The sequence below is a fragment of the Vitreoscilla massiliensis genome, from assembly GCF_001457815.1.
Classification (GTDB): domain Bacteria; phylum Pseudomonadota; class Gammaproteobacteria; order Burkholderiales; family Neisseriaceae; genus Vitreoscilla; species Vitreoscilla massiliensis.
Genome location: NZ_LN898219.1, coordinates 603,997 through 651,995, shown reverse-complemented (window position 1 = coordinate 651,995; position 47,999 = coordinate 603,997). Strand labels below are relative to the sequence as shown.

Genomic DNA, 47,999 nt, shown 5'->3' with positions numbered 1-47,999 from the left:
CGCTTCGGCCAATGGCTAGATGCCAACAATATTACTGAAATTGAATGTTTGGTGCCTGATATGAGCGGCACTGCCCGCGGTAAAATCATCCCACGCCACAAATACAATCCCGCCGAAGGCATACGCATGGCCGAAGCGGTGTTCACCCAAACCGTTACCGGTGATTATCCCGAAGAAGAATTCGCCTCCATCACCGACAGCGACATGCGCCTTATCCCCGACCCTTCCAGCTTGCGCCTCGTGCCTTGGGCCAAAGACCCTTCTGCTGCCATCATTCATGACGCTTATGGTTTCGATGGCAAGCCGGTCGAAATTGCGCCGCGCAATGTGCTCAAACGTGTGTTGCAAGCCTATGACGATTTGGGTTTGCAACCGATTATCGCGCCGGAGTTGGAATTTTACTTGGTGCAAATTCAGCCCGATGAAGATTTGCCTTTGGCGCCGCCCGTTGGCCGTACCCAACGCACCGAGGCCGGTCGTCAGAGTTTCAGCATAGATGCGATGAACGATTACGATGAAGTCTTCGACATCATGTATGACTGGTGCGAAACCCAAGGCATTGCGCTCGATACCTTGATTCATGAAATGGGTCCGGCGCAGATGGAAATCAATCTCGACCATGGCGACCCACTCGATTTGGCCGACCAAGTGTTTTTGTTCAAACGCATCGCCCGTGAGGTGGCCATACGCCACAATATGTACGCGACTTTCATGGCCAAACCCATGCAAGGTCAGCCCGGCTCGGCCATGCATTTGCACCAAAGCATCATTGACAAGCAAACCGGCCTGAACATTTTTGCCGATGCCAAAACTGGCGATTCCACCGACATCTTCTTCAGTCACATTGCTGGTTTGCAGACTTACTTGCCGGCCTGTATGGCGTTTTTGGCACCGTATGTGAACTCTTATCGCCGTTTGAGCCGTTTCAGCTCGGCACCGATTAATTTGGAATGGGGTTTTGACAACCGCACTTGCGGTTTGCGTGTGCCCGAATCCAATGCTGCTGGCCGTCGCATTGAAAACCGTTTGCCCGGCGTGGATGTGAACCCGTATTTGGCCTTTGCAGCGAGTTTGGGCGCTGGCTTAATCGGCATGCAACAAGGCTTAAAACCAAGCACACCGCTCACTGGCAGCGCTTACGACAAAGCCGCCAATTTGCCACACCACTTGGATGATGCCGTGGCCGAATTGATGGCGTGCAAACCGGTGGCCGAGCTGTTTGGTGAACATTTCGTGCGCTGCTACTCTGCCATCAAAGAAACCGAGTTCGAGGAATTCTTCGAGGTGATTTCGCCATGGGAGCGCCGATTCTTATTGCTGAACGTGTAAGTGATTAGAAAGATTAGAAATGCGGCCTGTAGCCAGTTACAATACACACCAAACAGCATAAGGACACATCATGAATTCAGCAGTGGAATACAGTGGTTTGGAATTTTTAAACCACATCAAAGACGGCACTTTGCCGTCCTCACCGATGGCGCACACCATTCCGATGCGCGTGATTGAAGTGGAAGCCGGCAAAGTAGCGTATGAAGTTCGCCCTGATGAGCGCCATTTGAACACCTTGGGCGGCATCCATGGCGGCTTTTACGCCACCGTCATCGATACCATCACCGGCGGCGCCATCCACACCATGTTGGACGCGGGCATCAATTTTGGCACCGTGGATTTGAATGTGAAAATGATACGCGCCTTACAGCCGAACCAGACTTACCGTGCCGAAGCCGAAGTCATCACCGTCGGCCGCACTTTACTTACCGCCGAAGGCCGCATCATCGGCGACGATGGCAAAATCCATGCTTATGGCTCAGCCAGTTGCTTGGTGATTAAATAAACCTGATTGTATGGAGCCAGTATGCGGCCTGCCAGTTTACAGGCCGCATAAAAACACACAGCGTCGGATAGGCTTAGCAATGAACTGTTTCCTAGTCATGTGAGAATGAACGTGAAGTGTGGGTTCTGTGCATAGGTTTCACCATGGCAACAAGATTGTCTCATTCACTGTGACAACACATCGATAAAATCGGTTTTCAACACACAAAAGCGGCCTGTAAATGCTTACAGGCCGCTTTCAATTCATGACACGTCACATCAATCGTGCCAAGAGTCTTTCAAGCTGACGGTACGGTTAAACACCGGTGCATCAGTGGTATGGTCGTAGCGGTCGGTGACGAAATAGCCCAAGCGCTCAAACTGGAAGCGAGTTTCTGGCGCCAAGGTATTGGCCACGGCTTCGGCGTAAGCGTCGATTTCGGTAACCGAATGTTGGTTTAAGAACTCGGTAAACGGTTTGTATTCGCCATCATCGCCTCGCACTGCATCTGGACGTTCTACCGTGAACAAGCGCTCGTACAAACGCACCGCCGCAGGCACGGCATGTTCGGCAGACAACCAATGGATGACGCCTTTGACCTTACGGCCTTCGGGTTTTTTGCCCAAAGTGTCGTGGTCTATCGAGCATTTCAGCTCTATCACATTACCAGCTTCGTCGGTAATCACTTCTTCGCACTTAATCACATAGCTGTAACGCAAGCGCACTTCGCCGCCCACGGTCAAGCGTTGCCATTTTGGTGGCGGATTGAGGGAGAAATCGTCTTGTTCGATGTAGATGTGGCGCGCAATCGGAATTTCGCGCTCGCCCATTTCTTCGTGATGCGGATGGAAAGGCGCACTGCGACTTTGGGTTAAGGCTTCGTCGTAGTTAATCAACTCGATTTTCAATGGATTGAGCACCGCCATCATGCGCGGAGAAGAATCTTCCAATTCCTCGCGTATCGCGCCTTCGAGCACACTCATGTCGACCACGTTTTCCGATTTGGAAATGCCCACACGTTTGGAGAACAAGCGCAAACCTTCAGGGGTGTAACCGCGACGGCGCATGCCCGAAACCGTTGGCATGCGCGGATCGTCCCAACCTGACACATGGTTTTCGGTCACCAATTGGTTCAGTTTGCGTTTCGAGGTAATCGAATACAGCAATTCCAAGCGCGAAAACTCGTATTGGCGCGGATGGCCGTCTATGGCGATGTTGTCCAATACCCAGTCATACAACGGACGGTGGCTTTCAAATTCCAAGGTGCACAAAGAATGGGTGATGTTTTCGATGGCATCGGAAATGGCGTGGGTGTAATCATACATCGGGTAGATGCACCATTTGTCACCGGTACGGTGGTGGTGCACACGGCGGATGCGGTAAATCACCGGGTCGCGCAAATTGATGTTGCCGGAAGCCATGTCGATTTTCAAACGCAAAGTCTTGCTGCCGTCTGGAAACTCACCCGCACGCATGCGTGTGAACAAATCCAAGTTTTCCTCAGCACTGCGGCTGCGGTACGGGCTGTCTTTACCTGGCTCGGTCAAAGTGCCGCGGTATTGGCGCATTTCTTCGGCATTGAGTTCGTCCACATAGGCTTTGCCGTCTTTGATTAAGGCAACCGCATAGTTGTACAAATCTTCAAAATAGTCTGAGGCGAAGTGTGGCTCGCCTTCCCAATGGAAACCCAACCACTGCACGTCTTCTTTGATCGAGCGCACATATTCGTCGGATTCTTTCTCAGGATTGGTATCGTCAAAACGCAAATTGCACACACCATCGTAGAGGTAAGCCAAGCCAAAATTCAAGCATATGCTTTTGGCGTGGCCGATGTGCAAATAGCCATTGGGCTCAGGCGGGAAACGGGTGTGGATGTGCTTGTGTTTGCCGCTGGCCAAATCATCTTCAATTATCGTGCGGATAAAATGGTTATCCGCAAATTGTTCTTTATTCATAAGCTCGGTGTGTCTATAGAAGCATAATGAGGGATTGTACCCGAATTACCGCAACGCAGCATCTTCTGTGAGGCAACAAAGCCAGTTACTGTGAACTGGCTTTGTGGGAATCATGCTGATTGCTTATTGTGGTGCACTGGCGGGTGCCGAGGCAGTTTTGGCTGCACTGGCTGGCGCCGCACCGGTTTGACCGCCAAACCATTTTTGGTAAATGGTGTCGTAAGTGCCATCGGCTTTGATTTTGCCTATGCCTGAATTCAATTTGGCCAACAAATCATCGCTGCGGTCTTTGGCCAAAGCAAAGCCATAATGCTCTTTGGCAAACTCAGGGTCAGACACCAATTGCAATTGCTTGCCGTCTTTATTGTTGTTCAGGACAAAGTTTTGTACCACGCCATTGTCACCCACGGCCGCGTCCACACCACCGGCCACCACCTCTTTCAAAGCCAAAGGCAGGCTTTCGTAACGCTTGATGTTGGTATTGGTCGCGCCCATCAATTTGGAAATGGCGATGTCGCCAGTAGTACCGGTTTTCACTGCGACCAAGTGTTTTTCCAAGTCTTTGGCCGATTTGATGTTGGCACCTTTGTCGTTTACCACGATCACTTGAGTCGCATCAAAATACGGATCGGTAAACGCCATGCTTTGTTTGCGCTCTTCGGTAATGGTGATGGCGGCGATGGCGATGTCAGAATCGCCGGTTTTTAGGGTTTCAAAAATGCCGTCAAACGGGCGCGCCACAAATTTAAAACTCAGGTTTTCTTTGGCGGCAATCGCGTCAATGATGTCTTTGTCAAAGCCAACGATATTGCCTTTGTCGTCCAACGATTCAAATGGCGCAAAGCTGTCGTCCATGACCACAGTATAGGTTTTGCCTGCATCAGCACCGGCACCGCTGGCAGCACTGGCTGGCTTGGCGGGTTCGGCCGCTTTTTCACTGCCGCCACACGCGCTCAATGCCAATAAAGTTGCTACCGTGATGCTCAATAATGCGCTTTGTTTCATGTCTCTCATCCTTTTGTACACAGAAATGGGCACCGATTCGGCACCCATCCCTTGTTAAGCAACTCAAATACCAACAGTGTGGTTATTCATGTTTACAGGCCGCTTATTGCGCGCCACTGGCCGCAGAAGCGGCTGCTGGTGCAGGTGCGGCAGCAGCGCCAGGCGTGGCTTTAAACCATTTGGCGTAAATCTTGTCGTAAGTGCCGTCGGATTTGATGCCAGCCAAGCCGGTGTTGATTTTTTGCAGCAAATCGTCGCTGCGGCCTTTTTTCACCGCAAAGCCGTAATGTTCTTTTTCAAACGTCGGATCAACAATGGTGCGCAATTTCGCATCAGGGTTGTTGGTCACGAAGTTTTGTACCACGCCATTGTCACCCACAGACGCGTCCACACCGCTGGCCAACAATTCTTTCAAAGCCAAAGGCATGCTTTCAAAGCGTTTGATTTGGGTGCTGTCTTTGCCCAATAATTTTTGTGACACGATGTCGCCGGTGGTGCCAGTTTGTACCGATACCAAGTGTTTGCCTTTTTTCAAGTCTTCAAACGATTTGATGTCGCTGCCTTTGGCATCGTTAACCGCAATCATTTGCGTGGCTTCAAAATACGGCTCAGAGAAGTCCATTTGTGCTTTGCGCTCATCGGTGATGGTCACGCTGGAAGAAATCACATCACTGTCGCCGGTGTTCAAGGTTTCAAAAATGCCTTCCCAAGGTTTGTTCACAAATTGGAATTTGATGCCGGCTTTTTGGCCTACTGCTTCAATCACGTCTTTGGAGAAACCAATCACATTGCCTTTGTCGTCTTGGTATTCAAACGGGGCATACGAAGCGTCGAAGCTGACGGTGTAAGCAGTGCCATCGGTGCTGGCGGTGCTGCCAGAAGCGGCGCCAGAAGCAGGTGTTGCAGGCTCAGCCGCTTTTTCACCGCCACCACACGCGCTTAACATCAAAGCCGCGGCCATGGCGCACAAGCTGAACGAGGTTTTTGAAATCACTTGCATATTTTTCTCCAGTTGGTTCTTTTGTCTGTCGTTGTTTATTGTGTGGCGCACCCGATTCGAGCAGCCTTGCAAACACTATAAATTTGTCACGCAAGGCGGTCAACTTAAAATCCGCCATATCTCACGCATATTTCACATAACTTAGCAGATTGCGGCACATGCACAACACCGTCATAATGGCGCATTGTCTTAGTGGGAATGCGCATGCTGATCTTGCACCAATCCAATCGCCTTGAACACTTGGCCCAAGCTTTGGCCAGCTTGCTAAATAGCATGCCTTTGGACGGTTTGTTTGAACCTGAAACCATCGTCATCCAAAGCCAAGGCATGCGCCGCTACCTCAACCGCTTCTTGGCACAGCAAAACGGCATTGCCGCCAACATCGATTTCAGCCTGCCCGCACGTTTGATGTGGCAAATCATGCAGCAAAACTTGGGCACGCTGCCCAAGCTCAGCCCGTTTGCCACCCATGTCTTGCATTGGCGGCTGATGCAATTGTTTGAAGAAGCACCGTTTCGCGAGCAAGACAGCGCCGCCGCTGCCTATTTGCGTCAATACATGGTCAGCCGGCCCGAAGCCTATTACGATTTGGCCTTTATCTTGGCGGACATTTTTGACCAATACCTGATCTACCGCCCCGATTGGATAGCACAATGGCAAAACGGCCAGTTATTGGATTTGGACAGCGATGAGGCATGGCAAGCGGATTTGTGGCGCCAATTGACGGCACAAGAAAGCCATCATGGCGAACACCGTTTGCAATTGTGGCAGCGTTTACAGGCCGCATTGCCCACCGCCAAACTGCCCGAGCGCATTTGGGTGTTTGGCATTACCTCGATGGCACCGATGTATTTGGAGCTGTTTCGCACCTTATCGCAATACACCGATGTGCACATTTTCGCCATGAACCCCAGCCAAGCCTATTGGGGCAACATCATTGAGCCCGCGACTTTGCTCAGACAATATGGGCACATGAGCGAGGCCGAATTGGCCGTGCACAATGGCCACCCTTTATTGGCCTCATTGGGCAAACAAGGCCGCGACTTCTTCGATGCCTTAACCAGCGACATAGACTACGACTACCAAGGCGAGTATTTCGCCCGCAATCCTGATAACACGCTGCTGGCGCGTTTGCAAAACGATTTGCTCGATTTGCATTATCCTCAACCAGCCAGCAGCGACAGAACGCAATCGGGCTTGAAGCATCCGCAATTGCGCGATGGTTCAGTCATCATCAACAGCGCTCACAGCCCGCTGCGCGAATTGCAAATCCTCAAAGACCACATCATCGCCAGCTTGGCCGCCAACCCCAGTTGGCAATTGCAAGACATCGTGGTGTTAATGCCCAAGGTCGATGCCTATTTGCCGTTTTTAGAAGCAGTGTTTGGCAAACACAGCCCCGATGGCAAGGCCTTGGCTTACTCGGTGGCCGACGTCAAACTCAGCCGCCAACAGCCGTTATTGCAAGCGATACAGCAATTTTTAAGCTTGATGGACAGCCGTTTTGAATTGCTCGACCTCTTGCCCTTGCTCGACGCCCCTGCCATCCAACAGCGCTTTGGCTGGGACAGCGAAGCGGTGGCGGTATTGCACACCGTCATCCGCGATTTGAACATCCGTTGGGGGCTGGATGCCGAGATGCGGCGTGAATTCGGTGGCACCGATGCGGCGTTTACATGGCAACAAGGTTTGGAACGCGTGGTCATGGGTTGGCTGTTACCGCAACACAGCGCACACCACGCGTGGCAAGACGCCGTGCCTTACGCCAGCGAGCCCACGCATTGGCCGCTGCTGGCACAGTTGTGGCAATTGGTGCATGGCTTACAGCAATACCACAGCGACTGGCAACAGCCTGCCGATGTGAAAACTTGGGTGAGCCGTTTACAGGCCGCTGTCAGCGATTTGTTTGTGCCTCTGGACACCGATGTGTTTGCCTTGCAGCAATGGCAACAGCATTTGGCCGATTGGTTGGCGCAAACCGAATTGGCGCAATACCACGGTGTGTTGGAATTTGCCTTGGTCAAACGCCATGTCGGCGCATTTTTGGAGCAAGAAAGCCAAGCCGGCTTCTTGCGCGGTGGCATCACCATTTGTTCGGTGGTGCCGATGCGCGGTTTGCCATTCAAAATGCTGTGTTTGCTCGGCATGAACGATGGTGAATTCCCACGCGATACCAAAGCGCCGTCCTTCGATTTGATTTACCAAGACGCCTTACACCACCGCGCGCGCAAAGGCGACCGCTCCCGCCGCGATGACGACCGCTACTTGTTCTTAGAATGTCTGCTGAACGCACGCGAACAACTGTACATTTCTTACATCGGCAAAAGCATTAAAAACGACGACACCCTCGCCGCCTCCACCGTGGTATACGAATTCATAGACACCATTGCCGCCATGGTCGGCGCTTCCAGCAAAGACTTGCTCGAAGGCGACGGCACCGAACCCGCATGGATACAAACCCACCCATTGCAAGCGTTTTCCCAACAATACTTTAAGCCAAACTCAGACTTGCGCAGCTACCGCCAAGACTTGGCAACAGCCTTAAGCGCGCCACCGAAAACCGTCGGCGCCTTCATAGACGATACTTATTTGAACGGTTTACAAGGCGAGCGCCAGCAAAAAATAGACGTGCAATTGTCCATGCACGAATGGCTGCAATTTTGGAAAAACCCTACCCGCGTGTGGCTGCGCCAACAATTGGGCTGGACGCCGACTTATGGCGATGCGCCGTGGCCAGAGCAAGAACCGTTTGAACTGGAGCGCGACCCTGCGGCATTGGTTTACGATGCGTTTTATGCCGCCAGACGTGCCAATACCTCGTTACAGGCCGCATTTGAACAAGTCTGCCATGCCAACTTACTGCCTATGGGCGAATTGGCACCGTTGTATGCCAGCAAGATGCAGCAACAAGTGTTAAGCCTCGAGTCCAAATGGTTTAGCGCGCAAGCGTTGCCCTTGTTGGAAACCGAGATACAACACCGTTTTGACGATGGCAGCGTGGCGCAATTGCACATCAGCTTGCGCCACCGCACCACTGAAGGACAGCTCTTTTGGATGAACCACAATCCCAATTTCCCTGAAAAAATGGCGGTGTGGCTGACCCATTTGGCCTATTGTGCTTGCGACGACAGCGACGCGCCCAAAACCACTACCGTGCTATGGGCAGAAAGTCCGTGGCAATTGCAGCCTTTGTCGGCCGACCATGCGCGCACACTGTTGCTGCAAAGCCTGAATTATTGGCAACTGGGTCAAGACCAGCCTTTGCCGTTTTTCGCCCGTACCTCACTGAAAACCGCTAAAACATGGCAAGAAAAAGCCCAAGCCGACGATACTGACATGCCTGAAGCCGCCCAAAAAACCGCTTATTTGGAATACCACGGCAATAAGGTGCAATTTGCCCAAGCCGATGAAACCGAGGTAGCCTTGGTTTTCGGCGCACTCGCGCCCGACGACGAACCCATCAAGCGGCCATTGTTTGCCGACATCGTGCAGCAATTGTGCCTGCCCATGTACGCCTCCATCAGCAATCTCACCCCAACCACCACAGGAGACGCGCATGAGTCATGATAACCCACGTTTTTTGGCCTTGGATGTGCCCATAGCGGGTACCCAATTGATCGAAGCCTCGGCCGGCACGGGCAAAACTTGGACCATCGCCGCCTTGTTTTTGCGTTTGGTGTTGCTGGAACACATGGCCGTGGACAAAATCTTGGTGGTGACGTTTACCAATGCCGCTACCGCTGAATTGAAAACGCGTTTGCGCGCGCGTTTGGACGATGCTTTGCGCGAATTGCAAGGCTTAAGCGATGGCGACGATGCTGCCAATGTGTTACAGGCCGCTTATGCTCAGCGTCAAGACTTGCGCCAACACGCGCCACATCTGCCCGAGTTTGAACCGTTTTTGTTTGAAATTTTGACGTTGGCCTTGGCCAAAGAAGCCCCCTCACGTTTGCGTTTGCGTTTACAGGCCGCCATCAACCAGTTTGACCATGCCGGTATTTTCACCATCCATGGCTTTTGCCAGCGGGTATTGCGTGAGTTTGCGTTTTTGTGCCAAGTGCCGTTTCAAATGGAATTGGCCGACGACACCAGCGCGGCACAATTGCGCTTGGCTGCCGACTTTTGGCGGCAACATGTCATCAACGACATTCAGTTGGCCACACTTTGCATAGAGAAAGAAATCACCCCTCAAAGCGCTTTATCCAACATCAAAAAATGGTTTGCCCGTACCGATTTACAGGCCGATTCTTTCATGTTGACCAAATGTCAACATAGTGTCGATGAAATCAATGCTCAGTTACAAATTCTGGCTGACTCTCTCATCATTACGCTGCCTAAATTACAAACTTCGTTTGATACATTGCTTCCACGCTTAGATGGCAGAACATACAAATCAGAAAAATATCAAAATTTATTTTTAACCTTGCATGAATTATTGCCCAATCAACGCTGGGCTGATTTAGATAAAAATCACTTAAAATTCTTGGTTAACCTTGGAAGCGAAGTATTAATTGCCAAAACCAGCAAAAAATCTCCACCTCTCAGTGAGGATGAAAGCCAGACCTTTTCATTATTAACCCGTATCCCTGAACTATTCAGTGACAAATCCAATGCCCTACAGGCATTGTTTGAACAAATTCACGTCGATTTGTGGGCATATGTGTTGCCCAAATGGCGCGCCGAAAAACAGCGTTTACAGCAATTGGGCTTTGATGATTTGCTCACCGATGTGGCCACCGCATTGCAAAACCCCGAACATGGCGAGGCTTTGGCCACGCGCATCAGCGAGCAAATGTGGCAAGTGGCCTTAATCGACGAGTTTCAAGACACCGATCCGCTGCAATACGGCATTTTCAATACCATCTTCCGCGCCCATCACAAACCGGTGTTTTTGGTTGGCGACCCCAAACAAGCGATTTACCGCTTTCGCGGCGCCGACATCCATGCCTATTTACAGGCCAAACACGATGCCGATGCCCACCACACCTTAGACACCAACCGCCGCACCCACCAAACCTTGGTCAACAGCGTCAATGCGCTGTTTTTGAATAAAGCCAAACCGTTTGTGCTGGATAACATTGATTACATTGATGTGCACGCGGCGCGAGCACAGAGCAAACTCTCGCCCAATGCCGCGCCGTTGGTGGTGCAATGGCTGATGCAAGACGGCGAAGACACACTGACCAAAGACACCGCCAGACAAAGAGCGGCCGAGTATTGCGCCGCCGACATTGCGCGCCATTTGGCCTTAAGTCAACAAGGCAAACTGCACTATCAAGACGGTGTCTTACAGGCCAAACACATTGCCGTACTGGTGCGCACCCACAACGAAGGCGAGAAAGTGCGCGAGGTGTTGAGCCGTGAACATGGCATCAGCAGCGTGATTTTAAGCCGCGATTCGGTGTTTAAATCGGCACAAGCCAAGTCGGTATTGACTTTATTGCAGTGGTGGCAAAACCCGCAACAGCAAGGCTTATTGCGTTCGGTGTTGGCAAGTGTTTTGTTGGCCTACCGCAGCAGCGATTTGCAGCGCTTAAACCAAGTCGAGCACCAAGCCGAACTGATCAGCTGGATGGAAGACGCGCTGGCGGCGCAGCAAATCTGGCAACAGCGCGGCATTTACGCCGCATGGCAAATGTTCGACCACAAACGCGGCATCAGCGCCGATTTGCTGCGCCGCGACGACAAACGCGGCCTCACCAATCTGCAACAATTGTTTGAATTGTTGGCGCATGAAGCGAGCGAACGCTTTGGCGCGGAATCTTTGCTGCAATGGTTGTCAGAACAAATCGCAGCAGCAGCCGCTACCAATACCGACAGCGCCAGTTTGCGACTGGAAAGCGATGAGGAATTGGTGAAAATCGTCACCATGCACGCCTCCAAAGGCTTGGAATACCCATTGGTGTTCTGCCCGTTTGTGTGGGATGAGCACGAATTCAAGGCCGCTGAATTTAATTTGGTCCATGCCGCGGATGGCAGCGTCAGCGTGGTCAGCAAACCGTGTTTGAGCGCAGACGATACGGTGCGCTTGACCCAAGACGATGTGTCCGAAAGCCTGCGTTTATTGTATGTGGCCTTAACCCGTGCGGCCGAAAAACTGGTGTTATCGGCCTGTATCATCGCCGCCAGCAAAGACAATGTGCTCAATTACCTCATCACGCCAGAGCATGACAGCGACCTAAATGCAGTACTGGACTATTGGAAAACCCAGATACCTAAAGACAGCAATGACAGACAACAATGGTATCGAGACTTGTGGCAGCACTGGGCGCAGCAACATGGCATTCCGCTGTTGTGGCAAGAAGACATGCCGGCTTACGCAGGTTGGCTGGATAACAGCCGCGCCTTGGTGACTTACCAAGCCGCCCAAGCGCAATTGCCATTTTACCGCTTGCAAGAATACACCAGCTTCAGCGGCATCTCGCGCCATGTCACCCACGCCATCAGCGAAGAATTGGTGCCAGAAATGGATGCAGCCGAGTTACAGGCCGCATCCGATGATATTGCAACAGCAGCCGATACTCCTGAATCTGAAAATGAATTTGATATTTTTCATTTTCAACGCGGCACCGAAGCCGGTTTGTGCATGCATGCCTTATTGGAAGTGACCGATTTTACCCAAACGGCAGCGTCGCAAACAGAGCGCTATTTACCCATTTTGGAACAATACCAAATTGCCCCAGAATGGTATGCTGCACTGTACCAAATGATAGACGACACCCGTTTAGCCACACTCGATGCCGATGTGAATTTGGCCGGCCTGAAGCGCCAGCAATATCTGCCCGAAATGGGCTTTGTGTTGCGCGCAGACGATTTTAATGCCACTGAAATTGGAAAATGGTTACAAAATTCAAGTTTACCTGTTACCATGAAGTCTGCCTTACAAGGTGTGAGCTTTAGAGACATCAGTGGTTATTTAAACGGCTTTATTGATTTGACGTGTGTGGCCAGCAATGGCCGTGTGTATGTGATTGATTACAAATCCAATCACTTGGGCATGCAGCGCGAAGCTTACCAAACACGCGCACTCGACCATGCGATTACCGAACACCGCTATTATTTACAGGCGCTGATTTATGCCATCGCGGTGGAACGCTATTTGCAAAGTCGTGGCTTTCAAGCCGCGGGCATCCACATCCGCTACCTGTTTTTACGCGGGATGCAGGCCGAATCTGCGCAAGGCATTTGGCGTTGGGACATAACAGCCAGTGAGCTGGAAAAATTGACGCCCATACTTGCTTCATGACAATATCGGCACTGTTTAATTATTTCTCTAAAAAGTAACACAAAGGACACCATAACTATGAAAAAGCCTGAAGAGATCATCATGGCCGTGCTTGCGGCCTTGTGGGTGATTTTGACCTATTTTGTTTTGACTTACATCGGCGCTCATCTTGAGACTTCGTTAACGATTACCGGCTTGACCTTATTGTGGTGCGTGGTGGCCTTTGTGTTCTGGCAAAAGAACTTGATGACGTGGTTGTGGCCGGTATTCATCGGTTTGCTCATCGCTTGCTGGTGGCCGTTTTGGGATTGGTTCGCCATCAAAGACGTGGTCGACACTTCACGCATCGGTGACACTTTGTTGATGACCAAACCTTGGTACGCCACTTGGACGTTTAAATTCGCCATCGCCATCGTCCCTACCTTGCTTGCCTATGTGGGCGCATGGAAATTGGCACAAAAGCGCAAACAAAAAGCAGTACCCCCTACTCCCTTGGCTTAACTTTTTTCTTATTTAATTGAGAAAAGACCAGATAAAGAAAGATTGCACGTATGTCAGAAGACAAAAGCAAAGCCTTAGCCGCCGCCTTGGCGCAAATTGAGAAAAACTTTGGTAAAGGCGCCATCATGAAAATGGATGGCAGCCACAAAGACGAAAATTTGGAAGTCGTTTCCACCGGTTCTTTGGGTTTGGACTTGGCTTTGGGCGTCGGTGGTTTGCCACGCGGACGCATTGTGGAAATTTACGGCCCGGAATCCTCAGGCAAAACCACCATGTGTTTGGAAGCGGTAGCACAATGCCAAAAAAATGGCGGCGTGTGTGCGTTCATCGATGCGGAAAACGCCTTTGATCCAATTTATGCACGCAAATTGGGCGTCAAAGTGGAAGACTTGTTGGTGTCGCAACCCGATACTGGCGAACAGGCTTTGGAAATCTGCGACATGTTGGTGCGCTCAGGTGGCGTGGACATGGTGGTGATAGACTCGGTCGCGGCTTTGGTACCGAAAGCCGAGATTGAAGGCGAAATGGGCGACAGCCACGTTGGTTTGCAAGCGCGTTTGATGAGCCAAGCCTTGCGCAAGCTCACCGGCAACATCAAACGCACCAATACTTTGGTGGTGTTCATCAACCAAATTCGCATGAAAATCGGTGTGATGTTTGGCAGCCCTGAAACCACTACCGGCGGCAATGCCTTGAAATTCTATGCCTCTGTGCGTTTGGACATCCGTCGTACCGGCCAAATCAAAAAAGGCGATGATATTTTGGGCAATGAAACCCGCGTCAAAGTGGTGAAAAACAAGGTGGCGCCGCCGTTCAAACAAGCCGAATTCGACATTTTGTATGGCGAAGGCGTGAGCTTGGAAGGCGAAATCATCGACATCGGCGTGAAACTGGGTTTGGTGGAAAAATCCGGCGCATGGTACAGCTATGGTGGCAATAAAATTGGCCAAGGCAAAGACAATACGCGCTTGTGGTTGAAAGAAAACCCAGAAATCGCCAACGAAATCGAGCAAAAAATCCGTGCCGAAGTGGGCATCAATGCCCAAATCACCGAAGGCACTTTAGATGATACCGATGGCGATGAGCCCAACGATTTTGAATAATTGAATCGGTTTGAATGGGATTTAAACATGCGGCCTGTAAATCTTTACAGGCCGCATTTTGATGTGTAATTGCCTGAACACAGTATTTACTTATGCGACGAATAAGCAAGCTAGCCTGTATGCCCACAGAAATACCTGTAGCCATTTTACCGCAAATGCCTTGCATAAAAGCAACGACGGCGTGCGCAACGAGCCACACCAATGCCATTGATTCAAAAGGTATAACATAAGCGGCCTGTAAGTGTTTACAGGCCGCTTTTCTGTGGCGCGAAGCCGTTAAATCCGTCCTCTTGCCCAAATAGAGCATTTATGTTTTGATGTGTTTTCATGCTTATTCAACCCCATTCTTGGAGTGTGTATGTTCAATAAAAGCCAAGGCAATGCCAACGACAACAGCGTCAGCCACACCATCAAACAACCGCCGCGCCTGTTCCCCCACACCCAACAAACCATCGCCAACATCGAAGCCTATTTGGGCGCACCGCTGCTGTGTTATTGGAACAGCCCGCGCGGCAGCATTTGTGGCAACGATGTGTTGGCGCTGTACCACTTGCTCGAACACATAGGCAACCACGACAAAATCTACGTCTTCATCAAAAGCGACGGCGGCAGCGGCATCCAAGCGCTGCGCATGATTAATTTGATTCGCGGCCACAGCAAGGAATTGGTGTCGCTGGTGCCGCTGGAATGCGCGTCTGCCGCCACCATGATGGCCATCGGCGCCAACCAAATCCACATGGGGCCGATGGCGTATTTGAGCGCCGTCGATACCTCCCTCACCCACGACTTGTCGCCGCTGGACCGCGACAACGACAGGGTCTCGGTGAGCCTGAATGAGTTAACCCGCGTGGTGAAACTGTGGCGCAACAATACCGAAGACAAGGATTCCAATCCGTACAAATCGCTGTTTGAACATGTGCACCCGCTGGTCATCGGTGCGGTCGACCGTGCCGAATCCTTGTCCATCATGTTGTGTGAGGAATTGCTGTCCTACCACATCGCCGACAAGACCAAGGTCAAACAAATCGCCGAAACCTTGAACAACAAATACCCATCGCATTCCTACCCCATCATGACCGAGGAAGCGCGCTCCATCGGCCTGAACATCGAACGCATGGACCCAGTGTTGAACAATATGTTGTTGGACTTGAACTCTTTGTATGCGGAAATGGGCCAACGCGCCGTCACCGATACCGACGACACCCATTCGCACTCAAATGAAATCCTGAACATTTTGGAAACCCGCGGCCGCCAAGTGTTTTACCAAAACGACAAAGACTGGTTTTACCGCACCGAGGAGCGCCGTTGGCTGACCTTGAACGACAATTCGGCATGGCACAATACCGAATGGAATGAGCAAGGCCAGATACAAGAATCCATCGTGCATTTAGCGTAATCCTATTTGTTTGCATCGTGCTTGTTATTTACAGGCCGCTTATATACAGATAAGCGGCCTGTAAAACATAGCTACTCAGCTAATGGCTTAAACCAACCAATCACTGTGCTGTAAGCTGCAACTGCGACCATAGAAAACACAGTGTTCATACACAAGGCACAATGCACCGAATCAGTAAGAATCAATGTATCGCCACCACCTGCACAAAACCATCTAGTCTAAGCCGACTCAACAGACACGCTGGTTGAATATATGCTGATTCATATGCCCTTACAAACTTACAGGCCGCTTATACACACATAAGTAGCCTGTAAAGCATATTGGAGCCCTACTAATGGCTTGTATCAACCAATCACTGTGCTGCAAGCTGCAACTGCGACCATAGAAAACACAGCGTTCATACACAAGGCACAATGCACCGCATCAGTAAGAATCAATGTATCGCCACCACCTGCACAAAACCATACAGCCTAAGCCCACAAAATATGTGTGCTGGTTGAAAACAGGTTTATCCATACCAACACAAACTGACAGGCCACTTATCGGTACATAATAAGCGGCCTGTAAGCCTTATTTCTGCACCGCTCAGGACTCATTCAATGCCATCTTGGTATTTCACCGACGCATGCGAGCCATCGCAAAACGGTTTATTCGACGACATGCCACAGCGGCACAAGGCTTGGCGGTTGCGGATTTCATACGATGTGCCATCGCCACTTTCTACCCGTATGCCGCCGCGTACCATCAACGGGCCGCTACACCCCATGCCAGGATCTTCCACCGCCCAAATTTCGGCGTCTAGCGGCGTTTCGATGGGCTGCATGCTGTCCTTGTCCCACAACAGCAAACGCCCTGCCACACAATTGTGCACCATGAATTCGGTCAATTGCTCATGCTCTTTGCCCGCCAGCTGCACCTCGTTCCACACCCGTTTGCCATTGTCACAAAAGCGGGAAAAGCCGCAATAATGCTCATTGTCGGTGAGAATTTGCTTGGGGCCATCGATTTCCATAGAACCGTTTAACAAAGGCTCGAAACTCGCGCGCTCGGCCAAATCCACTTCGACCTTGGCATGGCTGCCGTCGCAAAACGGTGCGTTTTTGCTGTGACCACAGCGACACAAATACATCGTCGGCTTGCTGGTAAACGTCTTGCCCGCGGCATAGCGGCCAGATTGGCCGGCGGCATTTTTTTCGATAAACACTTGCTGTAAGGGCGGCTTGCCATAGACTTTGTACGGGCCGTTCGCGGTCACTTGGATGTAAATGGTGTCGGGAGCGGCGCTGCTACCTTGCTGTATCACAAATATTGGATGTTGAGACATGTGCTATTCCTTATGAGGTGTGTTGTTATGGTTGTGCCTACAGTCCAAATCAAGATGTTGCCGTTGCTGCGGGATGGCTCCTTGTTGAAGGTGAATATTGATGCGAAACAAGGCCATAGTAGCCGCGAGTGGGCGCAGCGTCTAGCCAAAAATACAGGCCGCTTATCTGACATAAGCGGCCTGTAAACACGGTTGATTGAGCAAAACGAATCTGTGCTTTAATTCAAAACCCAACATCCATTAAAAACCAAACGACAATCAAAAACCAAACATCCATTAAAAACCAAACGTTTTCGCCAATTCTTGCGCCGCCGTTTGCAAGCGCGGAATAAACGACAGCGATACCGTCAATGGCGTGGTTGCTACCTGCCCGTGCATGGCAATGGCGGCGATGCAGTTTTGCTTGTCGTCAAAAATCGGCACGGCGATGCAGGTAATGCCGAGCACAAATTCTTCATTGTCTATGCTGACATTGCGCACATTGATGCGTTCTAACTCCGCGTCTAGCTCATCAATATTGGTGAGCGTGTTCGGCGTTAAGGCCGCAAGCTTGGTCTGCGCCAACAAGGCATGGCGTTTGTCTTTGGGCATTTTCGACAAAAACAATTTGCCACTGGCGCAAGAATGCGCTGGCACGGTGGTGCCCGGTTGCAAATCCAAACGCAGCGGTGATGGCGACTCCATGCGGTCGAGGTACAACACTTGCGACTTCACCAACATGGTGAGGTTGCAGGTTTGACCGATGTCGGCCACCAAACCTTTTAAAATCGCATGGCGTTGGCGTTGCACATCGCCGTGATTGAGCACGGTGCTGCTCAAACGGGTCAGGCGCGGGCCTATGGTATACGCGTGTTTGGTGCCAGCATCGCGGATGATGAGGCCGCCCGCTTCCAAAGCCGCCAAATGGCGGTGGATGGACGGCTTAGGCAAATCCATCACCCGCGCCAATTCGGTCAAACTCATCGCATGGTCTGAGGCCGCCAGACATTCCAATAAGGAAAAGGCTTTTAAAGTAGGCGTTTCGTTTTCGCTCATGGTCACCCTTTAACGGCGGTTGGCACCGAAATTGGCTTGCAACAAGGCACAGGTTTGGCGTTGGTGGCGCACACCACGGCGGCGGCGGCCTTTAATCAACGGCGCATCAGGACGCTCGTCGGTGTGTTTGGCCACGGCTTTGATGTCGGTATTGAGTTTGCGCACCGCATTGCCACGCGGCTTGTCTTTGCTGGCATCGCTGGCCGCTTCTTTGGCCACTTCGCGGTTTTTGTCTTTGGCAGGTGCGACTTCTTTCATCACCGCTTTGCCATCGCCACTGAGTTTCACCGCATGCGCCTGCTCGTCACGCATCCAACGTGGCTCAAAGCCTTCGATTTTGTCCAATGGCAATTTTTGCTTGGTCAATTTGCAAATCGCCTCAAACATTTTTTGTTCAGACTCTTCCATCAACGACAAAGCCACGCCTTCGGCACCAGCGCGACCGGTACGACCGATGCGGTGCACATAGTCTTCGGCATTGGTCGGCATTTCGTAATTGATGACGAATGGCAATTCATTGATGTCCAAACCACGCGCCGCCACATCGGTGGCCACCAATACACGCACACCGCCTTCTTTGAACGCGGCCAAGGTTTCGGTGCGCTGTTGCTGCGCTTTGTCGCCATGAATGGCTTTGGCGCTGATGTTTTTACGCACCAAGTCACGCGTCACCTGATCGGCGCTGACCTTGGTTTTACAAAACACGATCACTTGCGACATGTCCAAATCGACAATCAAGCGCTCAAGCAAATGGCGTTTGCGGCTGCCATCAACGGCGATGACGTGTTGCTCGACGTTTTTGTTGGTGGTGTTTTGCGCCGCCACTTCGATGGTTTCAGGCTGGTGCATGAAATCGTTGGCCAAACGTTTGATTTCTGGCGCGAACGTCGCTGAAAACAGCAGAATTTGGCGGTTTTTCGGCAACATGGCGATGATTTTGCGGATGTCGTCAATGAAACCCATGTCGAGCATGCGGTCGGCTTCGTCCAGCACCAAAATGTCAACTTTGTTCAATTGGATGTTTTTCTGGCCAACATGGTCAAGCAAACGACCAACAGTCGCCACCACAATCTCACGGCCGCTGCGCAAGGCTTGCGCTTGCGCATCCATATTGGTGCCACCGAACACCACCGTGTGTTTGAGCGGCAGGTGTTTGATGTAAGACGTGACATTGGCATCGATTTGGTCGGCTAATTCGCGTGTGGGCGTTAACACCAACATGCGCACCGGATGCATGGCCGGTGAGGCGCTGGTATTGGCAAAGCGTTTCAAGCGCTCCAAGCTCGGCAACATGAACGCGGCGGTTTTACCGGTACCGGTTTGCGCGGCGGCAAGCAAGTCATGCCCCGCCAAAGCCTTGGGTATGGCGGCAGATTGAATCGGTGTTGGTGTGGTATAGCCTTGTTCGTCCAATGCTTGGACAATTTCATTCGATAAACCCAATGATGCAAAAGCATTCATGCTTTTAAAACCCCTTGTGTTGCGGTTACAGGCGGCCTGTAACCGAATAATTTGTACGACTGTTGTGTTTACAACATGTCTTTGTGTGCCAATTGTTGGGCTTGTTGTTCCCGTTGGTGTAATTGGCGGTAATGCGCCAAGGACTGCTCCACATAATCGATGTGACCACTGGCCAATTGCCGCGCCAACACGCTGTCTTTGGCGCGTATCGCTTCTAATATGGCCCAATGCTGCACCCGCAAGCTGAGTTTGGCGTCGTCATCCACGGAAAACATATTCGCCAAGTTTTGTTGCGTGTGCTGATGCAAAATTCGCAACAAACTGGCCGACAATTGTATGAACAATACATTGTGTGAAGCTTCGGCGATGGCTTGATGAAAGTTCACGTCGGCTTGTGATTGTAATTTCACGCTTTTGTGCTCAACCGCTGCATCGATTTGCTGTAACCAATACTCGATGCGCTCCAAATCGGTGTCGGTACGGCGCTCTGCGGCCACCGCTGCCAACATCCCTTCTAAGGAACGCCTGAAGTCTAACACATCGCTCTCTAAATATTCATGGTGTTGCAACAAATCTTGCCAACCACCGACAAATGCGCGCTGCAATTGGTCAGAAACATAATAACCATCGCCTTGGCGCGCTTCGAGCATCTCACGCGTGGTCAATACCCGCAGCGCATCGCGAATTGACGGGCGCGACACCCCAAATTCCTCAGCCAATTGGCGCTCCGGTGGTAACTTCGATTTGGCCGCATACACACCACGCACGATGCGTTCTTCTAAGACCAGAGCGATTTGCTCAAATAATTTTTGGGTTTTGATCACGGCATCACCTCGTTTTTTACACTCTGCACCGATGGCACATAAATGATTGATTTTAATATGAATAAACCAGTCACCGTGCAATTCAAATGCCCAAATTGACATAGCTCGTATGCAAACAATGATTGACCTAAGCGTCAGATATTTGTAAAGTATTTGTAAATAAAAGAATTGGTCTGACCAATTTACCAAGGATAACACAGAATGGAAACCTCAAACAATCCTCTAGAACACGTGACCGATGTGTATTTTTTCGGTACCTGTGTTTTGGACATCTTCATGCCTGAAGCAGGTATGGATGCCATGACTTTGTTAGAACAACAAGGCATACGCGTGCATTACCCTCAAGAACAAAGCTGTTGCGGTCAGCCGGCTTATTCTTCAGGCCGACCGAAGGAATCGTTTGCGGTGGCCAAAGAACAATTAAAATTGTTCCCCAATCCTTGGCCCATCGTCGTGCCGTCTGGCTCTTGCGGCGGCATGATGAAACACCATTGGCCAGAATTGTTTGACGGTACTGAGTGGGAACGTCAAGCGAATGAAATCTCCAGCCGTGTGTATGAGTGGTCGCGCTTCTTGGTCGATGTGCTGCATTACAGCCCCAAAGACACCGGCACGCCGATGAAAGTCGCGGTACACACCAGTTGCGGTGCCCGTCGCGAAATGAATGTGCACACTTCTAGCTGGGCTTTGGTTGATGCCTTAGAAAACGTCGAACGTGTGGTGCACGACCATGAAAGCGAATGCTGCGGTTTTGGCGGCACCTTCTCAATGAAACACCCTGACATCTCAGGTGCCATGGTCAGCGACAAAGTCAAAGCCTTAAAAGCCACCGAAGCCACAGCCATCATCAGTGCCGACGCCGGCTGCATGATGAACATCGGCGGTAAAATCGCCAAAGACGACCCCAGCATGCCCAAACCAAAACACTTGGCGACCTTCTTATTGGAACGCACCGGTGGCAAAACCTACGAGGAGCAAGCGTAATGAGCGCCCGTGACAACATCTTTGCCAAGCTGCGTGCTGCCAATGCCATTCCGTTGGCCGAGCCACAAACGCAAGAATACTATGCCGAAATGACCCCGCATTGGGACACGCCTGCGCAGCGCTTGCAGCACTGGGCCGCGACCATGCGCAAAGTCAAAGGCGAAATCATCTGGTGTCATCAACACAATTGGGCGGAGCGCTTTGCCGAAGTGGTGGCCGAAAAAGGCATACACAATATCGTGATGCCGATGCAAACCGCGCACGGCCAACAAGCGGCAACCGTATTACAACACAAGCGGCCTGAAACCCACATCACCGCCTTTGACCGCAAGCTCGAAGACTGGAAAGACGAATTGTTTGCTGACATTGATGCGGGTTTCACCGACATCAAAGCCGGCATTGCCCATACCGGTACTTTATTGTTGTGGCCGACGCCAGAACAACCGCGCACCATGAGTTTGGTGCCGCCAATACACATTGCTTTATTCGATACCACCACTTTGTACGACGATTTTTACAATGCCATGCACGGTGAACACATGCCAGCGGGCATGCCCACCAATGTGGTGTTGATTTCAGGTCCATCCAAGACCTCAGACATACAATTGACCTTGGCTTTCGGCGCCCACGGCCCACGCGATTTGGTGGTGTTGGCGGTGTTGCCAGACGAAATCGCCATCAGCGATGTGGAGGCAAGCGCATGAACGAGCAAACCGTACACTTTATCCCGGAAACCTTCAAAGCCAATGCCAAAACCGCGTTGGCCGATGAGCCTTTGCGCATCAGCTTGCGCACCGCCATGGATGGCTTGATGGCCAAACGCAAAGCGGTGTTGTCAGACGAGCATGAATTACAGGCTTTGCGCACCTTGTGTGAACACGTGCGCAAACGCTCGCTGTCCCGCTTGCCAGAACTGTTGGAACAGTTGGAAGCCAATCTGACCCGTTTGGGCGTGACCGTGCACTGGGCCGAAACCCCAGCCGAAGCGTGCCAAATCATCGATGGCATCATGGACCAGCACAACGGCAAGTTGATGGTCAAAGGCAAGTCCATGGTGAGTGAAGAAGTGGAATTGAACCACTATCTGGAAGCGCGTGGCAAAGAGGCGATAGAAAGCGACATGGGCGAATACATCGTGCAAATGGCGCACGAAAAGCCGACCCACATCGTGATGCCAGCCATCCACAAAACCAAACAGCAAATCTCCAAATTGTTCCACGACAATTTACACACCCCGCTTACCGATGACGTCGATGAAATGATTCAAATCGGCCGCCAAGCGCTGCGCGATGTGTATCGCACTGCCGATGTCGGTTTGTCAGGGGTGAATTTTGCCGTGGCCGAAACCGGCACGCTGTGCTTGGTGGAAAACGAGGGCAATGGCCGTCTGTCCACCACCGTGCCGCCAGTACACATCGCCATTACCGGCATCGAAAAAGTGGTGGCGCGTCTGGACGACGTCGTGCCTTTGTACAGCTTGCTCACGCGCTCAGCGGTCGGCCTCAACATCACCACTTACTTCAATATGATTACCGGCCCACGCCGCAGTGCCGAATTGGATGGCCCGCAAGAGATGCATTTGGTCTTGCTCGACAATGGTCGCACCCAAGCCTATGCCGATGAACAATTGCGCAAGACTTTGCAATGCATACGCTGCGGCGCGTGCATGAACCATTGCCCAGTGTATTCCCGCATCGGTGGCGCCGCTTACGGCACTACTTACCCTGGCCCAATTGGTGAAATCATTTCACCGCATTTGATGGGTTTGGAAGCGACCAAAGACTTGCCTACCGCCTCTAGCCTGTGCGGTGCTTGTGGCGAAGTTTGCCCGGTGCGCATTCCGATTCCTGAATTGCTGGTGCGCCTGCGCACCGAAGCGCAACGCGACCCGAACGAGCAAGTGGCCAACCCGATACGCGGTCAAGGCGCGGCGCACAAATTGAGCGAACAAATGGCATGGCGTGCGTTTGACGGCATTTTTGGTGGCAATAAGGTTTACCAATATTTCGGCAAAATCGCCACCAGCATGCGTGGTTTAACCCCGAAAAGCCAATTCGGCTGGACGCAAAACCACACGCCTTTGAAGCCAGCTAAGAAAACCTTGCATCAATTGATGAAAGAAAAACAACGCTGAATCACATGAAGAAGCGGCCTGTAAACCCAACCTAGGAGTCATGCCTACACAACTGAGTACCTCGCACTACACACAAAACAATAGGACAGGCACAAAGCCGTCCACACAAAATTGATAGAGAACTATTAAATCCGTTTCACACGCGGGTCACGATTAACACCAAATTGCGCAGCAATTTATCACAACCATTCATGGGGTATATGTATATGGAACAGTGGTTACAGAATTACACAGCTGTCGGCGGAAGCTTGTACGCCACAGCAGCAGTGGCTTTATTACCAATCGTCTTTTTCTTTGTGGCTTTGGCAGGTTTAAAGCTTAAGGGTCACATTGCGGGCTTATTGACCTTATTGATTTCGATGGCCGTTGCCATCTTCGCTTACAAAATGCCGGTCAGCATGACGGTTTCGGCTGCGGTTTATGGATTCTTATACGGCTTGTGGCCGATTGCATGGATCATCGTGACCGCCGTATTCTTGTACAAAATCACCGTCAAAACCGGTCAATTTGATGTCATCCGTGCTTCGGTGATGTCGATTACCGAAGACCAACGCATCCAATTGTTATTGGTTGGTTTCTGTTTCGGTGCTTTCTTAGAAGGCGCGGCAGGTTTTGGTGCTCCGGTAGCGATTACCGCTGCTTTGTTGGTGGGTTTGGGCTTTAATCCACTCTACGCTGCTGGTTTGTGCTTGATTGCCAACACCGCGCCTGTGGCCTTTGGTGCCGTGGGTGTGCCGGTGATTGTGGCCGGTCAAGTGTCTGGCATCGATCCTTACCATGTGGGTCAATTGGCCGGTCGTCAATTGCCTATCTTGTCGGTGATTGTGCCATTCTGGTTGATCGCCATGATGGACGGCATGCGCGGCATCAAACAAACTTGGCCTGCAGTATTGGTGTGCGGCGTGACCTTTGCCATCACCCAATTCTTGACTGCCAACTTCATCGGCCCAGAATTGCCAGACATCACTTCAGCCTTGGTAAGCTTGATTTGCTTGGCCTTGTTCATGAAGAAATGGCAGCCAAAAGAAATCTTCACCTTTGCAGGCATGAAACCGTTGAACCGCGACGCCAACAAATCTGAATACACTGGCGCGCAAATTTTCAAGGCTTGGTCTCCATTCATCATCTTGACTGCGATGATTGCATTGTGGTCGATTAAAGATGTACAAGGCTTGTTGAAATTCTCCACCATCGAATTTGAATTCCCTGGTTTGCACAATTTGGTAATGAAAACCGCTCCGATTGTGGCGGAAAACACCCCTTACGCAGCGATGTTCAAATGGAACATCTTGGGTGCCAGCGGTACGTCTATCTTGATTACTGCCATCATCACCAGCGTGTTGTTGAAATTCAGCGCCTCTAACTTCTTCAAGACTTTCTTTGAAACCTTGTACGAATTGCGCTTGTCTGTGTTCTCGATTGGTTTGGTATTGGGTTTTGCACAAGTGGCCAACTACTCTGGTTTGTCTTCTACCTTGGCTTTGGTCTTGGCAGGCACCGGCGCATTGTTCCCATTCTTCTCACCATTCTTGGGTTGGTTGGGCGTGTTCTTGACCGGTTCAGACACTTCTTCCAATGCCTTGTTTGGCTCTTTGCAAGCCAATACCGCCAACCACTTGGGCTTGGACCCAACCTTGGCTGTGGCTGCCAACACCACCGGTGGTGTGACAGGCAAAATGATTTCGCCACAATCCATCGCCGTGGCTTGCGCCGCCGTGGGCTTGCAAGGTCAAGAATCCAAATTGTTTCGCTTTACCGTGAAACACAGCTTGGTATTCTGTACGTTTGTCGGCATCTTGTGCGTGATCCAAGAATACGTAATGCCTTGGACTTTGCACTTGTTCACCAAGTAAGCCAGCATCGCAACAACATCCAACCTGCTTCGCAAGAAGCAGGTTTTTTTGTTTACAGGCCGCTTAGAGCACTATTTTAAGCATAACTGTTATCACATTTTCCACCATGATGGCGTCGCATTGGCAACAGAAAATGTCGCATTGCTCTGCCATCAAATGTGGCCGCCTCCATTATCCTTGCGCTGCTGTGACACACACATGGCACACCACCGCCACGCCAAGCGCCTCCTCTGCATTGCCTTGGACAAGATGGCGGTGCCCCACAACACACAGATAAAAAAACATCATGAAAACCACTTTGAAACTGTTAAGCATTGCCAGCCTGATGGCACTCACCCACACAGCCCACGCCGACTGGATAGACGATGCCGTATTAAAAAACGATGCCCAAGTCATCCAATTGCGCCAACACATCCACCAGCACCCAGAATTGGGCAATCTGGAATTTGAAACCTCCAAACTGGTGCAAAAAGAACTCAAGTCTTATGGCATAGAAGTGAAAACCGGTTATGCCAAAACCGGCGTCATCGGCATCTTAAAAGGTGCTAAAGCCGGCCCTGTGATGGCGGTGCGCGCCGACATGGATGCCTTGCCCATGGCCGAAAAAACCGGCTTGCCGTTTGCCAGTAAGGCCAAATCCACTTACCAAGGCAAGGAAACTGAAGTGATGCATGCTTGTGGTCACGATGCCCACACCGCCATGTTATTGGGTGCGGCCAAAATCTTGGCCGAGCACAAAGAGCAATTGGCTGGCACAGTGGTGTTTGTGTTCCAACCGGCAGAAGAAGGCGGCGCCGACATCGACAATTTCAGCCAAAGTGCCAGCATAGGCGCACGTAAGATGATGAGCGATGGCGCGCTTAACAATCCCAAACCCGAGGTGATGTTTGGCCAACACGTGATGGCCAATATGCGCAGCGGTGAATACGCTTACAAAGCCGGCGCCGCCCTCAACAGCGCCGATGGCTTCCAAGTCACGGTAACAGGCAAGCAAGTGCACGGCTCTATGCCATGGGCAGGACGCGACCCGATTGTGGCTGCGGCCAATATGATTGCGCAGGCGCAGACCTTGGTCAGCCGTCGCGCCGACATCAGCAAAGGCATGGGCCTGGTGTCGTTTGGCAACATCCATGGAGGCACGGCGGAAAACATCATTCCCGAAACCGTGACCATGGCCGGCACCATACGCAGCAACCATCCCGACATCCGCAATGCCTTGGTACAAGGCTTGCCAGAGGTATTGAACAACGTCGCCAAGGCCAATGGTGTGCAAGTCGAGGTCAAACAAGCGGCATACGCGCCAGTGACCATGAATGAGCCTAAACTCACCGAAGTGATGGCGGCCAGTTTGCAAAAAGCCTCAGGCGGCAAAGCGCATGTGCTTGCCACCAACCAAGCGCCGAGTGAAGACTTCGCCTTTTATGCCGAAAAAATCCCGTCTTTGTATGTGTTCTTGGGCGCCACGCCAGCAGGGCAAGACTTGAGCAAAGCCGCTCCCAATCACAGCCCTGAATTCACCGTCGACAATGCCACCTTAAAAACCGGCGTCAACGGCTTGGTGCGCATGGTGTTGGACTATCCACAATACCGCGATGCAGTCCAAGCCAGCTGGCGCAGCGCCCAATCATAATCCTCCCCTTTTCCGTCTCTTTTTTCCGCCTGCTTGTCACCGAGCAGGTCTTTTTTATTTACAGGCTGCTTGAATGTCACAATAATCATCAACAGCAACAATCTGGGCTATGCCTTGCCTCTTTACCGACAACCAATAAGGACAGTTCATGGAAAAAATCGTGTTGTACACCCACCCACAATCGCGTGGTCGCAATGTGGTGTGGATGCTGGAAGAATGTGGTGCCGAATATGAGTGTGTGGTGTTGAATTTCGGTGAGGATTTGAAAACGCCTGAGTATTTGGCCATCAATCCCATGGGCAAATTGCCAGCGTTGCGCTACGGCGACACGGTGATTACCGAAGCCTCTGCCATCATCGCCTTCTTGGCCGATGCCTTTCCACAAGCGAACTTGGCGCCGGCACTGAGCGATGCCAATCGCGGTGCTTATTACCGCTGGTTGTTTTACACCGCCAGCAGTGCCGAAGCAGCGCTGATGGAAGTAGCGTTCCAGTTCCCGATACAACCGGCGATGCGCAAAACCTTGGGCTATGGCAGCATGGAGCAAGTCATCGCCACCATAGATGGGCAATTGCAGCAACAGCCATATTTAACCGGCGCACACTTCCAAGCCTGTGATTTATTGCTGGCGGGCTTGTTGATGTTTGCCAGCCGCAGCAAAGCTTTAACCCCTACAGCGGCGATGCAAGACTATTTGGCCCGCATCATGGCGCGCCCCGCGTTTCAAGCGATGAACCAAATTAGCGAGGCACAATTGGCGCAATTATCGGCATAAATGTCTATATGGCTAACGCCATCATGCGCAATACCCATGCAAGCGGCCTGTAACAAACTTACAGGCCGCTTGTGTATCTTTCCATGCATTAATGCGCACATAAACCACAATCAACTACCTGTGGTACGACGATACACACCTTGTGTCTTGCGCACTGTCTGTTGTCATATGAAACCTCCATACTGTCAGCACGGTCTCACCCCAAACCACCCACCGTGTAACCCCCGCATCGCTACCGCTTAGCCATCATTAACGCATGACTTCATGGCCGCCATCCGCTGCCATTTGATTGAGGAGTAAACATGATTAAACGCATCAGCTTGCTGGCCTTATTCAGCTTGTGCGCCGTGGTACAAGCGCAAAACCAACACCATTTGGTCAACGGCATTACCCTGAACGACAGCTTGGCCAAAGTCAAACAGCAATTGGGTCAACCCAGCAGCGAAACCCGCACCGACCCGAACGAATGCAATGAGGGTGCACCAGACCTGCAATTGCGCTACCCCGGCATGGTGGTGACCTTGTCGCCAGACGCCAAGCAACAATACAGCGTTTCCAGCATAGACATCACCTCGGCCGCGCTCAATGTTTCAGGCATACGCTTGGGCGACAGCGCCAGCCAAGTGAAGCGCGTGTTTGGCAGCAGCGACATGCGCAACAATGTCATGATTTACGATTTTGAACCGCAATCAGGACAAACCTACGAATTCACCGTGCGCGGCGGCAAAGTCAGCCACATCAAATTCAATTCTTATATGTGTTAAATCCACATAACAAAGCGGCCTGTAAGGGTTTACAGGCCGCTTCATCATATTGTGGCAGCATAATGCCAAATCAGGCTTATTTCACATCTTGGCGCATGTAGCGGCGCAAAATCCAGAATTGGCTCACCATAAACACCACCATCACAATGATGTCGCCAAACGCGGTGAATTCCGCCCAATACTGTTTCCACACAAACGCGAACATCGCTTGCAAAAACGCCATAAAGCAGAAGAACGCCACCCAAATCCAATTGAGCTTCATCCATTGTTTGTCGCTCATCTCAAACACCTGCCCAAGCATTTTTTGGATGGCCGGTTTGCCGTCCAAAAACAGCGGGCTCATCGCCATGCCAAACGCAAACACCGCATTGATGATCGGTGCTTTCAAGCGGATGTAAAAATCGTCTTGAAAAGCCATGGTCAAGCCACCGAAAATCACCGTCAACGCCACCACCAGCCATTGGCGTTTTTCCAAGCTGAATTTTTGCAACACAAACATCAGACCGTACACAATCAACGTGGTAATCATCAAGCCCGAGGTGGCGGCAATGATGTGTTGGTTACCGGTGTGGTCGGTGGTTTTGTAGATATAGAAAAAAACGATTAACGGTATCCAGTCTAAAAACGGCTTTACCGCATCCAATGCTTTAGCGTTCATACACCCATGGCAAAAAAATTAAACAGCGCATATTGTAGCCTTAATTTACTGCTTTGCCGCATCGGCTTCATGTTAATTGCCGCAAATGTCATCCATAACGCGACAATCAAGACGCAGTTTGCTGCGCCAAACCGCATCTTTAACACATATATTTAACCATTTTCACACATACTGATTTAATATCACCAATATCGACGGTTTTAGAAACTAACTCAAGCATTCGTGCTCTTACGCGTAACAGATAATGTTTAATGCATTAATGAAAGAATTTATGAAAAAATGGCTGCTGGCAGCGTTGTTTTGGGGTTGTGGCAGTGTCGCACTGGCCAGTCTCAGCATGCCTACGGTACAAGGCGTGGCCTTGGGCGAATCGCTCAATTCCACCAAGAAAAAACTCGGCAAACCACTGCGCCAACAATACACCGCACCGAATGTGTGCAATCGTGATGCGCGCGATTTGGAATTGCACTACCGTGGCATGGTGGTGACCTTAATCGAAACCGCACGCCACCAATACATCGTCAGCGATGTGGAAATCACCGCCCAACCGTGGAAACTCAATGGCGTCGGCATAGGCGACAACGGCGCCAAAATCCAACACACGTTTGGGCCGACTGACATGATTAACGGCGTCATGCCTTACAACACCCGCGGCGAGCCGTATGGTTTTGACTTCATCATGCACAACAATAAAGTCAGCAAAATCAGTTACAACTCGTATTTGTGTTGATGTTGATGCTTAAACAGATAAAAGCGGCCTGTAAATGATTACAGGCCGCTTTTTTCATGTCAGTGCTTAACGGTGTATTGATTAAGCCACTTGGGTTTGGTGCTCGTCGCCTTGACGCTCACGAATCGCGCCCAAACGGTACACGGTTTCGCCTTGTGCGGCCAAGAATGCTTGCGCTTTGTCTGCATCTGCTGCGGCCACAATCACCACCATGCCGATGCCGCAGTTAAAGGTGCGGTACATTTCTTGCGCCTCTACATTGCCCGCTTGTTGCAACCATTGGAACAATTTTGGCAATTCCCAAGAAGCTGCATCGATTTGCGCCACAGTGTTTTCAGGCAACACGCGTGGCACGTTTTCGGTAATGCCGCCACCAGTGATGTGCGCCATGCCTTTGATGGTGAACTCTTTTAAAGCCGCCAAGATGGGTTTCACATACAAACGCGTTGGCGCAATAATCGCTTCACGCAAGGTTTTGTCACCGTCAAAGCCAGCCGCATCCAAATCAGGATTGTCGCGGGCGATGATTTTGCGCACCAAAGAGTAACCATTGGAATGCGCACCGTTCGATGCCAAACCCAATACCACGTCGCCAGCGACGATGCTGCGGCCATTGATGACTTGGTCTTTTTCAACCACGCCCACGGCAAAGCCGGCCAAATCGTATTCGCCTTCTGGGTACATGCCTGGCATTTCCGCTGTTTCGCCGCCGATTAAGGCGCAACCAGATTCTTCACAACCTTGGGCGATGCCTTTGATGACATCGGTAGCGCGCGCCACATCCAATTTGCCACAGGCAAAATAGTCCAAGAAGAACAATGGTTCGGCGCCTTGCACCAGAATATCGTTCACGCTCATCGCCACCAAGTCTATGCCCACGGTGTCGTGTTTGTCCCAGTCAAACGCCAATTTCAATTTGGTGCCCACACCATCGGTGCCTGAAACCAACACCGGATTTTGGTATTTTTTGCTGATTTCCACCAACGCACCAAAACCACCCAAATCGCCCAATACTTCAGGACGCATGGTGCGTTTTGCAAACGGCTTGATGTTTTCAACCAATTGATCGCCCGCGTCGATATCGACACCAGCATCGCGATAACTTAAAGAGTCGCTCATGAATGACAAATTTCCTAATGAGTGCCTAAAGGTAGGCGGCCTGAAAGAGTCGCTATTTTAACCGATTATGGACGGGCTGTAGAGAACAGAATGCAGATACTGCTATTTTTCAGACCCATGCGCTATATTCAGCCGTGTTTGTGTTGCCATGGCGCGCTATTGCTCGCACAGTTAAATGCCCATATCGACCTACATACCCGTACGGTATGACGGCAGACCCAAATGATATTGGTATTGTTGCGATGGATAAACTACCCTCAAACCAAGGCCATATCAGCCTTATCTCCACATTCATAATAAACGCATATTCATAATAAAAAAATCACACATCGACAAGGAAAACCAATATGAGTGCAGCACCCCCAAATTCATCACTGGATGAATCCATCCGCCTTCCCATCGACACCAAAATTTCGCCCTTTCAATGGCGCGTCATCATTTTGTGTTTTTTAATCGCCTTATTTGACGGTTTCGACACCCAAGCCTTGGCCTTTACTGGCCCTGCCATCATTGAGGCTTTTGGGCTAGAAGCCAAGGCTTTGGCGCCGGTATTGACCGCCGGCATCATCGGCATGACCGTCGGTGCGATGCTGCTGGGCATGTTGGGCGACAAACTTGGCCGCCACAAAACCCTGATGCTGTGTATGGCCTTGTTTGCCAGCTCGACCTTGCTCACTGCATTTGCCACCCATTTAAACCACATTTTCATCTTGCGCGTGATTGCCGGCTTGGGCATGGGCGGCGCCACGCCGGTGCTGCTGTCGCTGGCATCTGAATACGCACCGAAACGCCACAAAGGCTTGGTGACCACTGGCATTTTATTGGCCTTGCCTGCTGGAGCGATGTTGGGCGGTTTGTTGGCGGCGAAAATTCTGCCAGTATGGGGTTGGCAAAGCATTTACATCTTGGGTGGTGTCTTGCCCTTGCTGTTATTGGTGGCGGTGTATTTCGCCTTGCCCGAATCGTTGGAATACCTGTCGCAACGTCACACTGCGCGCAATCAGCAACAAATTAAGCGCATTTTAGGCAAAATCACCGGCAAACCAGTCCAAATCAGCGCCAGCAGTTTTGCCCAAACCGACGACCAACAGCCGATTGCAACGGCCAAATTATCGACTTTGTTCCAACCGGGTTTGGCCCGCACAACTGTAGGCGTGTGGGGCACGTATTTCTTTAACTGGATTGCTTGGTTTATGTTGCTGTCGTGGTTGCCCACCATTTTGAAGCAAGCAGGTTTAAGCCCTGCCGACGCACCGTATGCTTCGGTCACAGTCAACGCCGCCTTTATCGTGTTTGCCATTCCATTGGCGTATTACCTGCCGAAATTGAACATCAGCAAAATCCTGTATTTCATGTTTGCCTGTGGCATCGCCATCGCCATCGCCTTGGGTTTGGTCATCCACAACCAACAATGGGGCGTGGTGTTTGCGCTGATTGCCTTGGCAGGTTTCGGCATAGGCGGCCAACAATTGGTGTTGAATTACTTGGTGGTGGCGTCTTATCCGGCGCAAGTGCGCGCCACCGCCACCGGTTGGGCCATAGGCATGGGGCGTTTTGGTGCCATCATCGGTTCGGCCATAGGCGGCTCCATCTTGGCGCAATCCGGTGTCAATGGTTATTTCTTCGCCTTGGCCGTGCCTTTGGCCTTGGCATGGGTGTGTGTCTTGCTCATACGCAAATCATCGGACAGCTCGGCACAAGCGCTGCAGCAGCCAGTCGCACAAACCGCTGCCAAACACTGATGGCGTTTTAAACTCAAATAAGCGGCCTGTAAACATTTACAGGCCGCTTTATTTTGCTCAGCGCCAGCGTATTTCTATTGCCCTTGCCCTCTCGCCTATTCCTAATGTATCGGCAGCAAAACTATATTTGCCACGACTGATTGACTTCAACACCGTGCATCTGTTGCAATAGCTAAAAAAAAACACCCACTCACCACGTCTACCTAGGAGCTCAATATGGCCTTAACCGCTGCCGATTACAACTACCTGCGCCTGTGTGTAGACCTCGCCCAAACCGCCTTGTACGCAGGCGATGAGCCGTTTGGATCCATCTTGGTCAACCAATTTGGCGACATCCTCTACCAAGACCACAACCATGTCGCCGGTGGCGACGCCACCCAACACCCCGAATTCGCCATCGCACGCTGGGCCGCCACCAATTTAAGCCCAGACGAACGCGCCCATTGCGTGGTGTATACCTCAGGCGAACACTGCCCAATGTGCTCCGCCGCTCATGCGTGGGTGGGCTTGGGCAAAATCGTTTACGCCACCTCCAGCCAACAATTGCAAACGTGGTTGCAACAATGGCAAGCCCCAACCGCCCCCGTGGCCACGCTGTCCATCCAACAAGTCGCCCCCCAGCTTGAAACCGAAGGACCGGTGGAGGAATTTGAAGAAGAAATGCGCGATTTGTACCGCCAAGCGTTTGCCAAACAGCCGCAATAAGGTGTGGTCTGAAACATCGGCATATTGGTGCAATAAAACCATAAGCGGTATCCCGCCTTCGACTCCCTCATACTCTGCGTTCTCATACCATATCGCTTACAAGCGGCCTGTAATGTTTTACAGGCCGCTTGTTTGCTTCCCTATTCCATCTGAGACGCATCACCCTCATGTGGTTGTGTTGGCATTGCTGCCGCGGTGTATGAACCAAACCACACCAAAGCGGTATTCCAGCCATTGAAACATTTTGCGGATGGCGTGTACCTACACCGATGTTAAGATTAAGAAAACAATACGCACAACACTTTTCAATAAGGGAGAAGCATATGGTGAATGTGTATGAGATTTTGGGCATAGACCCCAACGCCAGCGCGCAAGACATCAACCGCATGATAGCCAAACACGAGGTCAACCAAACCCTCAAACCCGAAGTCGTTACCAAGATCCGTTTGGTCTTGCTCAATCCCGTCAAGCGACAGGCTTACAATGCGCAATTGTTTGGCGGCCACAGCACGGCTCCAATCCAACATACCACCCATACTCACCACACCGCTCCAACCCACAGCTCGAATTCCTCGCAACACCTGCACAGCGCCGCAACACCTGTGACTGCGGCGGCAACGCCCACTTCACCTTATCAAAGCACCATCCTCTACCCGCCTCAAAGCAAGGGCATCAAGCTCAAGAAACACCAGCGCAAAAAGAAGACCGCAGCGGGCGAATACCGCGTTAGAAAATGGCTGTTTATGCTGTGTGCGTTTTGCTTGGGCGGGTTTGGCTTGCATTGGTTTGTGGCCGGCAATTACAAACGCGGCGGCATTTATTTTGGCGTTTCTTTTCTCACCATCGTGTTGTTGTTCTTCTACTTGCTGCGCCATCCGCACGCCGACCCTTTTATCCCCGCCATCATGGCATGGGCATCGCTGTTTGACATGATACGGGCCGCCTTCAAGCGCAAAGATGCAGATGGTTATATCAGGGTTTAAACCTTATCGACACAGCGGCCTGTAAAGCCTGTTTAGCGGTTGATTGACGCTTACAGGCCGCTGTGTGTGGGTACACATGCGCCTACATACTTGCATATTTGTTAATCACACCACCACCTCAACACTGTTAAGCAACAAGCACTGACCCGATTGCTACAGCACCACTCAGACTGTGTTGTATAATCCCATCTGCCGTATTGCTGCTGCCCCCAACAGCATCTGGTTCTCCCTAACCTAAGCAGCCCGTCTTGCTTACCCTTGTCCCTAGCCCATAAAGAGTCAATCATGCAATTTCAAGGCGTTTGCCACAAAATGCACACGGCCTTAGCGCCACTGCCCAGCGATGCCGATGCCACGCCATCGGCCCAAGTTGAATACCAATTCGTCCTCGACCAAGCCACGGTCAATCAGCCGTTTGTGTTGGGACAGGAAATCGAATTGGAATGGACGGGCAATATTTACTGCGTCTCTTGCGGCAGCAAAACCCCCAAATCGTATGCGCAAGGTCATTGCTTTAAGTGTTTCAAAACCAAAGCCGCTTGCGACATGTGCATCATGAAACCGGAAACCTGCCATTACCATTTGGGCACTTGCCGCGAAGAGCCGTTTGCGCACGAGGTATGCTTCCAACCACACATCGTCTATTTGGCCAATTCCAGCGCCTTGAAAGTCGGCATCACCCGCTTGGGCCAAATGCCGACACGTTGGCTAGACCAAGGTGCGACCCAAGCCTTACCCATCATGCAAGTCGGTTCGCGCCGCTTATCGGGTCAATTGGAAATCATGTTTGGCGAGCAAGTGGCCGACAAAACCGATTGGCGCAAACTACTCAAAGGCTCGGCCGAGCCATTAAATTTGGTCGAAGTGCGCGAGCAATTATTGCAAGAATTCGCCCCGAAAATTGAAGCCATACGTACCGAATTCAGCGCCAACACCGAGTTTGCCGAAGACATAGACATCCTCGAGCAAGAACAAACGCGCGAATTCATCTACCCAGTAGATGCCTATCCTGCCAAAATCAAGTCGCACAATCTGGACAAAACCCCAACCATACGCGGCACGCTGCAAGGCATTAAAGGCCAGTATTTATTGCTCGACAATGGCGTCATCAACATCCGCAAATACACTGGTTATGAATTGATAGTGCGTATGATTTAAACGCTTTAATACCAATACAATAGACGAATAAATACAGTGTGAAATACGATATATAGCACTTACTGTTTTGCCCTTAACACCATAAAATAGCCTCATGTTGTGAACAACAACTTGAGGCTATTCAAATATATCACTTCTCGAACTGAAATATCTTGCTTGATTAAAATTCTAAATCCTATTTCGGTTTTACTTTGATAAGATTTCCTTTGCTTCCATATTTCCATTATTCGCTGCTTTAGTCAGCCATTCTATTGCCTTGGCTTCATTTTTAGCCACTCCTCGCCCTTCATAATACATTACCCCAAGGACATATTGTGCACTAGCATCTTCTTGCTCAGCGGCTTTGAGATAACATTCAAACGCTTTGGAATCGCTTTGAGCAACTCCTTGTCCATATAAATACATAAATCCAAGGTTGAATTGTGCCGAAGCCAATCCTTGCTCAGCTGCTTTTAAATACCACTCCACTGCTTTGGTATCGCTTTGAGTAACCCCTAATCCATTTAAATATATGTTACCAAGGTTGAATTGTGCCCAAGGCAGTCCTTGCTCAGCTGCTTTTAAATACCACTCAAACGCTTTGGCATCACTTTGAGCAACCCCTTGTCCATTTAAATACATAAATCCAAGGCTATTTTGTGCAAATGCCAGCCCTTGCTCAGCCGCTTTTGAATACCACTCCACCGCTTTGGCATCGTTTTGAGCAACCCCTAATCCATTTAAATATATGTTACCAAGGTTATTTTGTGCCTCAGCAACTCCTTGTTCAGCTGATTTTAAATACCACTCAAACGCTTTGGCATAGTTTCGAGCAACCCCTTGTCCCTGTTCATACATAAACCCAAGACTATTTTGTGCCTCAACATCTCCTTGCTCAGCTGCTTGCTCAGTCGCTTTAAAATCCCACTCAACTACTGTGGTATCATTTTGAGTAACCCCTTTATTCATCTTCATACACCACCACCCTCAAGATTATATTGTGCCTCTACATTCCCTTTATTGGCTTTCATTTGCAGCTCTTCAAGCCGACCAGTATCAGCCAAACCATAACTAAAACAGAATGAAAAAATGAACGATAAAATCGTCACTCTAGTTACATACATTCTTTAAGCTCTTTCTATTGTTATTGAAGATTATTACCACGGTATGGCATCCATAAGCCTTAAGCATACACCAAACTCGGACAATGTTAGTTCAAAAACTCAGTAAAGTAATGCGCAGTATCTTATTCAAACCCGCTTTAAGATAAACAATACTCCCTGTTAAAATCGGATTCGTAACCCAATACAAATACACTTTCCATATTTTCCAATCTCAGTACATCCAATAAAGTGATGTACTCATTGCTATTTTTCCCGCAATGTCTATTTTAAATGGTCATTTTATTGTTAAAAAAAGCGGCCTGTAAGCTTTACAGGCCGCTTTGATGATTCAAACAGAGACTTAAGCATCAACAGGCAAAATGCCGATTTTGGCTTGCCATTGTTTCGGTGCAATCGCGTGTACCGATTTACCTGTCGGGTCAACCGCCACGGTTACAGGCATGTCTTTCACTTCAAATTCGTAAATCGCTTCCATGCCCAATTCTTCAAACGCCAATACTTTAGACGATTTGATCGCTTTAGACACCAAGTAAGCCGAGCCGCCCACGGCCATCAAGTACACGGCTTGGTTGTCGGCGATGGCTTCGCACGCTACTGGGCCGCGTTCTGATTTGCCTATCATGCCGAGCAAGCCGGTTTTTTCCAACATGGTGCGGGTGAATTTGTCCATGCGCGTGGCAGTGGTTGGGCCTGCAGGGCCGACCACTTCATCGCCGACTGGGTCAACAGGGCCGACGTAGTAAATCACGCGGTTGGTAAAATCAACCGGCAATTCTTCGCCTTTGTTAATCATGTCGACCAAGCGTTTGTGCGCGGCATCGCGACCGGTCAAGATTTTACCGTTTAAGAGCAATACGTCGCCGATTTTCCATGAAGCGACTTCTTCTTTGGTGATGTTGTCCAAGTTCACGCGTTTGCCGTTTTGCGGGTCGTAAGTGATGTCTGGCCAGTCTTCCAAGCTCGGTGCTTCCAATACGGCTGGGCCTGAACCATCCAATTCAAATTCCACGTGACGGGTAGCGGCGCAGTTAGGAATCATTGCCACCGGTTTAGACGCGGCGTGGGTTGGGTAATCGAAGATTTTCACATCCAAGACGGTGGTCAAACCGCCCAAACCTTGTGCGCCTATGCCCAAGGCGTTCACTTTTTCAAACAATTCCAAACGCAAGGCTTCAACCGTGGTCAATTCTGCGCCTGATTTGGCTTTGTCTTGCAATTCGTGGATGTCGATGTGGCCCATCAACGATTCTTTGGCCATCAAAGCGGCTTTTTCTGGTGTACCGCCTATGCCTATGCCCAAGATGCCAGGAGGACACCAACCTGCGCCCATGGTAGGCACGGTTTTCAACACCCAATCCACGATGGAATCAGATGGGTTGAGCATCACCAATTTGGATTTGTTTTCAGAACCACCGCCTTTGGCCGCGCATATCACTTCGACTTTGTCGCCTTGGACAATTTCCATGTGCACCACGGCTGGGGTATTGTCTTTGGTGTTTTGGCGTTTGCCAGCAGGGTCGCGCAAGATAGACGCGCGCAATTTGTTGTCTGGGTGGGCATACGCTTGGCGCACGCCTTCGTTCACCATGTCTTGAATCGACAATTCAGCATCCCATTGCACGTTCATGCCGACTTTCAAAAATACCACAGCAATGCCGGTATCTTGGCAAATCGGACGACGGCCTTCGGCACACATGCGGCTGTTCACCAAAATCTGCGTCATCGCATCTTTGGCAGCAGGGTTTTCTTCTTTTTCCCATGCTTTGGTTAATGCTTGAATAAAGTCTTTGGGGTGGTAATAACTGATGAATTGAAATGCATCAGCAATGCTTTGGATAAAATCCTGTTGCTTGATCACAGTCATGGTGAACCTTTTTAGTATGAGGTGAATGTTCCGAGCGCTATTTTAGCCTTTTCAGGCTTTTTCGTCATCCACACTGTGCGCTCGCTATCGCTCACATAGCCACAAGCGGCCTGTAAATGGCTACAGTTAAGCAAGTTTTACAAATATTCGTTAAAATGCCTGCACTTTAGGTTTGTTTGAGTTGGTCTATGAAAATATTGATTTTGGGCTGTGGGCAAGTGGGTTCTGCCGTCGCCAAGAGTTTGGCACAGCAGCCCAACAACGATGTCACGGTCATCGACAGCAATGCCGCCGCCATCCAACGCTTGAGCGACAGCTTGGACATCCAAACCGTCATCGGCACATGTACCTCACCGCATATTTTACAGGCCGCTCAAATAGACGACAGCGATTTGCTGCTGGCTTTGACCGGCCACGATGAAACCAATTTGGTCGCGTGCCAATTGGCTTCGCGCCTCTACAACACCCCCGAATCCATCGCCCGTGTGCGCCAAGCGGAATTGGTCAATGCCATCGCTTCATCGACCGAGGACGAGGACGAAGGCGAAATCGACCAAAACATCTTCGATGTGTCGTATTACATCCGCCCTGAACAATTGGTGACCGAACAATTGTTTGGTTTGTTTCAATACCACCAAGTGTTGCAAGTGTTGTCGTTTAACGACGATGCCATGCGTTTGACGGTGATTAAGGCGCAAGCCGGTGGCGCGATGATAGGCAAGCCACTGGAGCAAACCCAAACCATCTTGGCTGAACGTGGCAAAGCCAATTACGATTGCCAAGTCAGCGCCATTTACCGCAATAACCGCTTAATCATTCCGCAACAAGAAACCACCATCATCGAAGGCGATGAGATTTATGTGTTGGCACGCACCGAGCACATGACGCAGGTATTGCGCTTGTTCCGCCCCGATGACCATTTGGGCCGACGGGTGATGATTGCTGGCGGGGGCAATATTGGCTACCGTTTGGCCAAATTATTGGAGCCGACCTGTAACGTCAAAATCATTGAGCACGGTCAAACCCGCGCCGAGTGGTTGGCGGACAATTTGAACAACACCTTGGTTTTGCAAGGCTCGGCCACGGATGAATCGCTGTTAATCCAAGAAAACATCGATGAAATCGATGTGTTTTGCGCCCTCACCAATGACGATGAAGACAATGTGATGTCGAGTTTGCTCGCCAACAATTTGGGCGCCAAGCAAATCATGACCATCATCAACCGCACCTCGTATGTAGACTTGCTGCAAGGCAATCAAATCGACATCGTGGTGTCGCCGCACCTGATTACCATCGGCTCAATTCTGTCGCACATCCGTCGCGGTGATATGGTGGCGGTCTACCCACTGCGCCACGGCACCGCCGAAGCGATAGAGGTGATTTTGCATGGCGACCGCAAGACTTCCAAACTGGTAGGACGGCGCTTGCAAGAAATCAAGCTGCCCAACAGCTGTTATTTTGCCGCGGTGGGCCGTAATGGCGAATGGGTAATGGCGCACCAGCGCGATTGGATTTTGCAAGAAGGCGATCATGTGATTTTCTTCGTGGCGCAAAGCCGCTATGTGCAAGATTTGGAAAAAACCATCGCCGTGAAATTCGGCTTCTTTTAAGCAAGGGCAGCATCATGTACAAACTTCTGCCCATCGTGCACATCTTGGCCAAACTCGGCGTGTTGTTTGCCGCCTTGTTGATGTTACCAGCGCTGATTTCATGGATATTCGGCGATGGCTTGGCCATGCACTTGACCACCATTTCGATGATGACGATGTTCATCGCCTTTGTGGTGTGGGTTTTAACAGCCAAATACCAGCGCGAGCTCAAGCCGCGCGATGGCTGTACTTTGGCGGTGGTGTTATGGCTGGGCTTTGCATTGATTGCCGCCGCACCGATGTATTTGGCCGTCCCCGAAATCACCATTACCGACGCCTATTTTGAAGCGATGTCGGGTTTGACCACCACCGGTGCCACCGTCATCAAAGACATTGATGCCTTGCCGCCTTCCATCAATTTCTGGCGTGCCATGTTGCAGTGGTTGGGCGGCATGGGGATTATTGTGTTGGCAGTGGCGATTTTGCCTTTATTAGGCGTCGGGGGCATGCAGTTATACCGCGCCGAAATGAACGGCATCAACAAAACCAATAAACTGTCGCCGCGCATCGCCCAAACCGCCAAAACCATGTGGGGCATTTATGTGATGTTCACATTTGTGCTGTGGCTGAGTTTGCATTGGGCAGGCATGTCTTGGTTTGATGCCTTGTGCCATGCCATGGGCACGATTTCGCTGGGTGGCTCGTCCACCCACTCCGAAGGCTTGGCATTTTTCAATTCACCGATGATAGAAGCCATCATGATGGTCGGCATGATAGTCGGCGGCATCAACTTCGCTAACCACTTTTATGCCGTTTCCAATCGCTCACTCAAACACTATTGGCGCGATTCCGAAGTCAAGCTCACGCTGTATGTGTTGCTGTTCACCATCATCACCGGCACGCTGTATTTGTGGATCATCGATTTTTACAGCTTCAAAGACGCGCTGCGCTATGTTTCTTTCACCACCGTGTCTTTGGGTTTGGCCACCGGCTATTCCACCGTCGATTTTGGCACGTGGCCTCTGGTATTGTCCTTATGGCTCATCTTGTTATCCAATTTCTTGTCCAATGCAGGCTCTACCGGTGGCGGTATCAAAACCGTGCGCGCCATTGTTTTGTTCAAATTTAGTTTACGAGAAATGACATTATTACTCCACCCAAACGCGGTGTATCGGGTTAAAATCAACGGCAATCCAGTACCAGAGCGCATGGCCTTGACCATTTTGGCCTTCGTGTTTGTGTATTGTTCCACCATCATGGTGTTCACTTTCATCATGATGATTACCGGATTGGACTTTCTGACTGCCCTCACCGCCATGGTGGCCTGTATCACCAACACAGGTACTGGCCTAGGCAATGTTGGCCCCAGCTACTCCTTCGGTTACTTCAGTGATTTACAAAAATGGCTGTGTTTGTTTGTGATGTTGCTCGGCCGTTTGGAAATTTTCACCTTATTGGTGTTGTTTACGCCCGCTTATTGGCGCAAATAGGGAAAACTTATGCAAAAAATCTTGTGGCGCGTTGGCGCCATCACTGCGGCAGTGGCACTTGCCGCTTGCTCTACTCAAAAAGAAACCCCAGTTGAACCCGTTACCAGCAGTGATGCTTCCTCTTTAACCGGTATTCAATTTTCGCAAACCCCAGCCGAAAGCACTGGCAAAGTGATGGGCGATTACCAACAATACCAGCCGACTTTGGACGCATTGAAAAGCGACAATGACAATGCTGCCATGAGCTTTTTGAACCAACAGCCACACGACAATGCCATGGCCGAACGCGTGCGTAATCAATGGTTAAAAAGCTTGGGCAAACGCGGGCAATGGAGCCGTTTCAATGCCGAATACGCCAAACTGGATAAAGGTGGCATAGACCAAGAAAACCAGTGTTATGCGCAATTAAGCGGTGCCGACAAAAACCCGCAATTGGTGCAAGACTTAATCAAAGACCACGGCAAATTGCCGTTGGGCTGTAACACCATGTTACAAAACGCCGCCGCCAGCGGCGCCGTGAATCAAAACCAAGTGTGGCAACGCGTGCGCGGGCTGTTATCCAACAACCAAACCACCGATGCGCGCAACTTGGCCAATGCCATCGGCCAGCCTTTGCCTGCCAGCTTGGGCACTTATTCCGGCAGTGGCGCCGCGGCACAAGAATCCTTGTTGTACTCAGTGACCAATGCCAATGCGCGCAAAGACAGCAATATCGGCAGCCGCATTGCCGCCTTGTCTGGCAGTTTGACTGCTGAACAACTGGGCTTTGCCTATGGCGCCGCCGGTGAAACCCATGCCAAAAGCCAAAACTTCGGTGTGGCCTTGCCTTTGTTCCAACAAGCCGACAAGGCGCAATTGGATACCGAGCAATGGGAATGGTATGTGCGCTCTGCCCTGCGCTTTAGCCGTTGGCAAGACGTGAACAACATCATCGCCGCCATGCCAGCCAATATGCAAAACAAAGAGGATTGGCAATACTGGCGCGGTCGTGCCTTAAGCGCTACTGGTCAAGGTGGCCAAGCGCAAGACTTGTACCAAAAAGCGTCTAAATCAGGCCGCAATTTCTACGCCTTGATGGCGACCGAAGCCTTGGGTGGCAAGGTCAATACCCAAAGCAATGTCAAACGCGCCTCTGAAGCCGAACAATTGCGCGCTGCACAAGACGGTAAAATTGCCCGTGCCATGACTTTGTTCCAATCCAGCGTGTCTGCCGACGACCGCACCATGCGCGGCGTGGCGCAGCAACAATGGCGTTTTGCCGTGCGCAATTTGAATGAGCCGAGCTTGCTCGCTGCTGCCGCGATGGCACAAAAAAGCGGTTTCAATGAAATGGCGATTTACGCCGCCGACCGCACCAACACCTTGATTGATTACAACATCCGCTACATGGCACCGTTCCGCGACATTACCACGCGCTACTCTGCCCAAGTCGGCATAGACCCAGCCTGGGCGTATGGCTTAATCCGCCAAGAAAGCCGCTTTATGATTGGTGCACGCTCGCATGTGGGCGCTTCTGGTTTAATGCAATTGATGCCAGCTACAGCGCGCGAAGTGGAACGCAAAATTGGTTCTTCTAGCGTGGGTTTGGACGACATCGAGCACAACATCAAGCTCGGTACTTGGTATTTGGCCGATGTGCGCAACAGCTCCGGCAGCGAAACCATGGCCACCGCAGGCTATAACGCCGGCCCTGGTCGCGCCCGCCAATGGCGCGCCAATACCCCACTCGAAGGCGCGATTTACGCCGAAACCATTCCGTTCAATGAAACGCGTGATTATGTGAAACGGGTGATGGCAAATGCGACATATTATGCCAGTTTGTTCAATGAACCTAAGCAGTCTTTGACGCAGCGCATAGGCACAGTACCCGCCAAATAATCTGTTAGCCATGCACATAAATGCGGCCTGTAAATGTTTACAGGCCGCTTTTTTATGCAGTTTGTGCTGTGTATTCATCTTTTATTGGCACAAAGAAAATAACCCACATTCACCCCTGTTTCGTCAGGTGGTTTTATATTTCACTCTAGCTTCAGTCATATTTGACTTATATCAAACAAGTAAGATGTCGCTTTTGTTAGATTTCTAACAGCAACACAAACAAATGAATTATAAAGAAATTATAAAAATAAATATTCCAATTAAATAAAAATCTACACCATGCAAACCACTACAAAGGTCGATTATGTACACGCACACACCGCTTCCCCACCGTTCTGTCAGCACGGCTCAAGTTGACATGGAATTGATGTTTTTGAGTGAGCACAGCCAAGAGCACTGCTTAAACCTCATCATGCAATTGGACGCCGATAGCCGCGGCCCTTACCTGCAACAATTCGTGCACCAACACGCGCAATTAAACGTCTCTGCCGAGCGCCGTTACCACTCGGTAATGGAATGGCTGATGGCCGCGTAATAAATGCCTGTCTTATTGTGTTAGGCAGATGTAATAAGACAGCCATTTCACCCTGATGCACGGTGATAAACTTACAGGTCGCTTGATGCGGCCTGTAATCCTATGTTTCTGGTGATGTGTGATGCAATTGTTCCAAAGCCATGCAGTGCTTAGGCCGCTGCTGCAGCCATAACCAATGCCCACACACCGTTTTAATGCCCATATTGTATTAAAATTCGATTGGTTTAACCAAGCTTGCTGCATCCAGCTTTGATGCCCGATGTTATTGCCACAAACCATTACAGGCCGCATCAAGCGGCCTGTAAACCTCTGAACACCATTACCCTCTTAGGCTCACAGCAAGCCCATATTCCACAGCTGAAATTGCTGTTTTAGAAAACACCGTCAACGCAGCCACATCTCGCCATTGCCAATACATGGCCGCAAGCATAGCTGTGTTTAATATACCTGCTCACGCTCTACACGTTCATCCATTCCATCACTTCTAAATATTTACAGGCCTCATTAAGCAGCCTGTAAATAATCTGATTACCTAAACAACAAAAACAAACCTACATGGTAGCGTAATTCGGGCCACCGCCACCTTCTGGACAAGTCCAGTTGATGTTTTGGGTTGGGTCTTTGATGTCGCAAGTCTTGCAATGCACGCAGTTTTGCGCATTGATTTGCAAACGCGGCTTGCCATCTTCTTGCTCAACGATTTCGTACACACCGGCTGGGCAATAACGCGTTTCTGGGCTGGCATACTCATTGAAGTTCACCGAAATCGCCACTTCTGGGTTTTTCAAACGCAGATGCGCGGGTTGGTTTTCTTCATGGTTGGTGCCACTTAAGAACACGCTGGACAAACGATCGAAGGTCAACACACCATCAGGCTTAGGATAGTTAATCTTCACGCTGTTGGCGGCTTTTTGCAAACTGCCATAATCGGTACCGTGGTGTTTCAAAGTCCACGGTGCTTTGCCTTTGAACACATAAGTGTCCAAAGCCGAGTACACCATTGCTGGCCACAAACCCCATTTGAATGAAGGACGGATGTTGCGCACGCCATGCAATTCGGTGTGCAACCAGCTTTGTTCAAACGCGCTTTGGTAGAAGCTGGCTTCCACCGATTTCTCGTACGCTTCTTGCGGCTCTTCCAAGTATTTGAACACGGCTTCTGCGGCCAACATGCCCGATTTCATCGCCGTGTGCGTGCCTTTGATGCGCGGCACGTTCAAGAAACCGGCGGCATCGCCGACCAATACGCCACCTGGGAAGGTGATTTTTGGCAGGCTTTGCAAGCCACCTTCGCTCAATGCGCGCGCGCCATAAGCGATGCGACGCGCACCTTCAAACACTTTGCGAATTTCTGGGTGGGTTTTAAAGCGTTGGAATTCTTCAAACGGCGACATATACGGATTTTGATAGTCCAAACCGATGACGAAACCGACGGCCACTTGGTTGTCATTCAAATGGTATAAGAACGAACCACCGTAAGTCTTGGTGTCTATCGGCCAACCAATCGAGTGTTGTACATAACCTGGTTTGGCTTTGGCTGGATCGATTTCCCACAATTCTTTGATACCGATGCCGTAAGTTTGCGCTTGTGAGTCTTTGTCCAAGTTGAATTTTTGAATCAAACCTTTGGTTAAAGAACCACGACAGCCTTCGGAGAAGATGGTTTGTTGTGCCAACAATTCCATGCCCACGGCGTAATTGTCGGTGGCTTCACCATCTTTGCCTATGCCCATGTCACCGGTGGCGATACCGCGCACCGAACCATCGGCGTGGTACAACACTTCGGCAGCAGCAAAGCCTGGGTAAATCTCAATGCCCATGCCTTCGGCTTGTTCGGCCAACCAGCGTGTGAGCAAACCCAAGCTGATGATGTAATTGCCATGATTTTGGAAATTCGGTGGGGTCGGCAATTTTTTGGCTTTGTCGGCGGTCAAGAATAAAAACGCGTCTTCTGTGACCGGACAATCCAACGGTGCACCCAATTCTTTCCAATTCGGGAACAACTCATTCAAAGACACGGGATCGATGACCGCGCCCGACAAGATGTGCGCACCGACTTCCGAGCCTTTTTCAACCACACAAATGCTGATTTCTTTTTCAGCTTTGTCGGCCAATTGTTTCAAACGGATGGCTGCCGACAGACCAGATGGACCTGCTCCCACTACCACCACATCAAACTGCATGCTTTCGCGTTCTGTGTTCTCTACCATGTTTGAGGCTTTCCGATTTTCTAGGTTTTTATCCTATTATGCGCAACATCAAGTTCTTAGGCGTTGATTTCATCAACTTAAACAATATGCTGCTGTTGTAATTGTTCGATTTGTTCCTGAGTATAACCCAAGCTTGTTAAGACTGAAACAGTATCTTGTCCCAAATCTGGTGGGGCGCTTAAGTATTGTACCGGTGTGCCTGACAGTTTCACCGGTGAACCCAAGACACGCATGGTGGTGTCTTTTTTCGCCAATTCCACCACCATAGCACGCGCTTGCGTTTGCGGCATGGCCACGGCTTCGGCGATGTTGTTGATGGGGCCACACGGCACGCTGGCGGCATCAAACAAACCCAACCATTCATCACGCTCGCGGCGCATGAATTCGGCTTGCATCAACGGCACCAATTCGGCACGGTTTTTCACCCGTTGTGGGTTGGTGGCAAAGCGTTCATCCGCAATCCAATCCTGCCCCATCACCTCGCACACAGCGGCAAACTGCTTGTCATTGCCGCATGCCAGTATCAAGTGTTGCGCCCCCTCAGTCGCAAACACTTGATACGGCACGATGCTCGGATGGCCGTTGCCCAAACGTGGAGGCACTTTACCTGTGGCCAAATGGTTCATGCCCACGTTCGCCAACATGGCAATGGCACTGTCCAATAAGGCCACATCCACGTGTTGGCCTAAGCCAGTTTGCGTGCGCGCCAATAAAGCGGCCTGTATGCCGATGACCAAATTCAAACCGGCAAACAAATCCACTACCGCCACGCCCACTTTATAAGGCAAGCCGTCTTCAGGGCCGGTAATGCTCATCAAACCCGATTGGCCTTGAATGATGTAGTCGTAACCCGGCTTTCGTGCATCGGGGCCGGTTTGACCGAAACCGGTTAACGAGGCGTATACCAAACGCGGATTCAGACTTTTTAAACTGTCGTAATCAAGGCCGTATTTTTTCAGGCCGCCTACTTTATAGTTTTCCACCAACACATCGGCCTCAGCCACCATTTTTTTGATGATGTCTTGACCTGCGGGAGTGGAAATATCGACGGTGAGCGATTGCTTGTTGCGGTTAACGGTGGCGAAATAGGCTGAAGTGCCGTCGGCAAATTGCGGTGGCGCCCATTCGCGCGTTTCATCGCCGCTGTCAGGGCGTTCAATTTTAATTACTTCCGCACCCAAATCGGCCAAACATTGGGTGGCACTGGGACCGGCTAAAACACGGGATAAATCAACGACTTTGATACCTGCTAAGGCGGCTTGTGTCATCTGAAACACTCCTTGATGCGGTTAGATACTTTACAGGACGCATTAAGCGTCCTGTAAGTCATGCGAATTGAGGTTTAAGCAAAGGCTTGCAAACCGGTTTGGGCACGGCCCAAAATCAACGCATGCACATCGTGAGTGCCTTCATAAGTGTTTACCGCTTCCAAATTCATCACATGGCGTATCAC

At 50.6% G+C, this 47,999-nt stretch carries 37 protein-coding genes (1 of these 37 running past the window's edge); 23 read left to right on the top strand and 14 right to left on the bottom strand.

Annotation, left to right across the window (positions count from 1 at the left end):
* A partial coding sequence (locus BN3003_RS08795; protein WP_058356251.1) for a glutamine synthetase family protein occupies window positions 1-1,329 on the top strand: 1,329 nt, incomplete at its 5' end.
* Window positions 1,330-1,399: 70 nt separating this feature from the next.
* Complete coding sequence (locus BN3003_RS08790; protein WP_058356250.1) at window positions 1,400-1,834, top strand: PaaI family thioesterase; 435 nt, start codon at window positions 1,400-1,402, stop codon at window positions 1,832-1,834.
* A gap of 257 nt (window positions 1,835-2,091) precedes the next feature.
* On the opposite strand, the gene BN3003_RS08785 is transcribed toward BN3003_RS08790, so the two are convergent.
* The 3 genes from BN3003_RS08785 to BN3003_RS08775 form a co-directional block, all read right to left on the bottom strand.
* A complete protein-coding gene (locus BN3003_RS08785) occupies window positions 2,092-3,768 on the bottom strand; it encodes a glutamine--tRNA ligase/YqeY domain fusion protein (protein ID WP_058356249.1) in 1,677 nt (558 codons plus the stop codon).
* A gap of 123 nt (window positions 3,769-3,891) precedes the next feature.
* Window positions 3,892-4,773: a basic amino acid ABC transporter substrate-binding protein gene (locus tag BN3003_RS08780; protein ID WP_199822569.1), complete on the bottom strand. Its 882-nt coding sequence runs from the start codon at window positions 4,771-4,773 to the stop codon at window positions 3,892-3,894.
* A 103-nt stretch (window positions 4,774-4,876) separates the two neighbouring features.
* A complete protein-coding gene (locus BN3003_RS08775) occupies window positions 4,877-5,773 on the bottom strand; it encodes a basic amino acid ABC transporter substrate-binding protein (protein ID WP_058356248.1) in 897 nt (298 codons plus the stop codon).
* Window positions 5,774-5,977: 204 nt separating this feature from the next.
* Here BN3003_RS08775 and recC point away from each other — a divergent pair, with 204 nt between their 5' ends.
* The 5 genes from recC (at window position 5,978) to BN3003_RS08750 (ending at window position 15,998) form a co-directional block, all read left to right on the top strand.
* Window positions 5,978-9,340: an exodeoxyribonuclease V subunit gamma gene (gene recC, locus BN3003_RS08770; protein WP_159061426.1), complete on the top strand. Its 3,363-nt coding sequence runs from the start codon at window positions 5,978-5,980 to the stop codon at window positions 9,338-9,340.
* A complete protein-coding gene (gene recB, locus BN3003_RS08765) occupies window positions 9,330-13,019 on the top strand; it encodes an exodeoxyribonuclease V subunit beta (protein ID WP_058356246.1) in 3,690 nt (1,229 codons plus the stop codon). The genes recC and recB overlap by 11 nt, the downstream gene beginning before the upstream one ends.
* Before the next feature lie 57 nt (window positions 13,020-13,076).
* A complete protein-coding gene (locus BN3003_RS08760) occupies window positions 13,077-13,499 on the top strand; it encodes a hypothetical protein (RefSeq protein WP_058356245.1) in 423 nt (140 codons plus the stop codon).
* A gap of 50 nt (window positions 13,500-13,549) precedes the next feature.
* Window positions 13,550-14,602 carry a recombinase RecA gene (recA, locus tag BN3003_RS08755; RefSeq protein ID WP_058356244.1) on the top strand — a complete coding sequence of 351 codons (1,053 nt, stop codon included), beginning with the start codon at window positions 13,550-13,552 and terminating at the stop codon, window positions 14,600-14,602.
* A 358-nt stretch (window positions 14,603-14,960) separates the two neighbouring features.
* Window positions 14,961-15,998, top strand: a complete 1,038-nt coding sequence (locus BN3003_RS08750; protein WP_058356243.1) for a hypothetical protein — start codon at window positions 14,961-14,963, stop codon at window positions 15,996-15,998.
* Between the two features lie 592 nt (window positions 15,999-16,590).
* Here BN3003_RS08750 and BN3003_RS08745 read toward each other — a convergent pair.
* The 4 genes from BN3003_RS08745 to BN3003_RS08730 form a co-directional block, all read right to left on the bottom strand.
* Window positions 16,591-17,322: a CDGSH iron-sulfur domain-containing protein gene (locus tag BN3003_RS08745; protein WP_058356242.1), complete on the bottom strand. Its 732-nt coding sequence runs from the start codon at window positions 17,320-17,322 to the stop codon at window positions 16,591-16,593.
* A 276-nt stretch (window positions 17,323-17,598) separates the two neighbouring features.
* Window positions 17,599-18,357: an IclR family transcriptional regulator gene (locus BN3003_RS08740; RefSeq protein WP_058356241.1), complete on the bottom strand. Its 759-nt coding sequence runs from the start codon at window positions 18,355-18,357 to the stop codon at window positions 17,599-17,601.
* Between the two features lie 9 nt (window positions 18,358-18,366).
* Window positions 18,367-19,818 carry a DEAD/DEAH box helicase gene (locus tag BN3003_RS08735; protein ID WP_058356240.1) on the bottom strand — a complete coding sequence of 484 codons (1,452 nt, stop codon included), beginning with the start codon at window positions 19,816-19,818 and terminating at the stop codon, window positions 18,367-18,369.
* 68 nt (window positions 19,819-19,886) lie between these two features.
* The gene (locus BN3003_RS08730) at window positions 19,887-20,642 is read right to left on the bottom strand and encodes a FadR/GntR family transcriptional regulator (RefSeq protein WP_058356293.1); all 756 of its coding nucleotides are present in this window, start codon (window positions 20,640-20,642) and stop codon (window positions 19,887-19,889) included.
* Window positions 20,643-20,843: 201 nt separating this feature from the next.
* Between BN3003_RS08730 and BN3003_RS08725 the strand changes: the two genes are divergently transcribed.
* From BN3003_RS08725 to BN3003_RS08695, 7 genes are all read left to right on the top strand, one after another.
* A complete protein-coding gene (locus tag BN3003_RS08725) occupies window positions 20,844-21,626 on the top strand; it encodes a (Fe-S)-binding protein (protein WP_058356239.1) in 783 nt (260 codons plus the stop codon).
* Window positions 21,626-22,330 carry a LutC/YkgG family protein gene (locus tag BN3003_RS08720; protein ID WP_058356238.1) on the top strand — a complete coding sequence of 235 codons (705 nt, stop codon included), beginning with the start codon at window positions 21,626-21,628 and terminating at the stop codon, window positions 22,328-22,330. Before BN3003_RS08725 ends, BN3003_RS08720 begins: the two co-directional genes overlap by 1 nt.
* The gene (locus BN3003_RS08715) at window positions 22,327-23,760 is read left to right on the top strand and encodes a LutB/LldF family L-lactate oxidation iron-sulfur protein (RefSeq protein ID WP_058356237.1); all 1,434 of its coding nucleotides are present in this window, start codon (window positions 22,327-22,329) and stop codon (window positions 23,758-23,760) included. The genes BN3003_RS08720 and BN3003_RS08715 overlap by 4 nt, the downstream gene beginning before the upstream one ends.
* A 206-nt stretch (window positions 23,761-23,966) precedes the next feature.
* Window positions 23,967-25,613, top strand: coding sequence for a lactate permease LctP family transporter (locus tag BN3003_RS08710; protein WP_058356236.1), 1,647 nt, complete (start codon window positions 23,967-23,969; stop codon window positions 25,611-25,613).
* A 286-nt stretch (window positions 25,614-25,899) separates the two neighbouring features.
* Window positions 25,900-27,243, top strand: a complete 1,344-nt coding sequence (locus tag BN3003_RS08705; RefSeq protein WP_058356235.1) for an amidohydrolase — start codon at window positions 25,900-25,902, stop codon at window positions 27,241-27,243.
* A 148-nt stretch (window positions 27,244-27,391) separates the two neighbouring features.
* A complete protein-coding gene (locus BN3003_RS08700) occupies window positions 27,392-28,018 on the top strand; it encodes a glutathione S-transferase family protein (protein ID WP_058356234.1) in 627 nt (208 codons plus the stop codon).
* A gap of 302 nt (window positions 28,019-28,320) precedes the next feature.
* Window positions 28,321-28,782, top strand: a complete 462-nt coding sequence (locus BN3003_RS08695; RefSeq protein ID WP_058356233.1) for a hypothetical protein — start codon at window positions 28,321-28,323, stop codon at window positions 28,780-28,782.
* 76 nt (window positions 28,783-28,858) lie between these two features.
* On the opposite strand, the gene ispZ is transcribed toward BN3003_RS08695, so the two are convergent.
* Complete coding sequence (gene ispZ, locus BN3003_RS08690; RefSeq protein WP_058356232.1) at window positions 28,859-29,440, bottom strand: septation protein IspZ; 582 nt, start codon at window positions 29,438-29,440, stop codon at window positions 28,859-28,861.
* A 271-nt stretch (window positions 29,441-29,711) separates the two neighbouring features.
* On the opposite strand from ispZ, the gene BN3003_RS08685 reads away from it, so the two are divergent.
* Window positions 29,712-30,170: a hypothetical protein gene (locus BN3003_RS08685; protein WP_058356231.1), complete on the top strand. Its 459-nt coding sequence runs from the start codon at window positions 29,712-29,714 to the stop codon at window positions 30,168-30,170.
* Window positions 30,171-30,251: 81 nt separating this feature from the next.
* Here BN3003_RS08685 and purM read toward each other — a convergent pair whose 3' ends face one another.
* Window positions 30,252-31,289 (bottom strand): phosphoribosylformylglycinamidine cyclo-ligase, encoded by a 1,038-nt coding sequence (purM, locus tag BN3003_RS08680; protein ID WP_058356230.1) that lies wholly within the window; start codon window positions 31,287-31,289, stop codon window positions 30,252-30,254.
* Window positions 31,290-31,636: 347 nt separating this feature from the next.
* Between purM and BN3003_RS08675 the strand changes: the two genes are divergently transcribed.
* The 4 genes from BN3003_RS08675 (at window position 31,637) to BN3003_RS08660 (ending at window position 35,877) form a co-directional block, all read left to right on the top strand.
* Window positions 31,637-33,031: an MFS transporter gene (locus tag BN3003_RS08675; RefSeq protein WP_058356229.1), complete on the top strand. Its 1,395-nt coding sequence runs from the start codon at window positions 31,637-31,639 to the stop codon at window positions 33,029-33,031.
* A 216-nt stretch (window positions 33,032-33,247) separates the two neighbouring features.
* Entirely contained in the window at window positions 33,248-33,736 is a 489-nt protein-coding gene (locus BN3003_RS08670; protein ID WP_058356228.1) for a nucleoside deaminase, read from the top strand.
* A gap of 323 nt (window positions 33,737-34,059) precedes the next feature.
* Window positions 34,060-34,719, top strand: a complete 660-nt coding sequence (locus BN3003_RS08665; protein WP_058356227.1) for a hypothetical protein — start codon at window positions 34,060-34,062, stop codon at window positions 34,717-34,719.
* 285 nt (window positions 34,720-35,004) lie between these two features.
* The gene (locus BN3003_RS08660; RefSeq protein ID WP_058356226.1) at window positions 35,005-35,877 is read left to right on the top strand and encodes a DUF2797 domain-containing protein; all 873 of its coding nucleotides are present in this window, start codon (window positions 35,005-35,007) and stop codon (window positions 35,875-35,877) included.
* Between the two features lie 186 nt (window positions 35,878-36,063).
* Here BN3003_RS08660 and BN3003_RS08655 read toward each other — a convergent pair whose 3' ends face one another.
* Entirely contained in the window at window positions 36,064-36,831 is a 768-nt protein-coding gene (locus tag BN3003_RS08655) for a tetratricopeptide repeat protein (RefSeq protein WP_058356225.1), read from the bottom strand.
* A 489-nt stretch (window positions 36,832-37,320) separates the two neighbouring features.
* Window positions 37,321-38,844, bottom strand: a complete 1,524-nt coding sequence (locus BN3003_RS08650) for a fumarate hydratase (RefSeq protein ID WP_058356224.1) — start codon at window positions 38,842-38,844, stop codon at window positions 37,321-37,323.
* Between the two features lie 188 nt (window positions 38,845-39,032).
* On the opposite strand from BN3003_RS08650, the gene trkA reads away from it, so the two are divergent.
* From trkA to BN3003_RS18840, 4 genes are all read left to right on the top strand, one after another.
* The gene (trkA, locus tag BN3003_RS08645) at window positions 39,033-40,454 is read left to right on the top strand and encodes a Trk system potassium transporter TrkA (RefSeq protein ID WP_058356223.1); all 1,422 of its coding nucleotides are present in this window, start codon (window positions 39,033-39,035) and stop codon (window positions 40,452-40,454) included.
* A gap of 14 nt (window positions 40,455-40,468) precedes the next feature.
* Window positions 40,469-41,923 carry a TrkH family potassium uptake protein gene (locus tag BN3003_RS08640; protein ID WP_058356222.1) on the top strand — a complete coding sequence of 485 codons (1,455 nt, stop codon included), beginning with the start codon at window positions 40,469-40,471 and terminating at the stop codon, window positions 41,921-41,923.
* A gap of 9 nt (window positions 41,924-41,932) precedes the next feature.
* Window positions 41,933-43,801, top strand: a complete 1,869-nt coding sequence (locus tag BN3003_RS08635) for a lytic transglycosylase domain-containing protein (RefSeq protein WP_058356221.1) — start codon at window positions 41,933-41,935, stop codon at window positions 43,799-43,801.
* A 304-nt stretch (window positions 43,802-44,105) separates the two neighbouring features.
* The gene (locus BN3003_RS18840) at window positions 44,106-44,336 is read left to right on the top strand and encodes a hypothetical protein (protein WP_147645398.1); all 231 of its coding nucleotides are present in this window, start codon (window positions 44,106-44,108) and stop codon (window positions 44,334-44,336) included.
* Window positions 44,337-44,887: 551 nt separating this feature from the next.
* Here the strand turns inward: BN3003_RS18840 and BN3003_RS08630 are convergent.
* The 3 genes from BN3003_RS08630 to BN3003_RS08620 all read right to left on the bottom strand — a co-directional run.
* Window positions 44,888-46,546 (bottom strand): electron transfer flavoprotein-ubiquinone oxidoreductase, encoded by a 1,659-nt coding sequence (locus BN3003_RS08630; RefSeq protein ID WP_058356220.1) that lies wholly within the window; start codon window positions 46,544-46,546, stop codon window positions 44,888-44,890.
* Between the two features lie 77 nt (window positions 46,547-46,623).
* Window positions 46,624-47,814, bottom strand: coding sequence for a CaiB/BaiF CoA transferase family protein (locus tag BN3003_RS08625; protein ID WP_058356219.1), 1,191 nt, complete (start codon window positions 47,812-47,814; stop codon window positions 46,624-46,626).
* A 74-nt stretch (window positions 47,815-47,888) separates the two neighbouring features.
* A protein-coding gene (locus BN3003_RS08620; protein ID WP_058356218.1) for an acyl-CoA dehydrogenase crosses the window boundary here: on the bottom strand, window positions 47,889-47,999 show its 3' portion. It continues 1,071 nt past the right edge of the window; the window shows 111 of its 1,182 coding nt (coding positions 1,072-1,182); its start codon lies beyond the right edge, outside the window; its stop codon occupies window positions 47,889-47,891.

What these genes read in the sequence shown, in the direction of transcription:
- BN3003_RS08675 (WP_058356229.1), top strand. Translation starts at nt 31,637, where the DNA reads ATGAGTGCAGCACCCCCAAATTCATCACTGGATGAATCCATCCGCCTT.
- BN3003_RS08715 (WP_058356237.1), top strand. Translation starts at nt 22,327, where the DNA reads ATGAACGAGCAAACCGTACACTTTATCCCGGAAACCTTCAAAGCCAAT.
- BN3003_RS08695 (WP_058356233.1), top strand. Translation starts at nt 28,321, where the DNA reads ATGATTAAACGCATCAGCTTGCTGGCCTTATTCAGCTTGTGCGCCGTG.
- ispZ (WP_058356232.1), bottom strand. Translation starts at nt 29,440, where the DNA reads ATGAACGCTAAAGCATTGGATGCGGTAAAGCCGTTTTTAGACTGGATA.
- BN3003_RS08685 (WP_058356231.1), top strand. Translation starts at nt 29,712, where the DNA reads ATGAAAAAATGGCTGCTGGCAGCGTTGTTTTGGGGTTGTGGCAGTGTC.
- recC (WP_159061426.1), top strand. Translation starts at nt 5,978, where the DNA reads ATGCTGATCTTGCACCAATCCAATCGCCTTGAACACTTGGCCCAAGCT.
- BN3003_RS08660 (WP_058356226.1), top strand. Translation starts at nt 35,005, where the DNA reads ATGCAATTTCAAGGCGTTTGCCACAAAATGCACACGGCCTTAGCGCCA.
- BN3003_RS08725 (WP_058356239.1), top strand. Translation starts at nt 20,844, where the DNA reads ATGGAAACCTCAAACAATCCTCTAGAACACGTGACCGATGTGTATTTT.
- BN3003_RS08780 (WP_199822569.1), bottom strand. Translation starts at nt 4,773, where the DNA reads ATGAAACAAAGCGCATTATTGAGCATCACGGTAGCAACTTTATTGGCA.
- purM (WP_058356230.1), bottom strand. Translation starts at nt 31,289, where the DNA reads ATGAGCGACTCTTTAAGTTATCGCGATGCTGGTGTCGATATCGACGCG.
- BN3003_RS08655 (WP_058356225.1), bottom strand. Translation starts at nt 36,831, where the DNA reads ATGAAGATGAATAAAGGGGTTACTCAAAATGATACCACAGTAGTTGAG.
- BN3003_RS08640 (WP_058356222.1), top strand. Translation starts at nt 40,469, where the DNA reads ATGTACAAACTTCTGCCCATCGTGCACATCTTGGCCAAACTCGGCGTG.
- BN3003_RS08705 (WP_058356235.1), top strand. Translation starts at nt 25,900, where the DNA reads ATGAAAACCACTTTGAAACTGTTAAGCATTGCCAGCCTGATGGCACTC.
- BN3003_RS18840 (WP_147645398.1), top strand. Translation starts at nt 44,106, where the DNA reads ATGTACACGCACACACCGCTTCCCCACCGTTCTGTCAGCACGGCTCAA.
- BN3003_RS08740 (WP_058356241.1), bottom strand. Translation starts at nt 18,357, where the DNA reads ATGAGCGAAAACGAAACGCCTACTTTAAAAGCCTTTTCCTTATTGGAA.
- BN3003_RS08710 (WP_058356236.1), top strand. Translation starts at nt 23,967, where the DNA reads ATGGAACAGTGGTTACAGAATTACACAGCTGTCGGCGGAAGCTTGTAC.
- BN3003_RS08735 (WP_058356240.1), bottom strand. Translation starts at nt 19,818, where the DNA reads ATGAATGCTTTTGCATCATTGGGTTTATCGAATGAAATTGTCCAAGCA.
- recA (WP_058356244.1), top strand. Translation starts at nt 13,550, where the DNA reads ATGTCAGAAGACAAAAGCAAAGCCTTAGCCGCCGCCTTGGCGCAAATT.
- recB (WP_058356246.1), top strand. Translation starts at nt 9,330, where the DNA reads ATGAGTCATGATAACCCACGTTTTTTGGCCTTGGATGTGCCCATAGCG.
- BN3003_RS08720 (WP_058356238.1), top strand. Translation starts at nt 21,626, where the DNA reads ATGAGCGCCCGTGACAACATCTTTGCCAAGCTGCGTGCTGCCAATGCC.
- BN3003_RS08700 (WP_058356234.1), top strand. Translation starts at nt 27,392, where the DNA reads ATGGAAAAAATCGTGTTGTACACCCACCCACAATCGCGTGGTCGCAAT.
- BN3003_RS08630 (WP_058356220.1), bottom strand. Translation starts at nt 46,546, where the DNA reads ATGGTAGAGAACACAGAACGCGAAAGCATGCAGTTTGATGTGGTGGTA.
- BN3003_RS08635 (WP_058356221.1), top strand. Translation starts at nt 41,933, where the DNA reads ATGCAAAAAATCTTGTGGCGCGTTGGCGCCATCACTGCGGCAGTGGCA.
- BN3003_RS08750 (WP_058356243.1), top strand. Translation starts at nt 14,961, where the DNA reads ATGTTCAATAAAAGCCAAGGCAATGCCAACGACAACAGCGTCAGCCAC.
- BN3003_RS08670 (WP_058356228.1), top strand. Translation starts at nt 33,248, where the DNA reads ATGGCCTTAACCGCTGCCGATTACAACTACCTGCGCCTGTGTGTAGAC.
- BN3003_RS08650 (WP_058356224.1), bottom strand. Translation starts at nt 38,844, where the DNA reads ATGACTGTGATCAAGCAACAGGATTTTATCCAAAGCATTGCTGATGCA.
- BN3003_RS08760 (WP_058356245.1), top strand. Translation starts at nt 13,077, where the DNA reads ATGAAAAAGCCTGAAGAGATCATCATGGCCGTGCTTGCGGCCTTGTGG.
- BN3003_RS08745 (WP_058356242.1), bottom strand. Translation starts at nt 17,322, where the DNA reads ATGTCTCAACATCCAATATTTGTGATACAGCAAGGTAGCAGCGCCGCT.
- BN3003_RS08785 (WP_058356249.1), bottom strand. Translation starts at nt 3,768, where the DNA reads ATGAATAAAGAACAATTTGCGGATAACCATTTTATCCGCACGATAATT.
- BN3003_RS08625 (WP_058356219.1), bottom strand. Translation starts at nt 47,814, where the DNA reads ATGACACAAGCCGCCTTAGCAGGTATCAAAGTCGTTGATTTATCCCGT.
- BN3003_RS08665 (WP_058356227.1), top strand. Translation starts at nt 34,060, where the DNA reads ATGGTGAATGTGTATGAGATTTTGGGCATAGACCCCAACGCCAGCGCG.
- BN3003_RS08775 (WP_058356248.1), bottom strand. Translation starts at nt 5,773, where the DNA reads ATGCAAGTGATTTCAAAAACCTCGTTCAGCTTGTGCGCCATGGCCGCG.
- trkA (WP_058356223.1), top strand. Translation starts at nt 39,033, where the DNA reads ATGAAAATATTGATTTTGGGCTGTGGGCAAGTGGGTTCTGCCGTCGCC.
- BN3003_RS08790 (WP_058356250.1), top strand. Translation starts at nt 1,400, where the DNA reads ATGAATTCAGCAGTGGAATACAGTGGTTTGGAATTTTTAAACCACATC.